Genomic DNA, 54,985 nt, shown 5'->3' on the forward strand with positions numbered 1-54,985 from the left:
GACGTGTAGCTCAGCGTCCTTCCGGGCCCGGGAGGCAACGAAGCGCAGCCGGTGAGGAGCAGTGCCATGCACCCGAGCAGGACGTCAGCGCGCATCGTCCACTCCCAGGCCCTTCACCGAACCGCCCACCCGCGGTTGCCCATCGCTCTTGCCCCCTGGCTGCACTCCGGTGCGGTGTGCAGCGCCCGTTCATAGCGGCCAACCCTGACAAGCCAGCCAAACCGGGCGACGCATGACCCGAGGGCTGGCCCGGCAGGGTGCCCGCAGATCGGGTTGCGCCAGATAATGCTGAGATATATCTCAGAGCCATCTGGAAGATATCTTGAACCCCTGAGAGGACACGACATGCGCGGCAGACACGGAAGAGACCGGGGCGACCCGGAGCACTGGCATCACCACGAGCGCGGGGAGGGCCACCGGGGACGGCACGGCGGCCCTGGCGGTGGGCGGCATCGGATGTTCGAGGGCGGCGAGCTGCGCCTCGTCCTGCTCCACCTCATCAACGCGGAGCCCCGGCACGGGTACGACCTCATCCGGGCCATCGAGGGCTTGAGCCGGGGCGTGTATGCCCCCAGCCCCGGGGTCATCTACCCCACGCTCACCCTGCTCAAGGACATGGAGCTGGTGGGCGAGCCGGATACGACGGACACGCAGCGCAAGCTCTTCGCCATCACGGCGCAGGGCAAGGCGCTGCTCGCGGAGAACGCGAAAGTAGTGGAGGGACTGCTGCGACGGCTCGCGGAGGCCGGTGAGCTTCGCGAGCGCACGGACGCGGCTCCAGTCCGGCGCGCGATGCAGAACCTGAAGAGCGTGCTGTTCGACACGCTGTCGCCCGGCGTCGACAAGAAGGTCGTGCTCGATGTGGCGGCGTTGATCGACGAGGCCGCGCAGAAGATCGAGAGGCTCCGCTCATGAGCACCCAGGACCTGCATCAAATCGTCCGCGTGCGCCACGAGCTGCGGCGGCGCAGCTTGGTCGTCAGTGGCGTGGAGTCAGTGACGCCTCGCATGCGGCGCATCCACTTCGCGTCGCCCGACCTGGCGGACTTCAACAGCCCGTCGCCGGATGACCACATCAAGCTGTTCTTCCCTCAGTCGGGGGAGCAGGTGATGCGTGACTTCACGCCTCGCGCCTATGACAACCGCGGCCAGACGCTGACCATCGACTTCGCGCTGCACGGCTCCGGACCCGCGACGGAATGGGCGGCTGGCGCGAAGGTCGGCTCCACGCTGGAGATTGGTGGACCCAAGGGCTCACAGCTCGTGCCCGATGACTTCGACTGGTACCTGTTGGTGGGGGATGAGAGCGCGCTGCCGGCGCTCGGCCGCCGGGTGGAGCTGCTGCGCCCGGGCGTGCCCGTGACGACCGTGGCGGTCGTGGCGAACGCGTCCGAGCAGCAGACCTTCGTCACGAAGGCCTCCTGGCACCCGACCTGGGTGGTGCGTGGAGAGCCGGGGCCCGGAGATGGCGCGCTGTTGCGGCGCGAGCTGGCGAAGTTCACGCCTCCGCCGGGGGATGGCTTCGTGTGGCTGGCGGGCGAGGCGGAGTGGGTGCGCGAGCTGCGGACCTACGTCATCGAAGAGCGTGGCCAGCCGGCGGAGTGGGTCAAGGCCGCGTCCTACTGGCACCGCAACGGGGATGACGGCCACGCGGGCCCGGGTCAGCGACACTGAGGGCCTGACCCCCAACGCGCAATGCCCGGCATCGAGGGGAAATACGGACCGTCGCAGACGGTTGGACTCGCCACCGCGAAGGACGGGCACATGACCAGTGAAACGCAGACGGGAAGAATCTCCGGCAGCTTCCTCACCACGCGCGATGGCACCCAGCTCTATTTCAAGGACTGGGGCCCGGAGGAGGGTCCGCCCGTCGTCTTCTCGCACGGCTGGCCGCTCACGTCCGACGCGTTCGAGGGCCAGATGCTGTTCCTGTCCGAGCGCGGCTACCGCACCCTCGCCCATGACCGCCGGGGACACGGGCGTTCCTCCCAGCCGTGGGATGGCCACGACATGGACACGTATGCGGATGACCTGGCGGAGCTGACCTCCGCGCTGGGGCTGCGCAAGGCCGTCCACGTGGGCCACTCCACGGGCGGTGGTGAGGTGGTCCGCTACATCGGGCGCCACGGCACCGGGCGCGTGGCGAAGGCGGTGCTCATCGGCGCGGTGCCGCCCATCATGCTCAAGACGGACTGGCACCCGAATGGTGTGCCCATGGAGGCCTTCGACGACATCCGCGCGGGCGTGCGCGGGGACCGCTCCAGCTTCTTCAAGGAGCTGAGCCTGGCGTTCTACGGCTTCAACCGGCCCGGCGCGAAGGTGTCGGAAGGGCTGCGCGAGAGCTTCCGTCTCCAGGGCCTGATGGGCAGCCTCAAGGCCGAATACGACTGCATCAAGGCCTTCTCCGAGACGGACTTCCGCGCCGACCTGGCCCGCATCGACGTGCCCACGCTGGTGATGCACGGCGATGACGACCAGATGGTCCCCATCGACGACTCGGCGCGCCTCACCGCCGCGCTCGTGAAGGGCGCGAAGCTCCAGGTCTTCCCCGGCTTCAGCCACGGCATGTGCTCCGTCAACCAGGACGTCATCAACGAAGCACTGCTGGCCTTCCTCGAGGCGTAGGGCTCACAGGTCCAGGATGAGGCTCAGCTCCTCCTCCGCGGCCTCGTCCGTCTGGACGGCGGCGTCGTGGTCATCCGAGTCATCGCCGTACCGCGACCAGCCGGCGAACGCCGACGAACCGAGGCACAACATCTGCCGGGGCGTGGCCCCGACGCCGTCGCCATCCTGGTCACGGTAGAGGTAGGTCCACCGGTAGCGAGCCACGTCGGTGTCGTCGCAGTCATTGCCCACGGCCTTGAAGGAGTAGGGCAGGGGCAGGGTCTTCCCGATGCAGAGGGTTTCCACGGGGATGGGCGCGGTGAAGCCGTCCCCGTCGCGGTCCGCGTGGAAGGCCGTCACGTTCTGCCAGCGCGTCGCGTCCTGCCGGGCGCAGTCCGTGCCCCTGGCGGACCAGGAGGCGGGAAGCTGGCCGTTGGTGCAGAGGACCGTCGCCGGGCCCGCGCCCACGCCGTCCCCGTCCGTGTCCGCGTAGGCCGTCATGTTCCGGTAGAGGGAGGCGTTCGTGTCGTCGCAGTCCTCACCGGACAGCGGCTTCGTGCCGTAGCCCGCGGGCAGGGCCGTTCCCGCGCACACCTCCCCGCTCTGGGCCACGGTGTACGTGTCGCCGTCGGCGTCGCGGTGGGTGAAGCCCATCATCCGCCACGCGGTGGTGTCCTGGGGCGCGCAGTCCGTGGCCTGCGTGGAGTATCCGGCGGGCAGGGTCGTCCCGGCGCAGACGGTGGAGGCCGTGCCGGAACCCACGCGGTCCCCATCCTCGTCCGCGTAGACGCTCCAGACGTGGAACCGCGCCGCGTCCGTGTCGTCGCAGTCGTCGTCGCGCTCCGTGGAGGAATAGCCCTGGGGCAACCAGAAGCCACTGCACACCGCGCCCGCCGAGCGTGAGAAGCGTCCGTCGCCGTCCTCATCCCGCGAGGCGTAGTACAGGGGCCGCCAGCGGGTGCTGTCACCCGGCGCGCAGTCCCCGCCCTGGAAGGTCTCTCCCGGCGCGGACTCCCCAGGACCCACGCAGCGGAGCACCGGCGCACCGTCGCCGTAGCCGTCCCCGTCCGGATCCAACCAGCGCTGGACCCGGACCGTGAGGTGGGCGTTGCGGTCGTCGCAGTCCTCTGGGGCGGACACGGTGTCGTAGCCGGGGGGCGGCTGCTCGCCCGAGCACACCGTGCCCTCCATCGCCACGGCGAAGCCGTCCCCGTCCGCGTCCCGGTACGTGAAGGGGAGCATCCTCCAGCGGCCCGTGTCCCCGGGCGCGCAGTCGCCCGCGGTGAGCGCGTACCCCGAGGGCGGCGGACGTCCCCGGCTCGGGCACCAGTCGATGGGCATCCCCGCCCCCACGCCGTCCCCGTCCGTGTCCGCCCACACCACCGACAGGGCGGACACCTCCGCATCCCCGTCATCGCAGTCCGGCGCGCCCGGCTGCTCCTGGTAACCCGCGAGCGTGGCCCCCACGCAGGCCGTCACCGGCCCCGTGCCCGTGGCCCCATCTCCGTCCGCGTCCGGGTACAGGCCCGGCACCAGGCGCCAGCGGGTGGCATCCCCAGGCGCGCAGTCGCCCGCCTGCTGTGTCCAGCCCTTCGTCGTGTCGCCCACGCAGGTGACGGGCTGGGCCGTGTCGCCGAAGCCGTCGCCGTCCGTGTCCGCGTAGCCCGTGACGGCCCGCCACACGGTGGGGTTCGTGTCATCGCAGTCCAGCTCCGCCGGATGGCCGTCACCGTCCAGATCCCGGGGACCCACGTCGCCACCGCAGCCCAACTGGAGCCCCAGGGCAAGCCACACCCATGCCCTCATCATGCACACCCACGTCTTCATGGCAGGAGCCGGGGCTACATACGGGTCAGCGTGCAGGTCGGGTATTGGTTGGGAGCTTCCTGGAAGTAACTGAATTGGTAGCGTCCGGGCCGGGTCATGGCGATCAGGGCGAACCGGTCACACCGATCCGCGTCCTGGAGGCTGAGCCCATAACCGGAGAAACGGATGACGCGGGGCGTGCTCTCCCCCGCGACGACGCCGGTGACGACGAAATGGCCGTAGCCGGCCGTGTAGGCATCCACGCTCGTGAAGACGTAGTTCACGCCGAAGATGGCGTCCTCCGGCTCCGCGAGGGCCGAAGCCGGGGCAAGGGCCAGGGTGGCAAGCAGGGCGAGTGCGCGGAGCGACGACATGAGCGGTTCCTCGGTAGGTCGGGGCCGCGACGGGGGTGCGGCGTCGAGCCCTATACGGAGTGCATTGGATTCCTTGGCTTGTTTTCCCGCACCGGCCTGCTGCCGGGCTTGTCAGGCCCCAGGGGCTGCAATACGCCTTGGACCCATGTCCACCCCCGCGCTGCCCGCCGACTTCCTCCGCGCCATCGCCGAGTCCTTCCCCGCCGACTTCCTCACCCGGGAGCCCGCGGAGCTCCAGGAGTACGGCCGCGACTGGACGCGCGTGTACGCCCCGGCGCCGGGTGCGGTGGTCTTCCCTCGCACCACGGAGGAGGTGGCCCGCTTCGTGGCCCTGTGCCACCAGCACCGCGTTGCCTTGGTGCCCTCCGGCGGGCGTACGGGCCTGGCGGGCGGGGCGGTGGCCATGCACGGCGAGGTGGTGCTGTCGCTCAAGCGGATGACCCGCATGGAGCCCGTGGACCTGCTGGGCAACACGGTGCGCGTGCAGGCCGGCGCGGTGACGGAAGGAGTGCACCAGCACTGCGCGCCGCACGGGCTCACCTGGCCGGTGGACTTCGCGTCCAAGGGCAGCAGCACCGTGGGCGGCAACATCGCCACCAACGCGGGCGGCGTGAAGGTCATCCGCTACGGCCTCACCCGGCAGTGGGTGCTGGGCCTCCAGGTGGTGACGGCGCAGGGGCAGGTGCTGGAGCTCAACGGCGCGCTGGAGAAGAACAACACCGGCGCGGACCTGCGCCAGCTCTTCATCGGCAGCGAGGGCACGCTGGGCGTCATCACGGAGGCCACGCTCAAGCTGACGCGGCTGCCCGGCAAGCAAGATGTCTTCCTCTTCGCGGTGCCGGACGTGGCCGCGGTGCTGCGGCTGTTCCGCGACGCGCGCCAGGCGCCGCTGGTGCTCTCCACCTACGAGTTCTTCACCGACAAGTGCCTGGCCCGCGTGCAGCGCCACCGCAAGCTGCGCTCGCCCTTCGAGGCCTCCAGCGGCTGCTACGTCCTGCTGGAGTCCGAGGGCGGTGACCCGGCGGCGGTGGAGGCGTGGCTCGGCTCCCTCTTCGAGCGCGGGCTCGTCACCGACGGCACCCAGGCGCAGGGCGCGGCGCAGGCACAGGAGCTGTGGTCCCTGCGCGAGTCCATCAGCGAGAGCCTGTCCGCCACGGGCGTGCTGCACAAGAACGACATCTCCCTGCCGGTGGCGAACCTGGAGGCGTTCTGCGCGGAGCTGGATGCCATCTTCGCCAGCCGCTACCCGGGCTGGGAGATCTGCCTCTTCGGCCACATCGGTGACGGCAACCTGCACGTCAACGTGATGAAGCCGGACGCGGTGGAGAAGGCGGACTTCTTCGCCCACGCGAAGCAGTCCGACCACGCCATGTTCGACCTCGTGCGCAAGCACGGCGGCAGCATCTCCGCCGAGCACGGCATCGGTCTGCTCAAGAAGGACTACCTGGACTACACGCGCGCGCCCGGTGAGATGGAGCTCTTGCGCACCCTCAAGCGCGCCCTGGACCCCGCGGGCATCCTCAACCCGGGGAAGATTTTGGACGCCTGAGGGCGCGGTCCGGCGCCCGGCGTTTCAGGACACGATGCGCGTCTTGATGTCCGTCTCCAGCCCGGCGATGGCCTCGCACACCTGGCGGGACACGTCCTGGTCCAGGTCCATCACCAGGTAGCCCACGTTCGCATCCGTGCTCAGCACCTGCGCGTGGATGTTGGCGTTCAGGTCGGACACGATGCGGTTGATGTCACGCAGCACGCCCGGCGTGTTGCGGTGCACGTTGATGATGCGGTGGGTGCCCGGGTTGATGGGCGCCTCCACGTTGGGGAAGTTCACCGCGCCCGTCGTCGCGCCGCCCTTCACGAACTTGAGCAGCGACGTGGCCACCTCCTTGCCAATGGACGCCTGCGCCTCCTCCGTGGACCCGCCGATGTGCGGCGTCAGCACCACGTTGGGCAGCCCCTGCAGCTCCGTCACGAAGCCGTCGGAATTGCCCTCCGGCTCCTCCGGATACACGTCCACCGCCGCGCCACCCAGGTGCTTGGAGCGCAGCGCCTGCGCCAGCGCCGGGATGTCCACCACCGTGCCGCGGCTGGCGTTGATGAGGCACGCGCCCGGCTTCATGGCGGCCAGCTGCTCCGCGCCCATCAACATGTGAGTGGAGGCCAGCGCCGGCACGTGCAGCGTCACGAAGTCGGACTCCGCCAGCAGCGCGTTCAGCGTGGCCACCGACCGCGAGTTGCCCAGGGGCAGCTTCGTCATCACGTCGTAGTAGAGGACGCGCATGCCCAGCGCCTCCGCCAGCACACCCAGCTGCGAGCCGATGTGCCCGTAGCCGATGATGCCCAGCGTCTTGCCGCGCACCTCGTGGCTGCCCGTGGCCACCTTGCGCCACTGCCCCGTGTGCACCTCGCGGCTGCGGTCGAAGAGCTGGCGCGTCAGCACCACCACCTCCGCCAACACCATCTCCGCCACGCTGCGCGTGTTGCTGAACGGCGCGTTGAACACCGGCACGCCATGCACGCTGGAGGCGAGCAGGTCCACCTGGTTGGTGCCGATGCAGAAGGCACCAATCGCCAGCAGGTCCTCCGCGTACTTCAGCGCCTCCTCCGGCACCGTCGTCTTGCTGCGGATGCCCAACAGGTGCACGCCCCTGAGCCGCTCCGCCAGGTCCTCTGGCTTGAGCGCGGCGGACAGCCGCTCCACCTCGAAACCCTCCACCTTCAGCATCTCCTGGGCCGAGGCGTGGATGTTCTCCAGCAGCAGGACTCGCAGCGGACCCTCGGTGCTCACGGGGCGGCGGGGCGACGGCGGGAAGCGGGGTGTGCTCATGGCGCCTTGCGTTAGACCTCGCCCTCCAAGGTGTCAAGCCTCGGGTGGGGAGGGAAGCCCCCGGGGCAGGAGCGGCTGGGCGCCAAAAGACACCGGGCCCGTCCCTCCCCGTATCACGAGGGAGCGACAGGCCCGGAAGGACAGCTCGGACGCGGGAGGCTACTGGAGGGTCCAGGCCAGCGTGCCGCTGCACGCCTCGCTGCCGAAGCAGCCCACGCGAATCTGGTACGTGCCACCCGCGCTCGCCGGCGCGGTGTAGGACGCGCGGGACAGCGAGCCGCAGCCGGAGGCGTCGTCGTTGAACGTCACCTGCTGGCCGGCGGCGTTGAACAGGCGCACCACCGTGTCACCGGTGCCCGTCGCGCTCCCCACGCCGCAGCTGCCGAAGGTCAGCGTCTGGCCAGGGGCGATGTCCACGTTCGCGTTCTGCGTGTTGCGCGTGGCGTTGGCGGTGTCGCTGACGTTGAAGGCCTGGGTGCTGCCCGTGGGCGTCGTCGTGCCGCCCGAGACAATCTCCCACGCCACCGTGCCGGCGCAGCTGCCGGCCTGGTAGCAACCGGCGCGGACTTCATAGGTGCCCGCGACGCTGGCCGTGTAGGTGATCTTCGAACCGTAGCCGCTGCCGCAGCCGTCGTCGTTGGAGGCGACCTCCGTGCCCGTCGGGCCGCGCAGGCGCAGGAAGGAGTCACCGCTGGTGAGGGCCGCGCCGGTGACGCCGCAGGTGCCCACGGTGAGCTTGTCGCCGACCTTGAGCGTCACCGTGCCGTTGACGGTGCTGCGCGTGGCGCTGGAGGTGTTGGACGCGGTGAAGACGTAGTTCGTCACCGGGGGCGGCGTGGTGTTGCACAGCCGCACGTTGGTGTTGGCCGCGCAGAACGCCGTGATGGCCTGGTTCACGTAGGTGATCTCCTCACCACCGCAACCCGTCTCCGAGCACACGTTGACCTCGTAGCAGCCCTGGCCCGAGCGCAGCACGTAGTCCTCGTCGCCGCGCACCAGGATGCCCGCGATGGTGTTGGTGGCCGTCTCGTACACGGCGGAGCCGGAGTTGCCCGCGAAGGTGTCCGTGGTCGCGACGAAGTAGTCCTTGAGGCCGGAGTTGATCGTGCGGACGGAGCCGCCCGAGTCGATCTTCACCGGGAGACCGCTGCCGCTGCCGATGACGGCCACGTTCTGCCCCACGGTCATCGCGGTGTTGCCCGCGCGCACCGGAGCGGGGGTGAAGCGCGGCGCCGCCGAGCGGTCCAGCCGGATGATGGCGTAGTCCAGGTCGCCGGCGCTGTTCGACGACTGCCGGCGCACCACGATGCTCTTGCAGGAGAAGACGTCCTGGCTGGTGATGGTCTCCAGCGTGTTCTCCGACGTCTTGTAGAACTTGAAGACGAAGCGCGTGTCGGCGCACTCCGCCGCGCTCGTCACGCAGTGGCCCGCGGTCAGCACCAGGTCATCGTCGATGAGCGTGCCCGAGCAGAAGGCCGGCGCCGGGTCGTTGTAGAAGCGCTGGTCGGTGCACAGGCCCTCCCACTCGCTCAGCGGCGTCTGGTCCACGATGATGTTGTTCGGGTTCGAGGCGTCGATGAAGTCCGGCGTCAGCAGCGCCACGGTGGACTGACGCGCCCGGTCCTGCAGGGTCGCGCTGGGGTGCGCGTAGACTTCCATGCGGTCGTCGTTGCCGTAGACGACCGGCGCGTTCGACTCGTTCAGCGCGGGCTGCTGCTCCGGCGAACCGGACTCGGGAGCCGGCCCGCAGGCCAGGGCGGTGAGAGTACAGAACAGGGTGCCGAGCAGCTTCGCGCGGCGGGCGGGGGCGGACACGGACATGCGGGGTGACTCCTGACGGGTACGGCGACAGATACAGCGAAGAAAGGGGGTGTTACTGGAAGACGTAGACGGACCCGTGCGGTCGCATGGAAGGACCGGGGGGTAGGGGATGTCGGGGGTTCTGCTTTCAGTCCGCGTCGGGAGCTTCGAGCCAGGACAGGGCCTCGGAGCGGGTCTCGAAGGTCTTCGCCGGGATGGTGAGGCCGGCGTTCTTGGTCATGCGCCACGCCTGGAGGCCGCTGCCGGGGTCGCTCACCACGCGCGCGGAGCGCTTCATGCCGCGCTGCTGGGCGTAGGCGTTCAGCCGGGCCATCTCCCCCACCACCGTGGAGGGCATCACCCGCAACTTGGACTGGTCCACCAGCGCGGACCACTCCGAGCCCCCGCGGGCGGTGATGTCCTTCTTCAGTTGCTCGACGTACTCGGTCACGTCCTTCGGCGTCACTTCCGACGGATAGATGATCTCGATGATGTCGTGGGGCAGGTGGGCGATTTCAATCTTCATGCGCGGCTTGCGGCTCTCTTCCAGGCGGGGCGCGCCATCCTAACCGCAGTGCCTGTCGCCGGATACCGCGCCCCCCGCAATCCCTCCCCCAGGGCGGGGATTGTCGGACCTTGCGGGTAGAACCGTGCCTGGAGGGCCACGCGGACCCGCTGCGTCACGCCACGTGCGGCCGGTGTGGGCCGGGTGGTGCAGGGGAGCCCCGGCCGGCTGGCTGGAGACGGGCCTGGCGAAAGGCGCGGGCGTGGGAAGTGAATGACCCCCACTCCCAGGTTGTCAGGATGATGCCCATGCGCCAGCCCATCCTGTCGGTCCACGGCGCGGCTCTTCCAGTCGCGCCTGAAGCCAACCACCTCGTCCTGGTGAATGCCCCCCGGGAAGAGGCGCCTCCACCAGAGGAAGCGTTCACGGAGGCGCGCGAGTGGCTGGACAGCCTGCACTCCCGGATGATGGAGGGCCCGGACGAGACGCTGCATGCCGGGATGACCGCCCTTCACGGGGGGCTCATCCATCGGCGGCGGCAGTGGAGCCCGGAGGTGTGGAAGCGCTTCTGTCAGGAGCTGGCGCGCAAGCACCCCATGCGTCCCTTCCTGCACCAGTGCCCCTTCACCCGGCACGCCTTCGAACGGCCACGCGGCTACGCGGGTGACGCGGCCCTCATCGACTACCTCTACATGGACCACGCGGCGGACGAACTGCACGCAGGCCGCGAAATCTACCGCTACATGCACGGGCAGCCGTCCGCGCGGAGCGTGCGCGAGCGCCGGGAGCTGCTCGCTCGGATGATGGACGAGACGGCCGGGCGGCGTCCCGACGGGCGCGTGCTGTCGGTGGCGTGCGGGCACCTGCGGGAGGCGGAGGCGTCGCGCGCGGTGGCGGAGCGCCGGCTCCAGGAGCTCATCGCGTTCGACCAGGACCCGGTGAGCCTGGCGGAGATTTCGCGCCTGCACCCGGGCGGCATCGTGCGGCCGGTGTGCGGCTCGGTCCGCTCGCTGCTCGCGGGCAAGGTGGCGTTCCAGGACCTGGACTTCGCGTACTCCGCCGGGCTGTACGACTACCTGTCGGACTCCGTGGCCGCGCGCCTGACCGCGCTGCTCTTCCAGATGCTGCGCCCGGGCGGACGCCTGCTGGTGGCCAACTTCGCGGTGCACCCGCCGGAGACGGGCTACATGGAGGCCTTCATGGACTGGTGGCTCACCTACCGGGATGAGGACGGCATGCGCGACCTCTTGTCGGAGACGCCGCTGGAGCAGGTGGACAACGTGCGGCTGTTCCGCGACTCGCAGGACAACGTCATCTACCTGGAAGTGACGCGCCGCTAGTCAGTGCATCGGTGAGCCGGAGCGGGGCAGGGTGACGGTGAAGGTGGAGCCCTGCTCCGGGGCGCTGGCGACGTCGATGTTGCCGCCCAGCGCCTGGACGATTTCGCGGACAATCCAGAGGCCCAGGCCGAAGCCGCCGTAGTGGCGCACGGACACCGCGCGCTCGAAGCGCTCGAAGATGCGCGCCCGGTCCTCCTCCGCGATGCCGATGCCGTGGTCGCGCACCTCCAGGCGCACGTCCGTCGCGTCGCCGTCCAGCGTCACCTCCACCGGCTTGCCCGCGCCGTACTTCATGGCGTTGGTCAGGAGGTTGCCCACCACCTGCTCCATCCGGAGCGCGTCCCAGTGACCGATGAGGCGTGGCTCGCTGGCGTGGAAGCGCACCTCGCACTCGGCGCGGACCAGGGCCTCGCGGCTGCGCTCCAACTGGCCGCGCACCAGCGCCACCAGGTCCACGTCCTCGCGCTTGATGTGCAGCTGGCCCTGCGCGATGCGGGAGATGTCCAACAGGTCGTTGACCAGCTTCCCCAGCCGCTGCGTCTGCGAGTAGGCGGACTCCAGCTTCGCGGTCAGCTTCTCCGGAGGCATGGGTGCGCCCTTCGCCTTGGCCTGGAGCCCCTGGATGTGCAGCTGCAGCGACGTGAGCGGCGTCTTCAATTCGTGCGCCGCGATGGACAGGAAGTCGTCGCGCCGGCGCACGGCCTCCTGCTCCTCCCGGTACAGGCGGCCCTGCTCCTCGGAGAGGGCGGCGACGCGCTCGAAGTTCTCCGCGTTCTCCAGCGCCGCGCCCGCGAGGATGGCCACGAAGGACGCCAGGCGCTCCTCGTCCTCGCCGAACAGCGAGCCTACCTTGCGGTGGCTGGCCACCACGCACGCCACCGTCTTGCCTCGGACCTGGAGGGGCGCGCACAGCAGCGAGCGCACCCCGAGCAGCTCCATGCTCTCGCTGATGCCGCCGGGCAGCCCCTGGCCCAGCACGGTGATGCGGCCGGTCTCCAGCGCGCGTGCGAGCGCGGTGCGGCTGAGGCCCTGGTTCTTCGCGTCCTCCTCGGACACCACCGCGCGCGGATCCACCACGGCGCAGCGCTCCGCGCGCAGCAGCTCCTGCATGGACTGGCGCGCGGTCTCGAAGACGGCCTCGCGCGACAGGGCGGAGGCGAGCCTGCGCCCCACCTCCAGCACGCGCGGGAAGCGGTCCACCAGCGACAGCGTCTCCACGCCGGTGCCGTGCTCCGTCCCCTTGTTCAGGCCGTCCTCCATGGCCTCCAGTTCACGCGCCGACGTCTCCAGGTCGCGCGCGGCACCGGGCCAGCCCTGCACCCGGGCCACCTCGCCGCGGGCCTGGAGCGTGAGCGCTCGCTCCTGGCGCATCTCCAGCTGTTCGGCCACGCGCAGGGCTTCGTCCAGGTACTTGCGGGCCCGCGCGGGCCGGCCTCGCAGCGCGCACATCAGGCCGCGCTCGCGCAGCGCATGGGGCAGGTTGTTGCGGTAGGTGCGCGCGACGTCATGGGCGCGCTTCGCCACGCCATCCGCCTCTTTCAGAAGCCGTTCGCGCTGCCTGGGATTGAGGGGGCTGGCCTGCTGCGCCAGTCGCCTGCGCGCGGTGGCGAGCCACGGGGTGATGGGGGCCACGTACTCCTGACGCAGGTGCGCGTCCTCCGCCACGCGCTCGGCGCGCTCCAGCACCACCGCGGCGCGCGCGGGTTCGTTCTCACGCAACAGGCGCAGGCCTTCCGCCTGGAGCACGCCCGCGAAGGACTGCGGGTCGGTGGCGGTGGGCGCCGCCAGCTCCGTCTCCAGCAGCGCCGCGGGGATGCGGCCCCCGGTGGACTTGGCCCACGCCTCCAGGCCCAGGCGCAGCGAGTACCGGTCCCCCAACGCGAGCGCCGCCGCGTGCAGCTTCTGGCTCACCGCCGCGGCCTCCTTCAGGCGGCCCAGGCGGTAGAGCGACATGGCGATTTGGAAGGTGGCGTTGTTCACCTCCCACGGGTCGCCGGTGCGCTCCAACAGGCGCACTGCCTCGCGGCACTTCTCGATGCACTCCTTGAAGCGAGACGAGGCGTAGAGGGCCAGACCGTAGAAGTGCAGCGATTGGCCCTGGCCCCACACGTCGCCCAATTGCTGACGCAGGGCCAATGACTTCTCCGCGTACGCGTATGCGCGCTGGAACCAGGGCAGGGTGGTGAGCGCGGGCGAGTGCGCGGAGTAGGCCTGCGCCAGCTCCGGCGTGGGCGGGTAGCGCTCCGCCAGGTTCATGTCTCGCAGGTGTGCCCACAGCACCGCGGCGCGGCCCCGCTGGTACCAGTAGCCGTACGCGAGCCGGCTGTAGAGGTTGACCGCGAGCAGGTCCTCCTCGCCCCGCGCCAGGGACTTGCGCCCCAACCACAGGCGCGGCGCCACGGTGTGCGCGGCCTGCGTGAGGATTTCCCACGCCGCGCTGGCGCCGGTGGTCAGCGTGCCGGGCGGCACCCAGCGGCCCAGCAGCTTCAGGCCCTGCTCCAGGTAGGCGTTGGCCTGCACCGTCTGGCCTCGCTTGAAGGCGAGCTCGCCCAGGTGGCCCAGCGTGCGGCCCTGCTCCAGCCGGTCGCGCGCCAGGGCCTGCGCGGCCTCCAGCTGCTGCTGAGCTTCGTCATAGCGGCCGCGCATCATCAGCGCGGTGCCCAGCCCGGACGCGATGCGGTAGCGGGTGTGCGCGTCCGCGCCTGAAGCGCCGCGCTCGGCGATGCGGTAGTTCACCTCCGCGCTGTCCAGCGAGAAGCGCTGGCGCGCCTGCTCCGCGGCCACCAGCGCGTAGGGCAGGGCCTGCGCGCGCTCACCCGCCGCGTCGAAGTGGTAGGCCAGCTCGAACGGGTCGGTGGGCACGAACTGCTGGGCGGCCCTCGCGGCCAGCCGGTGCAGCTCCCGGCGCTCCTCCGGGGAGAGCAGGTCCAGCAGCACCTCGCGCAGCTTGTCGTGCACGAAGGTGAAGCGCGTGGCCTCCGTCCACAGCATGTGCCGGCGGCGCGGGGGCTCCAGCGCGGTGGTGACGGCGTCCAGCGGCGTGCCGGAGAGGGCCGCCACCGCCCTCGCGTCGAAGGACTTGCCCAGCACGGCGCCCACGCTGAGCACGTGCAGGGACTCCGGCGGCAGGAGGCGCAGGCGCCGCACCAGGAAGGTGGCCGCCTGGCGCGACGAGCGCGCGTGCGCCATCGCCTCCGGCTGCACCCGCCAGCCGTCCGGGCCGGGCATGAGGACACCGTCCTCCACCAGCCCGTGCAGCACCGCGGAGGCCATGAACGGATTGCCCTCCGCCAGCCGCGTCACCAGCTCCACGGCTTCCTGCGGCAGCACGCCGGCCATGGACTCCGCCAGCAGCGCCACCTCCGCCGCGCCAAAGGCGGACAGCTTGAGGTGCGCGCACGGGGCCAGGCGCCTCAGCACGTGGTCCGCGTGGATGTCCTCGCTGCGGAAGGACACGATGAGCAGCAGCCGCCCGTCCCCGGCGCGCCGGCCCTGCGACCACGCCTCCAGCGCGCGCAGCGTGAGCGTGTCCGCCCACTGGCAATCCTCCAGCACCACCACCGCGGGCGCCTCCGGTGTGCCCAGCGCGCTCAACAGCGAGGTGAGGCTCCACACGCTGCGGCTCTCGCTCAGGGACTCCGGCCCCAGCCCCTGGGACCGCGGCGTCCGCGAGTCCGGGGCGAGCACCTCCGTGAGCCGGGGCAGCACCGTGCACAGGCCGGCCTCCTGGCCCGCGAGCCTCTCCCGCAGGAGCGCGCCCAGCGCGGGCTCCGCGCGCGCGGCGGCGGCGATGCCCTCCGCCACGCCCGCGAAGAGCTGGAAGGGGCGCTGCGCGGCCTGGTCCTGCGCCTGCCCATGCAGTACCCACGCGCGCTGGCTCGAGGCCCGGGCGGAGAACTCCTCCAACAGCCGGCTCTTGCCGCCGCCGGACTCGCCCTCCACCACCACCGCGCGCGAGCCGTCCTCGCGCGCGTGCTCGAGCTCACGCTCCAGCGTCGTCAGCTCCTCGCGGCGGCCCACGAAGGACGGCTCGGTGAGGCTCTGGCGGTGGTCGTGCGCGCCGGTGACGAGCGCGGGCTCCGCCTCACCCCGGGACAGCGCGGCCTCCAGCGCGTTCAGGTCCGCGAGCGCGGCGTCCGCGGACTGGTAGCGGTCGCGCGGGTCCGTCTGGCTCAGCCGCGCGATGAGCTCCTCCATCGCCAGCGGCACCTCCACGCCCACGGGCCTCAGGCGCGGGTGCGCGGTGAGGTGCAGGCGCAGCACCTCGCCCACCGTCGCGCCCTCCAGGGCGGGGCGGCCGGACAGCGCCTCGAAGAGCACCAGGCCCACCGCGTACAGGTCCGACGGCGCCTCCACCGGCCGGTTGATGAGCCCCGCCTGCTCCGGCGACATGTAGCGCGCGGTGCCCACGGGCAGGTCGCGCAGGGATGGGTCCAACCGCTCGCTGCGCGACAGGCCGAAGTCGGTGAGCCACGCGGCGGACAGCGGGAAGTCGCGCACCAGGATGTTGGAGGGCTTCACGTCGCGGTGGAGGATGCCCTCGCGGTGCGCCTCCGCGAGCGCCTTCAGCAGGCGCTGACCCAGGACGATGGCTTCTGGCAGGGACAGCGGGCCGCGCCGCAGGCGCTCCGCCAGCGTCTCGCCATCCACCCACGGGGTGACCAGGTAGAGCAGCTCGTCGAAGGTGCCCAGGTAGCGCACGGGCACCAGCGCGGGGCTGTGCAGCCGCGACAGCACCTCCGCCTCGTGCTCCAGCCTGTGGCGGGACGTGGGGACGAAGGCGGACAGGGCGGTGACCTTCACCAGCACGCGCTCGTGCGTGAGCAGGTCCAACCCATGCCAGGTGGAGATGCCCCGGCCGGCCTTCACCCGCTGGCGCAGCTCGTAGCGGTTGCCCAGCCGCTGGCCCGGGTGTGGCTCCCTGGGGGTGTCGCCGGCCTGTTGGAAGCCTTGCGCCATTCAATGCCCTCGCGAGCCCCCAAACCGCGCCGCCCCGGCGGCGTGGTCGGCCGGATGTCCCTCTTCCACAAGCTGGGTTTCCGCCCGGGTCCCTGCCAGGGGGGAGCGGCCCGCGCCGTGCGCGAGTTGCTCGGGATTTGAACAGTCGGCACGCTCCCGCTTCCCGCCCCTGTCCCCTGGTGCCCCCTGTCCGTTCGTGGAGCAGGCGGCCCGACAGGCGAACACGTGGGTTTCCACGACGCCCTGGCGTGTGGAGGCCCGCGCATCGTCCTTCAGCCGACAGCCACGCGAATGCGAGCGGCCAGCAACGTTGCTGGTGGGAGGAAGGATGCCGCGCCGCGTTCAACGGGCGTGCTTGACTCGCCTGGTTGCCCGGCGGAAAAGCCCGTCGGGTCAGGCGGCCTCCCCCTTCCTCCCCACAGGCCGCCGAGGAGCGCGAAATTGAAGCTCGCGACGCTCAAGGACGGAACTCGCGACGGGCGGCTCGTCGTCGTCAAGCGGGACAACTCCGCCTACGCGCTGGCCACCAACGTGGCCCTCACGCTTCAAGCGGCCCTGGATGACTGGGACGCGAAGGAGCCGCAGCTGCGCGCGCTGGCGCAGCAGCTGGAAGCCAGCGCGGTGCAGAGCCGTCCGCTGGACGTGAAGGCGCTCCACGCGCCCCTGCCGCGCGCCTACGAATGGGTGGACGGCAGCGCGTACATCAACCACGTGATGCTGGTGCGCAAGGCGCGCAACGCGGAGCCGCCGGCCACGCTGCGCACGGATCCGCTGGTGTACCAGGGCGGCTCCGGCGACTTCCTCGCGCCCACGCAGGACATCCCGCTGCGCGACGAGGCGTGGGGCCTGGACTTCGAGAGCGAGGTCTGCGTCGTGCTGGGCGACACGCCCATGGGCACGAAGGCCGAGGGCGCGGACAAGCACATCAAGCTGGTGATGATCGCCAACGACGTGTCCCTGCGGAACCTCATCCCGGAGGAGCTGGCCAAGGGCTTCGGCTTCTTCCAGAGCAAGCCCGCCACCGCGTTCGGCCCCTTCGCGCTGACGCCGGACGAGCTGGGAACAGCGTGGATGGACGGCCGCGTGCACCTGCGCATGCGCAGCACGCTCAACGGCCAGCTCGTGGGCGACGCGGACGCGGGCCCGGAGATGCACTTCTCCTTCCGTGACCTCATCCAGCACCTGACGCGCACGCGCGCCTTCACCGCGGGCACCATCCTGGGCAGCGGCACGGTGTCCAACGAGGACCGCGCTCGCGGCATCTCGTGCCTCGCCGAGCGCCGGATGATTGAAACCATCGACGAGGGCAAGCCGAAGACGTCCTTCATGAAGCCCGGCGACACCATCGAAATCGAGATGCTGGATGGCGAGGGGCACAGCCTCTTCGGCCGCATCTCGCAGACGGTGGTGAAGGCGCCATGAAGAACCTGAAGCTGCACAGCTACTGGCGCTCCTCCGCGTCCTGGCGTGCGCGCATCGCGCTGAACTGGAAGGGGCTCCCCTTCGAGTACCTGGCGGTGCACCTGCTCAAGGACGGCGGCCAGCAGAACTCCGCGGACTACCGAGCGGTGAACCCCATGGCCCGCGTGCCCACGCTGGAGTGGACGGAAGCGGACGGGCAGGCGCGCAAGCTGTCCGAGTCCATGGCCATCCTGGAATACCTGGAGGAGCGCGTGCCCTCGCCTGCCCTCCTGCCTGGCGACGCGTACCTCCGCGCGAAGGCGCGCATGCTGGCGGAGATGGTGAACGCCGGCATGCAGCCGTTGCAGAACACGTCGGTAACGCTGCGCATCAAGAACGAGCTGAAGGCGGACGAGAAGGCCTGGGCGGCGCACTGGAACGCGCACGGGCTGACGGCGCTGGAGGCGGCGGTGCAGGCGACGGCGGGGCGTTATTGTGTGGGGGACGGAGTGTCGTTCGCGGACGTGCTGTTGGTTCCGCAGCTCTACGGGGCGCGCCGGTTCGGAGTAGACCTGAAGCCCTATCCCACGCTGCTGCGCATCGAGGCGGCGTGCAACGAACTCCCCGCCTTCCAGGCGGCGCAGCCGGACCGGCAGCCCGACGCGCAGCCGGCGTAGTCACAAATCATCATCTTCTTCACCACGAGGAGTCAGCGACATGGCCAAGCAGGAATCGCTGGGCATCAAGGCCCTGGAGAGCATCCACTGGTACGTGCATGACCTGGAGCGCAGCCGCCAGTTCTACACGAAGGGGTTGGACTTCGCGGAGGTGGCGGTGTCCGGGCCGGAGCTGGACGCGCACGGCAAGCAGAAGTCCGCGCTGTTCCAGGCGGGTGAGATTGCCCTCGTCGTGAGCCAGCCCGTGGGTGAGGGTGGCCGCGCGTGGCGCTACCTGCGCAAGCACCCGGACGGCGTGGGCACGCTGAACTTCGAAGTGGAGGACGTGGAGAAGGCGTTCAAGCTGCTGGAGCAGCGCGGCGCCACGTTCATCACGGAGATCCAGCGCTTCACGGACGACGCGGGCGGCAAGCTGTCGTTCTTCTCCATCACGACGCCGTTCGGCGACACCACGTTCCGCTTCCTGCAGCGGGACAACTACAAGTCCATCTACCCGGGCTTCAAGGTGCACGCGCAGCCCAAGGGCGGCCAGAACAAGTACGGCTTCGACAAGTTGGATCACGTCACGTCGAACTTCCAGACGATGAAGCCCATGCTCCTGTGGATGGAGCACGTGATGGGCTTCGAGAAGTTCTGGCACATCGAGTTCCACACCGAGGACGTGGCGTCGCAGCAGAAGCGCGACCACGGCAGCGGCCTGAAGTCGGAAGTGATGTGGGATCCGAAGAGCGGCGTGAAGTTCGCGAACAACGAGCCCAAGTTCCCGTTCTTCAAGGCCAGCCAGATCAACATCTTCAACGAGGACCACCGCGGTGACGGCGTGCAGCACCTGGCCATCACGGTGAAGGACATCCTGTCCTCGGTGAAGGACATGCGGCAGAACGCGGGCATCCAGTTCATGCCCACGCCGGGCTCGTATTACGACGCGCTGCCGGAGCGCATCCAGAACATGGGCATCAAGAAGATCGACGAGGACATCAACGTCCTGCGCGACCTGGAGGTGCTCATCGACGGTGACAAGGAGCGCAGCTACATGCTCCAGATCTTCATGAAGGACGCGGCGAGCCTCTACAAGCAGGCGGACGCGGGCCCGTTCTTCTACGAAATCATCCAGCGCAAGGGCGACCAGGGCTTCGGCGGCGGCAACTTCCGCGCCCTGTTCGAGAGCATCGAGCGCGCGCAGAAGGCCGAAGGGCGCATCTAGCTTCGCGAGTGACCCGGCCGCGAAGCATCGCGGCCGGGCTACCGCTCCGGTGGGCTAGGGGTCGTACGGCTCGCACACCTGCAGCTCCATGATCCATTCCCGGAACGGGGTCCGGATGCCGCTCCGGCCCACCTGCCGATTGCAGACCAGGCAGATCTCCCTGCCCACCTGCGTCGTATAGGTGGCATCGCTGTAGTATTTGACGTGGAAGGTGGCCGCGCAGAGGTCCAGCGCATCCTCACGCGTCGAAAGTGGGGTCTCCTCTCCCACGTCCGCGTCCGCTTCGACACCGCCGCAGCCCGCCAGCAGTCCCAACGACAGAAGTCCGCCGATGATGCGATTTCGCATTGTCCGCCCCGGTTGGAGTTGGCCCGTCTTTCAGGGATTGAAAGTCTATCACGGTTGCGTGAGATGAGGCGGGCTGCCAGGGCGGCATGCATCGCCTATCTTCACTCCATGCGAATGCTCATGGGGCTGTTTCTGGCGGGCGCGCTGGGGTGGGGCTGCCAGTCCGCCGAGTACGGTGTGCAAGCGAAGGCGCCGCTGGACTGCAAAGCGACCTACGTGGCTTGTGGATGTGGTTGCTGCGGCGGAGTGGAGCCGCAGGTGCAGTGTCTGTCCTGCGCGAACAAGGACGACCTCCAGGCCCTCATCCAGAAGGACCAGGAGGCCCAGAAGGACCCGCAGTGCGCCGTCATGGGCTGCTCCACCGGCACGAAGTACGTGTACTGCGACGCGAATCCCCAATGACCCTCCTTGAACCCGTGATGCTCGTGGGGGCCGCCATTGGAGGCGTGGTGGGGGCGGTGTGGGGCTTCGGGTCGGGAATCGGCTGGGCGGCGGCGGGACTCGTCGGAGGCGTCGTGCTGGGGCCCATCCTCACCATCGTGCTGCTGATGGTCCTGTGGATGTTGATGACGCTGGTCACGAAAGGGCCGCGCGCGGTGCTGCGCGACCTGCGGGGGATGTTTCCCCGGGAGCGCTCCTGATGCACGGTTGTTGCAGCGAGACTCCCCCATGACCCTGATTGAACTGACTGTCCTCCTGGGAGCCTTCTTGGGCGGCGTGACCGGCGCGGTCTGGGGCTTCGGCTCCGGACTCGGCTGGGCGGCGGCGGGCCTGGTCGGAGGCATCGTGCTGGGGCCCATCGCGCTGGCGCTCCTGTTCGCCCTGATGCTGTTGATCGTGGAAGTGCCGCTCGCGCTGCTGCGTGGCCTGTGGGGAAGGCGTCCCCCATGAGCGCTCCTGTTCCCGGTGCACGACGCCTGCTGGTGGTCGAGGCCACCTTCGACATCCAGGGGCGCGGAATCCTTGTCGTGCCCGATGTGGACCTGGGGACGCGGGTCCAGATGGAACTCAATGTCGCGTTACGGCGGCCGGATGGCGACATTCTGTCTGCTATCGCGCTCGCGCAAATCCCGCTCGGCTCGTTCCGGTCACGGCCTCAGCACGTGCTCTGCTTCCGCACGCTCTCCAAGCAGGACCTTCCCGCAGGAACGGAGGTGTGGCTGCTTGGAGAGGTGGAGTCGACCTGAATGGGGCTTTATTCGCAGGCCTGGTAGCAGTCGTTGCGCGTGTTAACGCACTCGAGCGCGTCCTCCGGCGTCTTCGCGGCCCTCGCGCAGCTCAGGAACTCCTTGTAGCAGGCGTCCTGGCACGGCGGCAGCGCCTGGACCCGCACGGGCGCCGCGCCCAGGTCGCAGCCCTGGAAGCAAAGGTCCTGGTCCTCCACGCACCAGGCCTGCTGCTCGGGCGTCGTCGCGGTCCGCATACAGTGGTTGTAGAGCGTGATGCAGGCGCGCTCACAGGGCGGTGGGGCCATGGCCGTCACTTCCGCCTCCTGCGCCTCCTGCACCACTCCGCCACAGCCCGCGAAGAAGCCCACCGACAGCAATGCCGCGATGAATGACAAACGCATGGAATGGTCCTTTGGGGTGATTGCCGTGATGTACGGCAATCCCATCCTTGCGTTGTCCATGCTCTCAAGGGCAGACAGGCTGGCCCGGATCTGAAAGGAATTGAACGCCGGGACGCGTCACGCCGCGGTGAAGGGCAGGGCGGCCACCGTGACGGTGCCCGCGCCTTCCCCACCGAGCGTCAGCTCCGTGCCCGGCTCCAGGGAGTCACGGTGCACGTAGCCCAACGCCACCCGCTGACCCTTCACCGGGGACGTCACCACGCTCGTGACCCAGCCCACCTTCTTTTCTCCGCGGCGCAGCTCCGTGCCGGGCGCCACGTCCTTCTCACCCAGCAGCAGCCCCGCCAGCTTGCGGTTCATCTGCCCGCGGAAGGTGGCCCGGGCGATGACCTCCTGCCCGATGTAGCAACCCTTGTTGTAGGAGATGGCGTTGGTGAGGTTCGCCTCCAGGGGGATGGTGGTGTCCACCATGTCCTGCCCGTAGCGCGGCACCCCCGCCTCCACCCGCACCAGTTCCAGCGCGTCGAACCCCAGCGGCTTCAGCCCGTGCTCCCCGCCGGCCTGGACCAGCGCCGCCCACACCGCCTCCAGCCCCGCGCGCGGCACCAGCACGTCCACGCCGGACAGCCCGCCCGGCAGCGCCGTCCCCAGCAACCACACCTCCTGCCCGGCGAGGGTGGCCTTGAGGCTGGACAGGGGCGCCGGAAGCTCCGAGGGGCCGCCCGGGACGGCGGCCAGCACCTGGGCCGTCCGGGGACCGAGCAGCTTGAGCCAGCCCTGGTCCGGGGTGCCGTCGTGCAGCTCGGCGTCCTCGGAGATGAGGTATTTCTCCAGGAACTCCCGCACCTTGGCGCCCAGGCCGGGCTCCAGGTCCAGCAGGAGGTCGTCCTCCCGCTTGAGGATGCGTGCATCTCCCACCATGGCGCCCTTCACCGTGATGAGGGCGGCATAGGCGGCCAAGCCCACCGGGAGGTTCTTCACCTCCTGGGTCACCATGCCGTGGAGGAAGGAGGCGCGATCCTCCCCCGTTATCCGGAGGATTTCGCGGTAGGACGCATCGTGCAGTGCCACTGCGTCACGGGCCGCGCCATACTCCGCGCCTACGTCTCCATACCCGGCCACGACCTCGCGGCCGCCCACCGAAATGAAGCGGGCACCCACCTGCTCGTGAACAAAATGCAGCGTCAGCGGTTCCATGCCCGTCGCTATATAGAGGCGCAGGAGCGGATGCCACGATGGATGTGAAGCAGCTTTCGGCCTTCCAGGGTTTCTCCTTAGAGAAGCTCCAGAAGCACTCCGTCTTCCAGTCGGGTCGCTTCTTCCTCGACGTCTACTGCCTGGCCCCAGGCCAGGCGCAGAAGCCCCACCGGCATGCCACGTCCGACAAGGTGTACCTCGTGCTGGAGGGAAGCTGCCGCTTCCGCATCGGCGACGAGGAAGCGGCGCATGGCCCCGGCTCCACCCTTTTCGCCCCCGCGGGCATCGAACACGGCGTCGTCAATGACGGCCCGGACAACGCCCGCCTCCTCGTCCTGATGACCCCCCCTCCGGAGCACGCATGAGCAAGAAGGCCCCGACCCCGGCCGCCCCCGTTCCCACCCGTGGCGCACTCGCGCTGCTGGTGCTGGGACTCGTCACCAGCGGGCTCGCCGTCTATCAATGGCTGGAGTTGCTCACGGTGCGCGCGGGTGGCTCCACCGCCTGCAGCATCAGCGAGACCGTCAACTGCGCCACCGTCTGGAACTCGGACTTCGCCAGCGCCGTGCACGACACGCTGGGCATCCCCATCGCGGGCCTGGGCCTGGTGTGGGGACTGGCCGCCGTGGGCCTCTCCGCGCTGTACCTCGCGTGGGCCAAGGCGGGCCGCGATGTGCGCCCGGCCACCAACGGCCTGCGCCTGCTGGCGGTCGCGGGCGTCGTCTCCATCATCGTCTTCGCCGCCGTCAGCGCCCAACTGGGCGTGGTGTGCCCCACCTGCATGGGCACCTACGCGCTGGTGCTCGTCTTCACCGGCGTGGCCTGGCGCGGCCTGCCCGGCCCCCTGATGCCCCAGGCGGGCGAGTGGGGCGACACGCTCAAGTGGACCGTGGGCATCTCCGCCGTCGCCTTCGTGGCCATGCTGATGCCCGGCCGGGCCACGCCGCACGCGCCGAAGGCCGGTGCCTTCCTGCCTCCGGTGGCCTCCACGCCGGCGCCGAACACGTCCGGCTCCAACTCCCCCATGCCGCCGCCTCCGCCCGCGCCGCCCGCCACGCTGGGCGAGTTCATCGCCAGCCTGGAGCCGCAGCAGCGCCAGTTCCTGTCGGATGCGCTCGCCGTGTACCGCGCGGCCACGCCGAAGCTCGCGGCCTATCCGTCGCGCGCCCTCTACGGCCCGGCGGACGCGCCGGTGAAGGTGCTGGAGTGGACCGACAGCAAGTGCCCCCACTGCAAGATGCTGGTGGAGGAGCTGGCCGCCATCAAGCAGCACGCGCCCCAGGGCATGCTGTCCGTGGAGGCGCGGCAGTTCCCGCTGGATGGCCAGTGCAACCCGGCCATCCCCAACCGCGGGCCGGACGCGCTCAGCGTGCGCTGCGCCGCGGCCCGGGCCACGGTGTGCCTGGAGGGCGCGAAGGACTTCTGGACGCTGCGCGAGCGGCTCTTCGCCGCGCAGGCCTTCCTGGACACCGACAAGGTGATGGAGATCGCCAGCTCCGGCTCCGTGGCGCGCCCGCAGCTGGAGGCGTGCATGACTGCGCCGGAGACCATCGGGAAGCTGCGCCAGGATGTCGAGTACGCCATGCGCTTCAACATCCAGGGCACGCCGCTGGTGCTGGTGAACGGCCGTGAAGTGCCGCCGTTCGCGCCGCTCATCTACGCGCTGGTGCTGGCGAGCGGAAACCCCGACGCCCCCGCCTTCGGCGCCCTGCCGCCTCCGCGCTCGCGGGGCACCGGCTCCCCCGGCCACGAGGGCCACGCCCACCCGTAACGGGTCAGGAGCGCGAAGGACGTCATGGGCAAGCGCGACAAGAAGGACGAGGCCCCGCCGCCGGGGCCCTTCAACAACCCCTTCGCCGCCCTGTCCGCGCAGCGGGAAGCGCTGCCCGCCGGGCCGCCTCCGCCTCCGCCCCGGGAGAAGCCGGAGCCCAAGGGCCCCGCGCGCGCCGTGGTGCGCATGGAGCGCAAGGGCCGGGGCGGCAAGGAGGTGACGGTGGTGGAGCAGCTGGGGCTGCCCGCCGCCCAGCTGGACACCTGGCTCAAGGCGCTCAAGGGCGGCCTGGGCTGCGGTGGCGTGGTGGAGGAGGACGCGCTGGTGCTGCAGGGCGACCAGCGCGAACGGCTTCCCGCGCTCCTGGAAGCTCGGGGCGTCCGCAAGGTCACCGTCGGCTGAAAACACGAAGGGGGCCGGAGGAAATCCTCCCGCCCCCTTGGCTTTTGTCGCGGTACCGCGCCGCGCGTCGAGGACTACAGCGCGGCGATGATGGCGTCGGTGAACTCGCGCGTGGTGGCGCTGCCGCCCAGGTCGCCGGTGCGCACCTTCGACTCGCCGCCGTAGACCTTCTGGATGGCGTTGGCCATGCGCTGGGACGCCTCACGCAGGTCCAGCCACTCCAGCATCATGACCGCGGACATCATCAGCGCGGTGGGGTTCGCGATGCCCTTGCCCGCGATGTCCGGGGCGGTGCCGTGCACGGCCTCGAAGACGGCGGTGCGCTCGCCGATGTTGGCGCCCGGCACCATGCCCAGGCCGCCCACCAGGCCCGCGCACAGGTCGCTGACGATGTCGCCGTACAGGTTCTCCAGCACCATCACGTCGAAGCGGGTCGGGTCCTTCACCAGCTGCATGCAGAGGTTGTCGACGATGACCTCGTCGTAGGTGATCTCCGGGAACTCGCGGCTGACCTTGCGGCAGCAGTCCAGGAAGAGGCCGTCCGACAGCTTCATGATGTTCGCCTTGTGGATGGCGGACACCTTCTTGCGGCCGTTCTTCTTGGCGTACTCGAAGGCGAAGCGGGCGATGCGCGTGGACGCCTTCTCCGTGATGACCTTGATGGCCTCCACGACGCCCGGCACCACGATGTGCTCCAGGCCCGCGTAGAGGTCCTCGGTGTTCTCACGAACGACGACCAGGTCGACGTTCTCGTAGCGCGTCTTGACGTTGGGGACGCTCTTCACCGGGCGCAGGGACGAGTACAGGTCCAGCCGCTTGCGCAGGCCCACGTTCGCGGAGGGCAGGCCGCCACCCACGACGGTGCCGGTGGGGCCCTTGAGCGCCACGCCGCTGCGGAGCACGGCCTCCACCGTCTCGTGGGGCAGGTTGGTGCCGAACTTGGCCACCACTTCCGTGCCCGCGTCCTTGAACTCGAACTCCAGGGGGACCTTGAGGGCTTCCAGGACGCGGATGGTGGCCGCCGAAACCTCGGGACCGATGCCGTCGCCGTTGATGACCGTCACAATGCGCGTGTTCGCCATGGGTGCGGTTCACACCACAAATCCGGGAGGGCCGGAAGGGCGAAAGCACCCGGGATTCACCCCTGGGCATGGCCCCCATCAGCCCGGGTGGTCCGTCCGGCTGCCCGGCAGGGGGACCTGGCTGACCCGCCCGGGGCGTGACGGCGGGGGCGGGCCCCGGCCAGGGGGGCGTCCAACGCATGTGTCGAACGTGTATCGCGCCCCAGGCCCGGAGTGTCTGTCGTTGCCTTCGGGGCAACGGCTGAACTTGCCGTTTGTGGTCTGCGCGTCCTCACGGCGCCAGGCGCTCCCTCGCTGCTCCCTCTGACGCGCGGGGTGAAGAGGCCCGGCACGCATCGTGCTCATGGGCGGCGGCGTCCGGGCCCTGCTGGCCCGTGCGTTCCCCGAGATGAGGCTTTCATGAGTTCGCGCAGAACCCCTGTCCGGCTGCCGCACCCCGTGCGCTGGGCCATGCTGTCCACCCTGTCGCTGGCGGCCCCCCAGGCGCTGGCGGCCCCCTGCACCCAACCCACGCTGACCGAGTGCTCCAACGTGGACTACCGCGCGTCCTCGTGCGGCCAGGAGAACGACTCCTATTGCCAGGGCCTGATGGAGTCCGAGTGGAAGGCCCGCTACACGACCGCGTCCAAGCGCACCGCGCTGCTGCCCGAGAGCATGGGCGGCGGCGTGGAGTCCGTGGCCGTGCAGCCCAACGCCGTCCTCAACACGCTCTTCTCCGGTTCGGATGAGTCCGTCGTGGGCCAGGTGCAGCGCGGCCAGGTGCTGGCGCGCAAGGGCTACAAGAACCTCACCAAGGTGGAGCAGGCGTACGACAAGCAGCGCCAGGAGTGGGACGCCAACGGCGTGCTGGAGCGCTCGTGCCAGGAGTACGTGCATGAGAAGCACTACGACTTCAGCCGCTTCGAGCAGAACGCGGGCCGCTTCGGCGACGACTTCCGCGCGCAGTTCACCGCGGCCTTCGGCTCCGGAGGCATCGCGGAGCGCACGCTGTTCAGCAAGGACGGGGTGAAGCAGGCGCCCCTCTGGGATGGCAAGACGCGCGTGGAGAAGAACGCGTACTTCCGCTTCGTGCCGGGGCCGTACCCCAAGGGCGCCAAGGGCTACGTCTTCACCTCCGAGGCGGCGCTGAAGGCGAACAACGTGGAGGCCCGTCAGGCGGTGCTGCCCTCGGACGCGTGGCACCAGGCCCTGAGCAAGTCGCTGAGCAAGGTCGCCGACGACGTGCTCAACGATTCGCAGCAGCGCCAGGAGGCCTTCTCCGCCCTGCTGGAGCGGCGCAACGCCGTCTACGCCGGCTGGCAGCGCGAGTCGGAGATGCTGCGCAGCCGCGACTTCAGCACGGTGGAGCTGGATGAGAGGGTCGCCGAGCAGCTGTATGGCCTGGACAAGCAGTTGGAGGAGTCGCTGGTGAAGGCGGACTCCGAGGGCTGCCTCGACACCAGCAAGGCCACGGCGTGTGACTGGAGCCCTCGCCGCTACAAGGCCATGGTGGACGCGGTCATGGTGCCCCGCCGCGAGGCGGATCTGCGCCAGTGCCTCACCGTCACCGGCAACGACTTCGGCGCGGAGAGCTTCATCCGCAACGCGGACCGGCTGAAGATCAAGGGCCTGGACCAGAAGGACTACACGCTCAACCCGACGCTGGTGAATGCGTACGTCAAGGCCATGGCGGAGTACCTGGCGCAGCAGGCGGCGAATCAGCAGCCGCCCACGAACCCGGTCACCATGACCAAGCGCCAGGCGCAGGACTTCTCCGCGGGCGGCTACGCGGGTGACAACAACTTCGGCGGTGGCTATTCGCTGCGCGCGGGCTGGGAGCTGTCCACGCCCGGCTCCGCGTTCACCGGCAACTGGTGCGACACCAACGCCGCCATCTTCAGCGAGCTGGGCCTCTACGCGAACGTGTTCAGCCCGGTGCGCACGGAGATCGCCTGGCTGTCCGGCCGCGCGTCCACGCAGCCCTCCGCCATCCGCGTGGAGCTGGGCGCGCGCGTGCTCGGCAAGTCCGTCTTCACGTTCGACAAGTCCTACCCGGCGCGCTTCACCTTCATCGAGCGCAAGCCCTTCGTGGACAAGGACGCGGCCAAGGCGAGCGCCACCTTCATGGTGTGGTTCATCCCCGTGACGGTGAGCGGCGGCCTGTCCGTGGAGGTGGGCATCGCCACGTCGATGGGCGGCGCCCTGGGCCGTGACTGCGCGCGCAACCTCATCACGCTGGACCTGCTGGGCAGCATCGGGCCCTACGCGTCCGCCAACGGCTTCGTGGCGGTGGCCTTCGGTATCCCGGGCCTCCAGGTGGGCGTGCGCGGCTCGCTGACCATCCTGAGCTTCAGCCTGCCGCTGGAGGGCCGCATCGGCGTCGCGCTGAGCTCGCCCTCGCACCCGACGAACCCCAACACGCTGTACCTGGGCCTGGGGACCAGCCTCAACATGACGCTGCGCTCGCTGGATGGCCGGCTCTCCCTGTTCGGGGAGCTGGGCTTCCTGAAGGTCGAGTTCCCCATCGTGTCGTGGCAGGGCTTCGGCACCAGCACGCAGCTCTTCAACGACCAGCACTACCTGCCGCTCGCGCAGCTCTACTAGCCGCGCTCCCGCATGACCCCGGGGCCGCCTCCAACGGCCCCGGGGAGTGGTTCCCTTCTTCCTTCGACTTTTCCTGCTGGAGTGTTTCATGCGTCGCTCGACCCTCGTTCGTGGCGTGGCTGGCCTGGGTGCCCTGGTGTGCCTGGGTGCGTTGCCCTTCTGGCTGTCCCATCCGTCCTCGTCCGCCGCGACGGTGGAGGCCTCCGAGTCCTCCCACCGGCTGCCGTTGTTCCGCTGGCGCGTGGGCGAGGCGCACACCTTCCACCTCGTCTGGGACGACCTGACGCGCGTGGCGCTGCCCATGCCGGGGCCGGGCGCGAAGGCCCAGGAACTGGAGGGCGTGCTGCACCTGGACGGCGAGCTCATGCTCCAGGCGTTGGAGTCCCGCGCGACGGGCACCCGGCTGCGCCTGACGCTGCGCCGGCTGTCGCGGCACGAGGCCGTCCTCTCCGGACAGGCGCTGCTGCCCGACGCGGCGGCGCTCCAGGCCCACCTGCCGGACACCGCCAGCGCCTGGTTGGAGCTGGATGCTCGCGGCGCGCTCCAGGCCGTGCGCTTCTCCGAGGCGGAGCCCCCGCTGTTCCGCCAGTTCGCGCAGACGCTGGCCGCGGAGCTGTTTCCCTCCGAGCTGCGCGATGAGCCGTCGTGGACGGCCACCGAGTCCACGCAGACGGGCGACGTGGCGTCGACGTTCGCCTTCGAGCCCGGGGACACCTCGCGGCTGACGCGGCGGAGGACGCGCTACCAGAGCCTGCGCGCGGCGGGCGCGGCGACGGTGGCGAAGCAGGAGCTGGGCTCGCTCACGACCTTCGACCGCGACGCGGAGGGACACCTCGTCGCCATCACCCAGGACGAGGTGTTGGACGCGCTGGGCACGGACGGGCGCGCGCTGGTGTCCAAGCGGCTGCGCCTGCGGCTGACCTACCAGTCGCGCGAGATGCAGCCCCTGCCTCCTTCGGATGAGCAGAAGCTGGTGATTCGCACGCAGTCGCAGATCGCCTTCGAGACGGATCCGGAGCTGGGACAGCTGCGCAGTCAGGCGGAGGGCATGACGGTGGACGAACTCCTGGAGACGCTGGAGGACGCCACCAGTCCGGATGCCATCGCGGGGCTGGACGTGTTCGCGCGGCGGGCCATCGCGGCGCTGCAACTGGAGCCGAAGCGCTGCCAGGAGCTGGCGCGGCTGTTCCTGAAGCCGGGCACGCACCCGGGCATGCGTGAGTTGATGCTGGACCTGCTGGTGGGCGCGGGCCACCCGCAGGCGCAGGCCACGCTGCGCACGCTCCTCCAGTCGACGGAGGCCCGGGAGCACACGGGCGCGTACGTGATGATGGTGCAGCGCGCGGGGTTCGTGACGAAGCCGGAGCCGGAGATGGGCGTGATGCTCAACGGGCTGCTGGACCGCGCCCGGACGGAGCACGACGTCCCGGTGGAGCGGGCCACGTCGTACGCGCTGGGGGCCTGGTCCTCGCGTTTGAACCCGGAGTCGGCGGAGGCGCGAGCGGCGGTGCGGACGCTGGAGAACGCCGTGGCCCAGGCGCCGGGGGACGAGGACCGGTCGCACGCGCTGCGCGCGCTGGGGGGGACGGCGGCGGAGCGGCTGGTGGACGTGGTGCCGCCGCACCTGCGCGCGGAGTCCCCGGACGTGCGGGCCGCGGCCGCGGATGCGCTGCGCCAGGCCCCGCAGGAGCTGGCCACGCGGCTCTTGCTGGACGCGCTGGGGACGGAGAAGGACCGGAGCGTGCAGCGGGCGCTGCTGGACGCGCTGAACACGCGACCGCTCGACGCCGGTGCGCTGGAGCACCTGCGGGCCTGGGTGGTGGCTGGAGGGTTGGCGGCGGGCGAGGAGCCCGCGCTGCTGGCGGTCGCGGCCCAGCACCTGGAAGGGGGCACGCCCGTGTTCCAGATGCTCCAGGCCATTGCGCTGCGGCCGGACCTTCAGGCGCCCACGCGCGCCCGGGTGATGTCGCTGATGGCACAGGTAGGCGCGCAGCTCGGCGGCTAGCGTCAGTGGTCGAACGGGGGGGGCGGGCGCGGCGCGTTGGCGCGCGCGCCCGGGGGCCGCGGGCGCTTGCGGCGCTGGATGGCGTAGGGCCGGTAGAAGGCCTCCCACATCGCCGCCCGGCGTCCGCGCGGCCGGGTGCGCAGTTCGCCCAGCGGCGCCCGGATGAAGAAGGAGGCGGTGAAGAGGTACGCCGCCGCCACGGTGAGGAACAGCAGCGCGGCCATCACCACCGGACCTGGAATCCAGGCCACGTGCGCCCGCTCCACGAAGTCCCCGAAGTCGCGCGGCGGACGCGGGTGGCTGTAGACCTTGAAGAACCAGGTCACCAACAGGACGATGAGGATGGGCCCGTACGCGCGGTTGAGCCGCGTCGCGATGGCGGACACCAGCGACAGCTGGATTTGCGGCCGGGACATCTCCACCGCCAGCTCCCGCAGCGCGTCGGGATCCACCGGCTCGCGCCGCAGCATCGGCGCCCACCAGCCGTCCTCCAACAGGCGCACGCGGCGGTTCCACAGGTCGTAGTAGCGGTAGCGCCGCGCCTCGATGAGCAGGAAGGACACCACCATCCAGATGCCCACCAGGAACGTGACGTGCGAGCTCTCCGGCGACGCGAAGCCGAAGGAGATGACCGCCGCCGTCGTGGTGAGCGCCCAGTTCGTCGTCGTGTCCAGCCGCGTGCGCCACGTGTCCGAGCGGCTCAGCTCGCCACGGAAGAGCTGCGCCATGGCCTGCTGAGAGATCTCAGGCTGCTCCAGGTCGTTCTTCCTGTGCTCCTTCGTGCTCATCCGTGCCTGGAAAGGTGGGGACGACCGCTCGCCGCCGCCAGCGCGGCCGGGCAGGCGGGCGCTCGGGGCCCATGACGGAGGCGTTCGTGTGGAACGCCTGACATTGCCGCACCGCGAGGAGACGGGGGGCGGGTGGCTGGACGCCTGGAGCGTGCGCATCGTGCGCCCTTGAGCGTGCCTTCTTCCGATACCGCCATCACCGCGCTGTCAGCCCTGCTCTCGGACGAGGGCGAGCGCATCACGCGCCTGTGGTCCAAGCGCCTGCGCGCGGAGACGTACGAGGTGGAGGTCCCCGGCCGGGACCTGCGCGCACCGCTGCGCTATCTGTTGGACGAGCTTGCCCGGCTGCTCGAGGACCGGGGCGAGGACGCCGTGCGGCTGTGGCCGGAGGTGGTGCGTTCGCACGGAGCCTTCCGGTACGACCAGAACTTCGAACCCGAGGACCTGACCCGCGAGTTCAAGTCGCTCCAGGAAGTGCTGCTCTACGTCTATTCGCGCCGCAACGGAGGCGTCATCCACGCGGACGTGGCGGAGCTGGTGTCGGAGCTGGTGTGGGAGGCGGACGCGTCCGCGCAGGCCTCCTACGCGCGCGTGCTCAAGACGGAGGAGGTGCGCTTCCGCGAGGCGGCGGTGATGGAGTCGGTGCTCAACCACGTGGAGGTGGGCATCCTGCTGGCGGAGACGGACGGCACGGTGTCCTTCGCCTCGCCGCCGGTGAGCCGCCTGATGGGCGTGCCCATGCGCGCGGTGGTGGGCGCGCGCGCCACCGGCTCGCTGGGCCCCGTGCTCACCCAGGTCAACGCGCGGCACCCCACGGGCGAGCCCTTCAAGGTGCAGGACATGCCCTTCCTGCGCGCGCTGCGCGAGAAGGGGCCGGTGCGCGGCGTGATGATGCAGGTGGAGCGCCCCGGCGGCGGGGACGCCACGCTGGAGATGAGCGCCACGCCGGTGTGGGAGGAGGACCAGGTCCTGGCGGGCGTCATCCAGACCTTCAGCGACCGCACCGAGGCCGCGGTGAAGACCAAGGCCCTGGAGAACGCGCACGGCGAGGTGCGCAGGCTCCAGGGGCAGCTCCTGCGGCGCACCCGGCAGCAGGCGCTGGGGCAGCTGGCGAGCGGCGCCGCGCACGCGCTCAACAACTTCCTCAACGTGCTGCGGCTGCGCATCACGCTGTTGCAACGCGAATACAAGCCCGAGCACGTCGACGCGCTGGACAAGACGGTGCGCAACATTGGCGAGTTGGTGGCGCGGCTGCAGGAGTTCAACGTGCAGCGCACCGAGGAGCACCTGGGCAACGTGCCGGTGGACCAGACGGTGCGCGAGGCGCTGGAGCTGGCCCGGGGCGAGCTGGAGCAGCGCGAACATCCGGTGCACACGGAGCTGGACCTGGGCTTCCCGTGGGGCGTGAAGGCGGACGCGGGCTTCTTCCGCGAGCTCATCGTCAACCTGATGCTGTCCGCGCGAGACAGGATGGAGGAGGGCGGCACGCTGGTGATCCGCTCCCGTCCGGCGGCGGAGGACTGGCTGGACCTGCGCATCGAGGACGGGGGAAGGCCCTATGCGCAGGATGAACTGGCGGGCCTGTTCGACCCTCTGCGCAGGGACCCGGGGGCGCCGCAGTTCTCGCTGTTCCTGGCGGTGGCGCGCACGCAGGTGCAGCGCTGGGGCGGAGAGCTGACGGTGGAGAACCGGCGCGACGGCTCGGGCGCGAGCTTCCTCGTGCGGCTGCCGCGCTTCCGCGACGTTTCGGCCGGCGCGCCCGAGCCCACGTCGCAGCCGGTGCCCCAGATGGCTCCGGGAGGCGTGCCGCGCCTGCCCCGGCGCGCGCGCCGCGTGCTGGTGGTGGACGATGATTTGGACAACGCGCGGATGATGGCGGAGGTGCTGGGCGAGGAGGGCTACGAGGTGCAGGTGGCGCACAGCCCGGAAGTGGCCCTGCGCATCTGGGAGAAGCACCCCTACGACGCCGCGCTGCTGGACGCGGTGATGCCGGAGATGACGGGCTGGGAGCTGGCGCGCGAGCTGCGGCAGCGCACGCCCCAGGCGCTGCTGGCCATCGTCACCGGCATGGACGTGCGGGGACAGAACCGCGCGAGCCTGGCGCAGGTGGATGCGGTGTTCCGCAAGCCCATCGACGTGGGTGCCCTGGACGACTTCCTCTCCCAGCACCGGAGCGAGGAAGAGCCCTCCAAGCAGGAGGGCCCGCACGACACAACGCATTGAAGTGCGTATGCGGGGCTGGGCGCTCCGGAGGTGGGCCATTAGAGTCCGCACGTGATTTCCCCGGCGGAACTGGAGCGCCTGCGCCGCAAGGTGGAGGCGGGTGAAGTGCTCAGCGGCGCGGAGCTGGAGGCGCTGCGTGACGAGGCCGCGCGCACGCCTGGACCCACGCTGCGCCTCACGGTGGCGCATGCGCTGGTCAATGCGGACGCGCAGCGCGAAGCCCTGCCGTTGATGCAGGCCCTGCGGCGTGACTTCCCCAAGGACCTCCAGGTGCGCCTGGGCCTCGCGCGAGCGCTGCTGGGGCTGGAGCGGCATCGGGAAGCGGAAGCCGAGCTGCGGGATGCGCTGGTCCTGAGCCCCGGCGACCCGGAGGCCCTCAAGGTGCTGGCCGTGCTCGCGCTGCGGCAGGGAGAGGGCGCACGCGCCCGCGCCTACGTGGCGGAGGCCGTGGAGCGGGACCCCTTCGACGCGGAGGCGAAGCTGCTGCGCGCGGAGCTGGAGGCCGCGGACCTGCCTCCGCCGCCCGCGCCGGAGGAGCAGGTGCTTCGTCCGGAGTTCACCGCCGCGCTCACCGCCGCGCTGGGCCGCGCGGGCGTGACCTTCCGTCGTCAGGGCCGCGACCTGTTGGTGAAGCTGTCCTCGGGAGGTGTGGGCCGCGTGGACGTGGGCTCGCTGTATGCCGCGTATCAGGAGGCACCGGGCACGCAGGGGCTCACCGCGCACGTGGAGGCGCTGGCCTCACGGCTGGGCGGATTGTCCTCGGGCGTGGGGCCCACGGGGATGTCATTGGACGCGCTGCGCCCGGTGCTGCGGCCCCAGGGCTTCGTGGCGGGGACCCAGGGCGCGCTGTTCCGTCCGGGGCCCGAGGGGCTGGAGGTCTTCTACGTTCTGGAGGATGCGGAGTTCGTGCGCTACCTGCCGGCCTCCGCGCTGAAGGAAGCGGGGCTCACGCTCGAAGCGGTGGACGCGGCGGCGTGGCACAACCTGGAGCTGCGGCCCGCGGACGTGCGGCCCGTCGTCATCGACCAGGGCGAGGTGCGGCTGGCGGAGGCGTTCTCCGGCATCTGGGCGGTGGCGGGCGGCGACGGGCATGACGGCGCACGGCTGCTCACGAAGGCACAGCGCCGCAGGCTGGATGCAGCCACGGGCGGAGGACCGCTGCGCGTAAGCCTGGGTCGGCGCGAGGTGGCGCTCCTGTGCCGCGATTCGGATGGCGAGTCCGTGCGGAGGCTCGCCACGCTGGGGCACGCGCCAGACGGGGTGCCCGGAGCGTTCGTGCTGGAGGGTGATGCGTTGCGGAGCGCGTGACCTACGCGCCGAGCGCTCGCTGATACGCCTTCAAGTCCTGCTCGCTGAAGAGGACCACGGTGACGCGCTCCAGCTCCGGCCGCCGCGCCAGGGCCGCGCGGATCTCCCGCAGGGCGATGGGCGCGGCCCGTTCAATGGGGAAGCCGTAGGCGCCCGTGGAGATGGCGGGGAACGCCACCGTGCGCAGCCCGTGCTGCTCCATCAGCGCGAACGTGCTCCGGTAGCACGAGGCCAGCAGCGCGTCCTCGTCGCGGTCCCCGCCCCACCACGAGGGGCCCACCGCGTGGATGACGTGGGCCGCGGGCAGCCGGTAGCCCTTCGTGATGCGAGCCTCTCCGGTGGGACAGCGGCCCACGGTGCGGCACTCCGCGACCAGCTCCGGCCCCGCCGCGCGGTGGATGGCACCGTCCACGCCGCCGCCACCCGACAGACCGGAGTTCGCTGCGTTCACGATCGCATCCGCCGTGATGCGCGTGATGTCTCCCTGAATCAGCTCCAACCGTTCCGTCATCCCGCGCTCCCCACCGGCAATGTCTCCACGAACCGCACCTCACGGAAGCCCAGCGTGAGCAGCAGCCCTCGCAGCGAGCGCTCCGCGGACTGACGGGCCTTCTCCTGGAGGCGCCGGTCCTGCCGCACCTCTTTCTCAAACGCCAGACGCGCCTTCTCCAGCAGCTGTGCCGTCTGCGCGCTGTCCAGGTTGGAGTCGATGATCTCCGTCTCCCCGGGCCGCAGGGCCACCGTCACCTGCATCGGCGGCAGGAGCACGTCCACGCGCGTGCCCACGGCGCGCAGGTGGCTTGAATCGAAGCGCTGGAAGTCGAACCCCAGGTGCGCGTCCGCGAACACGATGGCGCGGCCGTGCGGGTTCTGGAGCGTGTAGCTGGCCCAGAGCAGCACGTCCTTCCACAGCGCGTCCGTGGCCTGCGGCTCCGGCGTGAACGTGACCTTCTTGTAGAGGGACACGTCCAGCGTCTCCAGCCGGGCCACCTCCCGCATCTGCTCCACCACCGCCGCCGTGTCCGGCAGCCGGGGAGACGCGGGACGCAGCAGCACCCAGGCGACCAGCGCGCCGAGCGCGACGGCGGCGAGGAGGGACAGTGCTCGTGAGACGTTCTTCGCCATGGGCGGGAAGTCTACCCGCTTCCGGAACGGGGGCGTCCTGGGGCAGCGTGCGGACGCGGGCTTCCGGACAGGCGCTCGCGAAGGAGAGGCACACGGTGGAGCTGACGGACGCGGAGGTGGAGGCCCTGGGCTCACAGGGGTACTTCGTGCGGGACGGCTTCCTCGGTGAGGCGCGGGCGCTGGAGGTGCGGGCCGCGGCGCTCGCGCGCGTGGAGGCCGGGACGCTGAAGCCCGCGGGCATCCGGCGCGGCGCGGACCATGCGCTCGATACGTCCGTGCGCGGCGACCACATCGAATGGGTGCTGCCCGGCGCCGCCCCCGAGCTCGAAGCCCTGTGGCTTCGCTTCCAGTCGCTGGGAGAGGCCGTGTCCTCGGGTGCGTACCTGGGGCTGGGGCGCTTCGATTTGCAGCTCGCCTGCTACCCCGGCGGCGGTGCGCACTACGCCCGCCACCGCGACGCGTTCCCGGGCCAGTTCAATCGCCGGCTCACCGCCATCTGGTACGCGAACGCCGATTGGAAGCCGGAGCACGGCGGCGTGCTGCGCCTGTTCCCGGCGGACACCGGTGCCCCCGTGGAGGTGGCGCCGGTACTGGACCGCCTGGTGGTGTTCCTGAGTGAGCAACTGGAGCACGAGGTGCTGCCCGCCCATGCGACCCGCCTGGCCCTCACCGCGTGGTTCTACGGCCGGGGCACCTGAGGGCTACAAATCCTCCGCGCGTCCAATTCCGTGAAGGGTGATGCAGACGTCGGTGGTGACGTCATGTTCGACGAGCAGCGCGTCGATGGTGGCGATGGTGACGTCCGCGTCCTTCCAGTCCAGGATGGGCACGCAGTAGTTCCACATCGCGCGGCCGTCCTTCCGCGCCTTGTCCACGGGCGCGTCCCACAGCCCGTGCTCATGATGGACGCCCTGGGCGCTCAGCCGGGCGAAGAGGATGTCCAGCCAGGCCAGGCCGTTGAGCTCCACGCAGTCCCCAGGGGGTGTGTCGCCGGCCCGCCGGCACAGGGGTTGGCCGGGCTCGTCCATGACGAGCCGCTTGCTCCTACCCCGCCCGTGGATCCGGAAGTACGTCTCGGACGAGGAGAGCAGCAGACGGTTCGGATCCTCGAGCTCCTCGACGCGCGGGCCGGTGTCGGCGTTGAGGGGCGTCTTCATCTGCGTCCTCGACCCCAGCGGACCCTTCGCCGGATCCGTGTTCATCGAGGACGCCGTGGCGCACCCCATGAGGGAGCCCAACGCGATGGCTGTGGTGATGGACCGCGCTGCGCTCCCCATGGATGGCTCCTGCTCTAACCCGCGTCGAACGCGCTGCCCGCGTCGTAGATCGGCCCCGCATCGTAGGACGGACCCGGGCCCGCGTCGTAGCCCGCGTCCTGGGACGGGCCGGTGCCCTCCAGCGAGCCGATGATGTAGATGTCGCCCGTTCCCCCGCCGGGGCAGTTCCGCGGATGGCGCCTCATCTGGAGCTGCGCGTACGCCACGGAGCCGGGGTACACGTCCACGAAAGTGGTGCCGGCGTACACCTCCAGCCCCGCCTGGTTGTAGGCCCTCACGTCCACCATTCGCCCGGGCCCGGAGGGGATGTTGCTCAGTTGGCCCTCGATGTAGCCATTCCCCACGTACAGGGACTGGGGGGGCGAGGGCGGAAGGTCCGACGCGGACACGGTTGCCTCGGCCGAAGTGACGCCGCACGCGTCGCCCGCGAGCGAGATGCGCATCTTCACGGACTCGGTGCCCTGGAGCTCCTCGAAGTCCTCGGTGCCGGCGCCGCAGGCCGCGATCATCAGCGCGCAGCTCGTCCCCAGCACGAATCCCCATCCGGTTCGCTTCATGTCGTCCCTCTCCCTGGTGGCGCGTCGTTCGCGCGACCTTGAGACACGCACCCCGTCCGGGTTGGGACATGCCCCATGACGAAAGTGCCGGACGGCAACGGCGCGGAGAGGAAATGGGGCCCAGCCTGCCTGCTCCTCGGCCGGCCCGGTCGCGGGCGGATTCCAGAGGCAACGGCGGCGTCCGTGGCACCTGTCGGGTGACGGGGGCGTGTCTAGGTTCTTCCCCAGTCATCTTTGGACGGGGGATCGAGAACATGTTCCAGAACAGGACGAAGCGTCACTGGGTGGTGGGACTGGCGTTGGGGGCGTCCATGACGTTCCTCGCTGGCTGCGGCAGCTCGAAGGCCGCGCGAGTGGACGACGCGATGATGGCGCGTGTCCCCGAGGACCAGCTGGGCGCGGTGCGTGAGGCACAGCTGGCCCGCACCAAGGCCGCCGACAACGTGACGCGCGCCGAGGTGGCGGTGCGTGACGCCGAGCGCGCCTCGGAAGTGGCCCGCCGCAATGGCGACGCCGCCAAGAGCCGCATGGAGGCGGAGAAGGCCGCCGTGAAGGCCGCCGAGGCCACCGGCCAGCAGAGCCCCATCGCGGCGGCGAAGATCCGGCTCCAGGGCGCCGATGCGGGGCGTGTCGCCGCGGACGCCGAGGTGGCCTGGCACGACCGCAAGACGGACACCGCCAAGGCGGAGAAGGACCTGCGCGCCGCGGAGCTGAAGGTGGCGGACTCGGAGCTCAACCTGGCCCAGTTCAAGGCGCTGGAGCGCAGCGGGGACGTGCGCGCCAAGAACATGTCCGAGGCGAACTTCATGTCCGTCGTCGCGGAGACCAAGCGCGAGGTGGAGGACGCCCGCCGCCGCGTGGACGAGCAGAAGCGCGTGGAGCAGGACGCCCGCGCCGAGTGGCAGCGGCTGCGCTCGGAGGCCCCGCAGGGCTACGGCGGCAGCGGCACCGCGGACTGACGCTCCTGCGTGAAGCACGGAAGGGAGGGCCCCGGGCACTCGTGAGGGTGCCAGGGGCCTGTCCCGTGCGTGGGGCTACTCCACCTTCAGGGTGGCGGCGCCCTTCAGGTCGCGCTGCAGCGTGAGCCAGAGCGCCTTGCCCTCCGCATCCACGGACGCGAAGTAGTCCGTGTCCGCGGTGAGCGTCTTGCCGTCCAGGGTGACCGTCGTCGGCGCCGTGGCGGCGGTGTATCCGTGCACCACCACCATGGGGCGCGCGAGCGTGCGCCCCGCGGTGTCGAACGCCAGCGTCACGCGGTTGGAGGCGGCGTCCGCTTCCCACGTGGCGTAGACGGGGTTGTATCCGGCGACGTCGTAGGTGACGGAGTCGGTCCGGCCCACGCCGCCCGGGCCGCGCGTGCGCACGGTGCCCTCGGAGGCGGTGAGCTTCACGCCCTGCCAGGCCTCCACCTCCGACACGAGCGACAGCACGGGGCTGGCCGTGTGCGTGCCCAGCACCATGAAGACGGAATAGCTCTGGTAGGGATGGCCGGAGAGCATCACACCGTCATCACCCAGGCGCGGGTACTGCGACAGGCCCACCGCGCCGAAGTTGCTGCCCCACGCGAGCCGGTGGGAGTTGGTGACGGAGGGCAGCTCGTACTGGTTGAGCTGATAGGGCCAGTTGTAGTCCACGGGCATGGGGCCGTTGGCGTGGCGCGTGCCCCACTCCGGATACAGCCAGTAGCCGCCCGCGGGCTTCTGCTCCCACGTCTGGGTCTGCACCGCGCCCATCTCCGCGTCCGGCGCGGCGGTCCACATGCGCGTGTAGGGGACGACGTTGGGTTCGCGGTAGTCCCAACCGGTGTTCATCGTCACGGGGGAGGACAGCGTGACGAAGCGATATTTGTCGCCCCAGCCCAGGCCGGCGATGTCCGTGCTGGCGTTGCCGTCGAAGGCGAGGTCGCCGTAGGGCGAGCGCACGTCGGCTTCAATCTGGTTCGCGGGGAATCCGGACGCGTCGTGGGTGATGGCATACAGCGGGTGGTCCCGGCCGGTGGCGAACAGGTACTGCACGGTCACCTGCACCACGCGGCCGTCCAGCGACAGCGGCCACTTCAGTTCGTGCAGCGCGTGGTGCGCGCCCTTGAAGACGAAGCGGCCGGAGCCGCGCACGTCCTGCGTCCAGGCGCCCCACGTCTGGCCATCTTTCAGGTGACTGGTCACCATGCCCCAACCGGGAACCTGGGAACTCTGGCCGTCGCAGGTGCGCTCGGCGCCCGCGACCTCGTAGGTGTAGCGGCGGATGTAGCCGCCGTTCCAGCCCGCGGGATCCGCCGCGTCGTTGCGCACGAGCGACACGGAGCGCACGTGACAGTCGCGGTCGCGCCAGACGTAGCGGTCGGTCTTGAAGCCGCTCAGGTCCCGGGCGCACTGCAACCGCAGGGGCGCGCACGTCCCGCTGGCCGGGTCGATGGAGTTGCTCTCCTCGCAGGGGTCGGTGACGGGGTTGGGGTTCTCATCACCGGGGCGCACGTCCTTGCCACCACAGGCGGTAAGGCTCAGGGCCAGCAGGGCCACGGTGTGTCGAGCAGAGGGGAGGGTCATGGTTGATCTCGAAGAAGTGGGAGCGCAGGCTTGCCACCCTCACGCACGGTGATGCAAGCCCCCACGCGGAGCGCCAGCGCATTGTGTTGTTCCCGAAGCGAGCGAGCAGCCGAGCGATGGCGGGCACGGCGGAGAGGCCCCGGGGCACGAGGGCCGTGTCCACCGTACGGGCATGGCGAACGGACGGTGGCTCGTCTCGGTGGGACTCCTGGGCCTCTTCTCAGTGCCGGCGATGGCGGCGGAAGGGGTGCAGGGGCGGGTGCAGGAGTTCTTCCTTGGAGACGGAGCGCCACCGCAGCAGCGGGGACAGGTGGAGCTGGGCACGGGGCTGGAGTGGACGCGTCAGGACGATGAGACGCGCTTCGAGCTGCCGGTGCGCGGCGAGTACGGCCTGAGTGACCGCGTGCAGGTGGAAGCGAAGGTGGCGCTGACGACGCCGGAGGATCCGCGCGGGTTGGATACAGCGGAGGCGGGCATCGGACTGGCGCTGATCAATGACAGTCGGCGGGGCTTTACGCTGAGCGTGGGCATGGACCTGGAGGCCACGCGCGACATGACGGACGACCGGTTCCGCCCGGGCTTCGCGCCGTACCTGCTGGCGTATCAGGACGTGGGGCCGGTGGGCTTCAACCTCCAACTGAAGGCGGAGGAGCTGCCTGGGGTGCGCGGTCTGGGGAACGAGCTGCATCCGGACTTCGCGGCCGGAGCGGTGCTCGCATTGGGGCCACTGCGGCCCATGGTGGAGGCGGGGTGGAGGGACGAGGACGGTACGTCCACCGTGCTCCTGTCACCGGGGCTGCTGGCGCGCCCGCTGAAGTCCCTGGAGTTCGGCGTGGCGGTGCCCTGGAGGTTCCACGCTGGGGGAGCTCGCGACGTGGGCGTGATTGGGATGCTGACGTGGCAGGGCGGTGGGGCGTAGCGGGTGGTTTCGCTCACGTGGGGTCCAGGGACCAGGTCCCTTCTTCCCACCGCTTCAGTGCCTCCCGCGCTTCGAAGGGGATCAGCCCCTTTCCCTTCGCAGCCTCTTCCAACACGGCCTTGGCTTCGGCGGTGCGATAGCGCAAGAGCAGTGCCGCCGCAGCTGTTCGAACATCCATCCGTGGATGGGTGAAGAGAGTTGCGAGCGCGTCCCGGCCGACATCGCCGTGGGTCTTCAGCATTCTGAACGCTGCAATGGATTCATCCGCGTGCTTGTTCGCGGCGTTCGCGTCGCCTCGCCAGATGGCATCGGTTTGCGCCGCCGCATGCTGCGCGAACTTCGCGACGAGCTTCTGAAGGTCTTCCGTCACCATGGTCCGTCTCCAAATGCTCTTCATTGCGCGGAGCCCAAACGCAGCTGTGATTATGGAAACGTCACGTTGCCCAGCGTGATGGTGCGCGGTCCGTCCTCCCAGAGCTTGAGGGAGTACGGTCCCTGGACACCATCATCAGGAGCTTCGGCTTCGACCACGATGCTTCGGGCCTCACCCAGGGGGATGAGCTGTTGCTGCCAGACGCGGAGGACCTTCAACTCCGCTCCGGTCTTGCCCCGGAGCGTTGCTCCCTTCGTGCTCCAGGGGCGTGCGCCTGCCTTCGTCGCCAACTGGACGACCACGGCAACAGCCCCCTTGGTGCGGTAGGTCGTGACGAGGATGGCCGCCAGAGCATCGTCATGAGACGGATGGATGTCCTTGGTCACGGTCCGTGCGGTCACACCATTCTTATCAAGGGCCTGGGTGGCGAGCAGACCCGTCAGCCCGCTGGGGGCCTCATGTTCGGCCACCAGCCGGGAGTTCTCTTCCTGGCATCGCGCCAGCTCCGCGCGAACCTCTTGGACCTCCTGCTGATAGGTCTCGAGCGTTCGTGTCCCGCGATAGACTTCGACGAGGGGCTCCGCCTTCGCGGGATGCACCCGCAGGAGAAAGGTCGCGCTCACCGGTGCCGCACCGTCCTTGAAGCGCACGACCAGCCGGAAACGCTCGCCTGGAACCACGCGCGAGGACGGAATCAAGCGGAGCGTGGCCTGCCCCATGTCCACCAGGGAGAAGCGCTCCCTTCCCTCCAGCTCCATTCCGTCCCGCCTCAGGTCCGAATCGAAATAGAAGCCCGTGGAGAGGCCCGCGCTGATCATGATTTCGGAGGTGGAAGGACTCTCGTCTGGACTCAGTTCGATGCGGCGTGCGCCCGGGCCGGAGGCCAGGACCTCGGACTGCGCGAACGCCGCCGCACTTGTGAACAGGAGTCCCAGGAGTACGACGGTGGATGAAGAGGGCACTCGGCGGTTTCTCCCAGGCAATCCCTACTACTCGAACTCACGTACCGCCTTCACACCCGCGGTCGTGTAGATGCGGGCACTCGTGGGGGAGTCGTCTCCAGGCTCCCTCGCCATTCCCCGGTCTCCTTCCTCCGAGAGGAGGTCCAGGCACACCGGAAAGCTGTCACCCTTCGGCGTTGTCGCCCACGTCAGGCGCCCATAGACGCGGTCCCTCACGATGAGCCGGCCTGACAGCTCAGTGTTGCTCGGTAGATCATTCCAAGGGCCGACCAGGATCACCTGAGCAGGGCCTTCGTGGACCCGAATGATCTGCGGACTGGAGAAGACGAAGACGGCTCCGTGACTGTCCCCAGTACGGACGCCCCGTTCCTTCATGGCCTTCACTGCCCCCACCGGGCAGGGCTCTGGCGGCGGAGGTGGACGTACCTGCGTACCGGGGCATCCCAGCAACGCAGTGCAGGTGGCCATGCCCGCAGCTCGGGTCATGACGCTCCGGACCTTCTTCGCTGGCTTCGAGGAGGGTGGAAGGGAGGGAGTCTCTGGCATCTGCGTCGTCACGGTGGCGGCAACCTCCTGGAGCGTCGCGGGAAGTGCGACGGCCGCGGCGATGGCCTCTGTCCCGTTGGGAGCCGCAGCCCGGTCAGATTGAGGCGACTTGTCAGTGGGCGCTACTTCCTGACGAAGCGTGACTGCTCCTGAAAGCCCCGCTGCCCCGCGCAGCAGCGTGCCTGCTGTGATCAGAACCAAGGCCGTCACCACCACTACCGCCCACGCGCGCAAGGAATGTCGTGGCTTCGCCGTCGTCTCCGGCGGCGTGGCTCCGGCTGGAGTCGGTGGAGCTTCCGGCGGCGCGCGCCCGCCCCGCCGGGGCCGGTGGCGGGGACGGTTCATCCACTTCTCGACGCTGTCCAGCTCGCTCTCCGTCGTCGCGGTGTCCTCACCGAACGCGTCGCACAGGGGCACGTCCCACGTCGCGTCCGCGCCTCGCAGGGCCTCCTCCAGCGCGGTCACGACGGCGAGGGCGCTCGGTGTGCGCGCTTCGGGCGTCTTCTCCAGCAGCCGCAGGCACACGTCGCTCAACGCACGCGGCACACGCTCGTTCACTTCATGTGGTGGCACGGGCGTCTGCGTGAGCACAGCCTCGATGAAGTCCGCGTCGTCCTCGCCATCGAAAGGCCTGCGCCCCGTCAGCAGCCAGTAGAGGACCACTCCCAGCGCCCAGAGGTCATCCGCCGCACCCGCCTCGTAGCGGGCCCCGAGCACCCGGGCATACTGCCGGAAGTACCTCCACGCTTCGGGCGCGCGGTAGTCCGGCGTCCCGGGCGGGAGGATGTCCACCGTCAGATCACGCGCGCCGGTGTAGTCGCCAATGCCGAAGTCCACCAGCTTGGCCGGGCCGTCCGAGGCGCGCACCATGATGTTGGCCTCCTTCACGTCCCGGTGCAGCACCCCCTCCGCATGCGTCGCGGCGAGCGCGCGCGCCACGTCCACCAACACCCGCGTCACCCGGCGCGCGGAGGGATTCTCCTCGTCGGCCCAGAGGTCCAACCTGCGTCCGTCCACGTACTCCATCACGATGATCGCGAAGCGCGGCTCGCGTGGGGGCCACAGCCCGTAACCCTGGAGGGCCACGACGTGGGGATGGTGAAGCTTCAGGAGGATGGAGACCTCCCGTTCCACCCGCTCGCCGGCACGTGGCAGGTACAACAGCTTCAGGGCGAACGGCTGTCCCGCGTTGCGCGCGAGATACACCGTGCCGAAGCCGCCCTGTCCCAGCTGGCGCTCCACCGTGTAGCCCAGCACCTCCGCCCCGGGTGCCAGGATGGCGGGGGGTGGCCTCATGGCGTCCTCATTCCAGGTTCATGTGTCTCGCGCATGCGGCCTCCTCGCGAAGGCCCGAGGGGCCCCAGCGCATATCTCGGATACGCTGCGCGCCCTCCATGAATGAAGAACTCGGCATCACCATTGGCACGGCGGCACGCGCCGCCCGCGAGCATCTGGGACTGACGCAGGCCGAAGTCGCCGAGCGCATTGGACTGGTACACCCCGTCTACAGCCGCCTGGAGCGCGGCAAGATGTTGCCCAGCGTCCCGTCCCTCTATCGCCTCTGCCAGGAGCTGCGCGTCTCCCCTGAAACGCTGTTGGGCCTGACCTCGGCGGGCGAGGTGCGTAAGGGGTCGAAGAAGCCGTCGCCCCGGGAAGACGGCGACGCGCCGGACCTGCGGCGCCTGCTGCATCTCGCGCGCAAGCTGGACGCGGAGAAACTGGACGCACTCCTCCATGTCGCCTCGGCCCTGGCGCGTTGAGGCGCTACTCCTCCGCAGGGCCTTCCTCTTCCATGCCTTCCTCGAAGAGGCCGCCCTCGCCAAACTCCACCACGTCCCGGAGCACGCGGCCCTCCGCCAGCAACCGCGCGACTTCATCCGCGGCCTCCTGGCGCCCGTAACCCGGGTGCCGTCTGGCCAGGGCCGAGCGAAGGGCGTCGCGCAGGTCCGCCGCGGTGGCGAACCGTTCTTCAGGCTCGGAGCGCAGGGCCTTGTGCAGCAGTTGCTTCACATCCGGTGAGAGCTGTCCCACCGCCACCTCGACCTCCGTCGGTCCGAAGCAGGCCAGCAACACCCGCATCTGCGTCAGTGGCAGGGAAGGGAGGAATTCGACCTGCAACGGGCGCAGTCCCTCGGGCCGCCGGGGCACGTCCTGCACGTCGAAGAGATGCTTGCTGGTGAAGAGCTCCACCAGCAATACGCCCAGGCTGAAGACGTCCGAGCGTGGCGTCAGTGTCTGCCGCTCCAGGTATTCGGGAGAGGCATAGGCCACGTCACCCCGGACGAGGCTCGCGGGTGACTCCTCGCGTCCGATGACCACCGAATATGCCGCTCCGAAGTTCACGAGCTTCACCTCGCCGTGCATCCCCACGTAGACGTGCCGGGGATTGACGTCGCGATGGATGATTCCCAGGGGCTTGCCCGCATCATCCGTCAGCGTGTGCGCGTGGTGCAGCGCTTCGGCCAGCTCCGCTCCCACGTAGAGGGCGAAGGACTCGGAGACGGGCTGGCCGCGCGCCACGCTCGCGCTCACCAGTGTCTCCAATGAGGGACCGTCGACGTACTCCATGACCACATGCAGCGAGTCCTGGTGCACCTTGCGGTGGAACACCTGGGCGATGGCGGGGTGACGGAGCCGGAAGGCCAGCAGGATCTCCGCTCCCAGCCGCGTGCGGCGCGGCGTGGTGGAGGGATTTGCCAGCCGCCGCACGAAGCAGAGTCCAGGCAGGTAGGCGCCACGCTCCGGAAAGCGGCGGGCGAGCATCAGCACCTCCCCTGTCTGCATCCGCACCAGTTCGCGAATGGCCTCATAGCGGACGCCATCGATGGTGAAGAGGGGCCAGGGCCGGTGGGGCGTGGGCGGCAGGGGATGACTGAACGGTGCGACCCGGGAGCGCGCCGGATCGCTGTCAGATGGGGGCGTGGGCATGAACTCCTCGGAGGCAGGACTCGGCGCGGCGGCGCCATCCGGGAGTCTGGACGTCATGAACCTTAAAAGTCCATGGCATTTGAACTTTAAAGATTTGAATGGAGGTGGCGTGCGCTTCGCATGGACATGTTCAGTCGGCCGTGAACTTCAGGTTCCCGGCCCGCCACTCGCTGAGCGTCATCTCGGCGTCGAGTCTCACCACGCCCGCGGGGCCCTGGGCCAGCCGCTCCAGCTCCGCCTCCGCGAGCACGGGAGCGAATTCCAGGGCATGGGATGCGGCCCAGAGACGAACGCGAGGATTGTTGTCCAGCAGCAGTCCCGTCAGGGCCGAACGTCCGTCCTCTCCCTGCGCTCGTAGCTCCCGCCACGCGGTGATGAGCCTGGCGTACTGAGTATTGGCAGCCCGGTGCTTGCCTTCGGCGGACGCCTGTCCGTGCAGCTCCGCTGCTTCTACGTAGATTCGAACGAGTGGGTGCTGAGCCATTCTCTCAAGCAGGGTCCAGGGACCAGGTCCCTTCTTCCCATCGCTTCAGCGCCTGCTGCGCCCCAAATGAAAACAGCCCCTTGCCCTTCGCCGCTTCTTCAAGCACCGCCCGAGCCTCCGCGTTTTTATAGCGAAGCAGGCAAGTCGCGGCGGTGGTTCGAACATCTATCCGAGGATGCGTCAGCAGCACCGCCAATGCTTCACGCCCAGGATCCCCAAGGGCACGTAACTGGTCGAATGCCGCGATGTATCGGTCCGCGTGCTTGTTTCCGGTTTTCGCGTCGCCTCTCCCAATGGCGTCCGTTTGAGCGGCCACGTTCTGTGCGAACTCCTCGACCGTCTCTTCGGTTGTCATGGCAAGGTCCCATTCTTTGCATAGTCGACCATCATCAAGCCGAACTCTCTCTGCGCTGCATACGGCTGCGCACTCAACCACTGTCGCACCGTGAGGCTGTTGGATCCTGTCATCTGAAGGCTCTTCGACGAATAGAACGCACTCACCGAGTTATGCAGTGCCTTGTCGAGCGGAATGACGTTCTCCACATTGTGGAGCGCCTGGGGCCCGAAGCGCGCCACGTTCCCGTCGGTTTGCTCCACGACGTGGTGCCACTCCTTCCCATTCCCCGCCGGCCCCATGGCCCGCTTGAATGACTTGAAGGACGAATAGCCCTTTGGCCCGCTCGGTGTCGAACCTCCACCACTTCCATCTCCCGAGCCTGAATCATCGCCTCGCTGGAGGATGATGGCCGCACCGGGAGCGCCGCTCAACACCGCCGCCGTGCGTCCCACGGGGACCGAAATGCGCTCCAGCACCAACGCGCCCTCCGCTGACAGCGACAGCACGGGCACCGTGGCGTCGATACCCGACGCCAGCCCCTTCAGTGTCCGCGTCGTGGCCGAAGTTGCGCCCCAGATGGCGACGACGCTCGTCGTCAGCCGGGCCGTCTCGCGGATCTGCTCGCCGGCCGTCATGTACTGGAACCGCTCCCAGTACTCGGGCGAAGACGCGATGAGGGCTGCGATGCCCGCGGGAAGATTGCGCAGTCCCGCGATGCTGTCCGCGGGGCGGGAGAGGACCTGTCCCAGCGCGTGGTACAGCTCAACGAAGGCGTCCTCCGCGCCATCCAGCGAGCGGTTGACGACATCCGCGTCGTCGTACACCTCGGCCAGCGGCCTTGAGTCCGACGCCCGGAGTTGCGCATCGACCGGACGGAAGACTCCGCCTCTGCCGCTGTAGAAACGTCCCAGCTCGAAGTTGCCCGCGCGGAAGGCGCCGTTCCTCCACGCGATGGGCGCGACCTTCTGCTGGGTGCGCCCATTGAGCGCCCACGCGAGGTATCCATCTGGCCGCAGCACCGCCACCTGCTCGCGGGCGAAGCGCGTCACCCGCCGCGCCAGCTCCTCGCGGGAGACCTCTCCGCGCTCCAACACCTCTCGCAACAGGAACCCCGCCACCATGCGCGGCGGGAAGGTTCCGAGCGTCACCGGCTTCTCCATCAGCCGGCCCAGCACCTCCACTGCGTCGTCTGGCGTGAAGGGATTGCGGCGCAGGGGCAGTTCGTCCACGTCCTCCAGCCCGGCGCGGACCAGCAACTTCTCGAAGGCGTCCACGTCCAGCAGGCCCATCTCCAAGGCCTGCCGCGAGACCTTCCCGGAAGGTGCGAGGATGACCGTCCCCACCGGCATGCGGACAGGTTGACCCCGGTGGAGTCGTTGACTGTCTGGATCCTCGCCGGACTCATCCGATGCATGCGAAGCGTTCTGCCGGAAGGTCCGTGAACTCCCACGTGTGGAGGTCTCTACCCCCGCGCAGCCCACCATCAGCCAGGCCGCGAACAGCGCCACGACAGCCCCGCGCATCGTCTGCCTCCTGGACGTGAGGACACTCCAGCTGCTTCCACCCCGGTCCGGCATGACGGCGGCATCGACAGGATGCCGCCGTCACCCTTCCGGAGGACGCTGCCTATGGCCCCGTCAGGCGGTTCAGCGTGAAGGAGGGCCGGTTCCACGTCCCGCCGGGGAAGCTCACCGCGGAGGATGCCGCCATTCCACTGGGAGTGCCCGCCGAGCCATTGACGGTGAAGGTGCCCGCGGCCGTCAGCGAGGTCGACGTCGTTCCGGTGCAACCCGGGCAGAGGTTCGTGCCGGTGATGTACGACATCGGGAACGACAGAGACGTGGAGGCGCTGCTCACCACGCCCTGCAGCCACACCGGATTGCTGCCCTGATAGACGGTCAGGTTGAGGACCTGGGTGTTGCCTTGCGTGTTGAAGCTGGCACCCCAGCCGGGCTCCGCGCCGTTGTACCAGAGGCCATTCAGGTTCATCACGGAGCTGCCGCTACCGAACGCCAGGAATTGGATGGGCTCGTTGCCGGAGAGCGAACCCAGCGTCCAGTAGAAGCGCCACAGTCCGCTGCTGTAGGTGATGCGCATCGTCCCCACCACGGACAACGTCGCGCTGGAGCCTGTCCAGGTGGTCTTGATCAGATCGCCTCGCCACTCGCCGGGCTCCGCGAAGAGGAAGGCCTGGTACCAGATGGGCACGCCCGCGGACGTGTACGTGTACCAGGTGACGTGGATCTGGTCGGAGGCGAGGTGCTGGATGTCCAGGCCGTTGCCGGAGCGCGCGGGGTTGTACCAGGGGCCCTTGTCCGGGCGGGGCGGGAGGTTGGTGTAGACGGCCGCCGCCGCGTTGATGCGGCCGGTGCCGCAGTTGCTCCCGCAGCCGGAGACCGCCGTCGCGGTGGACTTGATGCGCGCGGTGACCTGCGCGGGCGTCATCGAGGGCTTCTGCGAGAGGATGAGCGCGGCGAGGCCCGCGACGTGCGGAGAGGACATGGAGGTGCCGCTCAGGTAGCGGTGGCAGTAGTCACCCGCCAGCAGCGTGGCCCCCGGCTTGCCAATGGCCCAGGCCGAGACGATCTGGTCCGTGCCGCTGTACGGGTCCCATGTATTGGGGTCGGAGGGGCAGCCAATGCCCTGGCCGTAGAAGCCGGCGCTGGCGGTGCCTCCTGGAGCGATGACGTCGACGCGAGCGCCGCCGCTGCTCCACGTCGCCCGCGCACCGGTCTGCGTGCTGGCGCCCACGGCGATGACGCCGGTGCAGGATGCGGGCGTGATGTTCGCCGTCAGCAGGCCCGCCACACCGTCATTGCCACCGGCGGCGACCACCACCACGCCCTTGCCGACGGCGTAGGTCACCGCGCTCTGGATGTCGGGGTAGTTCGCGCAGGGATAGACGGCCGTGGGGGCGTTGGGGTTGTAGGCCGTCCCGAAGCTCATGTTGATGACGCGCGCGCCGTTGTCCGCCGCGTACCGGATGGCCTCGTCAACCGCGGACAGAAGGACGCCGTTGCTGGCGGTGGAGACCTTGACGGGCATGAGCTGACAGCCCCAGCAGACGCCCGCGCCACCCACGCCGTTGTTCGTGCGCGCCGCGAGGATGCCGGCCACGTGCAAGCCGTGGTGGTAGGTGTTCGTGTCGTAGGGGTCCGCGTCCCCCTGTCCAAAGTCATACCCTGTCGTCCAGGCCCCGCTGAGGTCCGGATGGTCGAGCCTGCCGCTGTCGAGCACGGCGATCTTCACGTTGCCGGTGACACTGTTCCAGGCCGTGGGCAGGTTGATGGCCGGGTAGTTCCACTGCTGTGAGTACAGGGGGTCCGTCGGCGTGGCGAAGAACTCCATGTAGAGGTTCTCGTGCGCGTATTCGACGTCTGGATTCCGCCGCAGCTCCGCGATGGCCTCCAGGGTGCGCGCCTCCTCCTCCTCGATGGAGATGGCGGCGGACCGCGACTCCGCTTCCAGCGACACCAGCACCGCGCCGCTGGAGAGAGGCTGGACGAGCTGGGCACGGAAGCCCCGGACCGGAGGCAGCTCGGCGTCCGTGAGGGCCCTGTCGGAGCCCTTGAACTTCACGATGGCCTGTCCCGGCACGAACCGGCGGGGATTCTTCGACGGCGCGGTCTGCGTGGCGATGGGCGCGGCCGTGGTCGCGACGGGCGCGGCGGGGACCTCAGCGCCGCAGGCATTCAGCAATAGGGATGAAAGCAGGACGGATAGAACAGACTTCTTCACACAACCCCCCAGGTGAAAGGACTGGGTCCAGCAGGCTGCGAGGGGTGAAGATTGTCAATCTATTTTCACTGCTAGTTCTTGTTTTGTTGGTTTTCCTGGTTGAAGATTGCTGAAGATTCACAGCGACGGTGCAAGCAGCACGACGGAGTAGCCCACCGCCGTGCGCGCGCCGGGGTTCTCGTAGGAGTGCTTCTGGTCTCCCCGGAAGACGACGACGTCTCCGGCCTCCAACACGAAGCGCTCGCCGCTGGCCACCAGCGCGAGGGTCCCAGTCTCACAGGCCAGGTACTCGCGCGTGCCGGGCGTGTGAGGCACCCCGGTGATGCGCGCCTTGGGCGGCAGCTCCATCCGGTCGAACTCCATGCCCGGCAGTGGATCCGGCAGGAGCTTGCGCAGGAAGGCCGCGCCTCGCTGCTTCATCGGCAGGCTGTCTCGCCGGTAGTGCCGGGCGCTCGCCTTGGGCCGGGCGAGCAGCTCCTCCAATGACACCTGCAGCGCTCCCGCCACCCGGTGCAGCACCGACAGCGTGGGGTTCGCCGCTCCGGACTCCAGATGCGCCCAGGTGGCCCGGGGCACGCCCGCCAGCTTCGCGAGCTGCACCTGCGTTGCCCCTCGCGTCTCCCTCAGCGTCCTCAGGTTGCGCGCCAGCCTGCCTGGAAGGTCCTCTTCGCTCATACGCTGGCATTCTGCCAACGCATTGGCGTCCATGCCATCTCGTCGGAACCCATCCGCTATCCATGCCTCAAGGAGAGACACGCCATGGACATGCGGAATCAAGCAGTGCTGGTGACGGGCGCGAGCCGGGGACTGGGCCGGGCCCTGATGGAGACCTTCGCCCGGCGGGGCGCCCGGGTGGTGGGCGTGGCGCGCGACGCGAAGGTGCTGGAGGCGGCGGTGGAGCCCCTGAAGGCGCAAGGGCTGACAGTGCACGGGCTCGCCTTCGACGTGGGGGACAAGCAGGCCATCTACCCGCTGGTCGGTGCCGCCACCGCGCTGGTGGGCCCGCTGGATGTCTTGATCAACAACGCGAGCACCCTGGGGCCCACGCCCCTGCCGCTCCTGCTCGACACGGCTTGCGAGGACGTTTCGCAGGTGCTGGAGGTCAACCTGCTGGGGCCCTTCCGTCTGACGAAGGCCGTCGCGGGGAGCATGGTCGTCCGGGGCCGGGGACTCATCCTCAACATCACCTCCGACGCCGCCGTGTCCGCCTATCCCCGCTGGGGGGCCTACAGCGTGTCGAAGGCCGCGCTGGAACACCTGACCCGCATCTGGGCCTCGGAGTTCGAGGGCAGCGGCGTCCGCCTGCTCACCGTGGACCCTGGTGACATGGACACGCGCATGCACAGCGACGCGCTCCCTGTCGCCGACCCCTCGACGCTGGCGAAACCAGAGGACGTGGCAGCGCGCATCCTCGCGCTCGTGGAGGCCCGGGACACCGCGTCCGGCCAGCGCTTCGAGGCCGCGAGATGGGAGGCCGCATGAACGCCGCACGCTGGCCCCGGGAACACCCCGACGCCGCGAGGCTCCTGCACGTGCAGCCCCGCAGCGAACGCTTCGCCGACACCGTCGCCTCGGAGCTGCCAAACCTCCTGCGCGAAGGCGACCTGCTGGTGATGAACGACGCGGCCACGCTGCCCGGCTCCCTCACGGGCCGCACCGGCTCGGGCGCCGCCATCGAGCTGCGGCTCCTCTCCCACGAACCCGACGACACCTGGACGGCCGTCCTCTTCGGCGCGGGGGACTGGCGCCGGCGCACCGAGGACCGGCCCCCTCCGCCCGAGCTCCCCGTGGGCGCGCGCCTGGAGGTCGGCGGACTCACCGCGCGGGTGGTGGAGGTGCTGCCCCCATCTCCTCGGCTCCTGCGCGTGGCCTTCAACCTGACCGGTGCGGCGCTCTGGCAGGCGCTCTACTCAGCGGGCCGTCCGGTGCAGTACGCGTACACGGCGGGGCCGCTCGCGCTGTGGCACGTGCAGACGCTCTACGCCTCACGGCCGTGGGCCGCGGAGATGCCTTCCGCGGGCCTGCCCCTCACCGCGTCCGTGTTGCTGCGGATGAAGGCGCGCGGTGTGCGCTGGGCATCCCTCACGCACGCGGCGGGGCTCTCCTCCACGGGCGACGCGGCGCTGGACGCGGCGCTGCCCCGGCCCGAACGCTCGGACATCCCCGAGCGCACGGTGTCTTTGGTGGAAGAGACGCGAGGGCAGGGTGGGCGTGTGGTGGCGGTGGGCACCACCGTGGTGCGCGCACTGGAAGGGCGCGCGACACAACACGGGATGCTGGTGCCGGGCGAGGAGGTGACGGACCTGCTGCTCGGGCCCGGCTACGTGCCCCGGGTGGTGCACGGGCTGCTCACCGGCGTGCATGACCCGGGGAGCAGCCACCATGCGCTGCTCCAGGCCTTCGCACCGCTTCCGCTCCTGCTCCGAGCCTCAGCGCATGCGGAAGCGGTGGGCTACCTGGGGCACGAGTTCGGCGACACGTGCCTCATTCTGGACGCGTGACGCGTCACTGGACCGTGACGCCCGGCTCCAATTCCACCTTCACCCAGCCCGGCTTGCGCAGGTCGAAGTTGCGGTACGCATCGATGGCGGAGGCCATGGACTTCACGTGGCTCAGGATGGCCGTGGGGTCCACCGTGCCGGAGCGCACCAGCTCCAGCAGCTTGGGGATGTACTTGCGGTGGTTGCAGTTGCCCATGCGCAGGGTGAGGTTCTTGTTCATCGCCTCGCCAATGGGGAACGCGGTCATCGTCTGCGGGTACACGCCGATGATGGACAGCGTGCCCGCCTTGGCCAGTGACTGCACCGCCCACTGCGCGGCCTGCGACGGCGCGTCGCCGGGCACCCAGTTGTCCCCATCCGGCTTCTGCTTGGGCGCGACCTGCTCCACCTCGCGCTTGAACTCGGGCTTCTCCGCCTTGGCCTTCTTGGCGGCCGGGCCGTGGTGCGCGTGCTGCGCGTCCACACCCACCGCGTCGATGGCGCGGTCCACGCCGATGCCCGCCGTGAAGCGCTTGATCGTCTCCACCGGGTCCTCCTGCTCGAAGTTGATGACCTCCGCGCCCTGGGTCCTCGCGAGCGCCAGGCGGTCCTCGTGGCTGTCGATGGCGAAGACGCGGCCCGCGCCCAGCAGCCTCGCGCTCACGATGGCGAACAGGCCTACCGGGCCGCAGCCGAACACCGCCACGGTGTCACCGGGTTTGATTTCCGCCATCTCCGCCCCGAAGTAGCCCGTGGGGAAGATGTCCGAGACGAGGATGGCCTGGTCGTCGGTGACGCCTTCGGGCACCTTCACCATGGTGATGGCCGCATGCGGGATGCGCGCCTTCTCCGCCTGCATGCCGTCGAAGGGGCCCGTCATCTCCGGACCGCCGAAGAAGGCGGTGCCCGCGGCGGGGCCGTTGGGGTTCGCGTCGTTGCATTGGGCGTAATAGCCCGCGCGGCAGTACGAGCAGTTTCCGCACGCGATGGTGGAGCAGATGACCACGCGGTCGCCCACGTTGAAGTTGCGCACGTCCTTGCCCAGTTCCTCGATGACGCCCACGCCTTCGTGGCCGAGGATGGTGCCGGGCTTCATGCCCGCCATGGTGCCGCGGATCATGTGCAGGTCCGTGCCGCAGATGGCGCTGGCGGTCAGCCGGATGATGGCGTCCGTGGGCTCCTTCAGCTTCGGCTCCGCGACGTCGTCCAGCCGGATATCCCCGATGCCATGGAAAACGACTGCCTTCATGTTCCGCTCCTTGCCCCGCCAGGGCCTCGAAAGACGTGAAGGCCCACGGCGCCTTCGCGAAGGCACACGGGACCCGTTCGTCTGGACTCTGGGCACGGCGGTGGGGCCGGGCAGGACCGGCGCCGCGCTCCCTCCACTGGAGAGCGGGCGGAGAGGCAGTGGCCCTATCGCCCGGTCGAGTGGACCTGGATGGCGAGCCGCTTGCCGAACACCTTGCGGAAGGAGGCGACCTCGCGCTCGACGTTCCACAGCTCCAGGTCGAGGGCCTGGCGGGCGTGCAGGTGCAGCGTCACCGCCTCGCGGCCGTCCGTCACCTTGAAGTCGCGGATGGGCTGGTGGTGGCTGTGGTCCAACGCGTTCGCCAGGCGCAGCAGCGTGGCCAGCTTGCGCACGCGGCGCGCTTCGGACGGGGTGAGCCCGGCCATGCCGGAGTGGGACAGCTCCGGCGGAGAGCGCCGGTGGTAGCGGGCGACGCGCGCGATGATTTCACGCTCGCGGTCCGCCAGGCCCGGGATGTCCGCGTTGTGGATGAGGTAGTAAGTGTGGCGGTGGTGGCGCTCGTAGCTGACCGCCGTGCCAATGTCGTGCAGCAGCGCGGCGACCTCCAGGTGGGGGCGCACGGACAGGGGCAGCTGGTGCAGCGAGGCCAGTCCGTCGAAGAGGGCCAGGGACAGGCGGGCCACCTGGCGGG

At 69.8% G+C, this 54,985-nt stretch carries 52 protein-coding genes (1 of these 52 only partly in view); 25 read left to right on the top strand and 27 right to left on the bottom strand.

Annotated elements, in window-relative coordinates; all coding sequences use genetic code 11:
* The first annotated feature begins 345 nt into the window (after positions 1-345).
* The 3 genes from D7Y04_RS34085 (at position 346) to D7Y04_RS34095 (ending at position 2,624) form a co-directional block, all read left to right on the top strand.
* Positions 346-915, top strand: a complete 570-nt coding sequence (locus D7Y04_RS34085) for a PadR family transcriptional regulator (RefSeq protein WP_233601708.1) — start codon at positions 346-348, stop codon at positions 913-915.
* Positions 912-1,673: a siderophore-interacting protein gene (locus D7Y04_RS34090; RefSeq protein ID WP_121762000.1), complete on the top strand. Its 762-nt coding sequence runs from the start codon at positions 912-914 to the stop codon at positions 1,671-1,673. The genes D7Y04_RS34085 and D7Y04_RS34090 overlap by 4 nt, the downstream gene beginning before the upstream one ends.
* Positions 1,674-1,763: 90 nt before the next feature.
* The gene (locus tag D7Y04_RS34095; RefSeq protein WP_121762069.1) at positions 1,764-2,624 is read left to right on the top strand and encodes an alpha/beta fold hydrolase; all 861 of its coding nucleotides are present in this window, start codon (positions 1,764-1,766) and stop codon (positions 2,622-2,624) included.
* Between the two features lie 3 nt (positions 2,625-2,627).
* Here D7Y04_RS34095 and D7Y04_RS34100 read toward each other — a convergent pair whose 3' ends face one another.
* Together D7Y04_RS34100 and D7Y04_RS34105 are read right to left on the bottom strand one after the other, a co-directional pair.
* Positions 2,628-4,412 carry a hypothetical protein gene (locus D7Y04_RS34100; RefSeq protein WP_147477251.1) on the bottom strand — a complete coding sequence of 595 codons (1,785 nt, stop codon included), beginning with the start codon at positions 4,410-4,412 and terminating at the stop codon, positions 2,628-2,630.
* 32 nt (positions 4,413-4,444) lie between these two features.
* Positions 4,445-4,783 carry a hypothetical protein gene (locus D7Y04_RS34105; RefSeq protein ID WP_121762002.1) on the bottom strand — a complete coding sequence of 113 codons (339 nt, stop codon included), beginning with the start codon at positions 4,781-4,783 and terminating at the stop codon, positions 4,445-4,447.
* A gap of 145 nt (positions 4,784-4,928) precedes the next feature.
* Between D7Y04_RS34105 and D7Y04_RS34110 the strand changes: the two genes are divergently transcribed.
* Positions 4,929-6,332 carry an FAD-binding oxidoreductase gene (locus D7Y04_RS34110; RefSeq protein ID WP_121762003.1) on the top strand — a complete coding sequence of 468 codons (1,404 nt, stop codon included), beginning with the start codon at positions 4,929-4,931 and terminating at the stop codon, positions 6,330-6,332.
* A gap of 24 nt (positions 6,333-6,356) precedes the next feature.
* On the opposite strand, the gene serA is transcribed toward D7Y04_RS34110, so the two are convergent.
* The 3 genes from serA to D7Y04_RS34125 form a co-directional block, all read right to left on the bottom strand.
* The gene (gene serA, locus D7Y04_RS34115) at positions 6,357-7,610 is read right to left on the bottom strand and encodes a phosphoglycerate dehydrogenase (protein ID WP_120595720.1); all 1,254 of its coding nucleotides are present in this window, start codon (positions 7,608-7,610) and stop codon (positions 6,357-6,359) included.
* A 159-nt stretch (positions 7,611-7,769) separates the two neighbouring features.
* Positions 7,770-9,431, bottom strand: a complete 1,662-nt coding sequence (locus D7Y04_RS34120; RefSeq protein ID WP_121762004.1) for a serine protease — start codon at positions 9,429-9,431, stop codon at positions 7,770-7,772.
* Positions 9,432-9,558: 127 nt separating this feature from the next.
* Complete coding sequence (locus tag D7Y04_RS34125) at positions 9,559-9,936, bottom strand: STAS/SEC14 domain-containing protein (RefSeq protein WP_120595722.1); 378 nt, start codon at positions 9,934-9,936, stop codon at positions 9,559-9,561.
* 287 nt (positions 9,937-10,223) lie between these two features.
* Between D7Y04_RS34125 and D7Y04_RS34130 the strand changes: the two genes are divergently transcribed.
* A complete protein-coding gene (locus D7Y04_RS34130) occupies positions 10,224-11,255 on the top strand; it encodes a class I SAM-dependent methyltransferase (RefSeq protein ID WP_121762070.1) in 1,032 nt (343 codons plus the stop codon).
* On the opposite strand, the gene D7Y04_RS34135 is transcribed toward D7Y04_RS34130, so the two are convergent.
* Positions 11,256-16,214 (bottom strand): ATP-binding protein, encoded by a 4,959-nt coding sequence (locus tag D7Y04_RS34135; protein WP_121762005.1) that lies wholly within the window; start codon positions 16,212-16,214, stop codon positions 11,256-11,258.
* Between the two features lie 441 nt (positions 16,215-16,655).
* Here D7Y04_RS34135 and D7Y04_RS34140 point away from each other — a divergent pair, with 441 nt between their 5' ends.
* The 3 genes from D7Y04_RS34140 to hppD are packed head-to-tail and all read left to right on the top strand — an operon-like array spanning position 16,656 to position 19,496.
* Positions 16,656-17,636, top strand: coding sequence for a fumarylacetoacetate hydrolase family protein (locus D7Y04_RS34140; RefSeq protein WP_121762006.1), 981 nt, complete (start codon positions 16,656-16,658; stop codon positions 17,634-17,636).
* On the top strand, positions 17,633-18,292 hold the full coding sequence (maiA, locus tag D7Y04_RS34145; protein WP_120574579.1) for a maleylacetoacetate isomerase: 660 nt from the start codon (positions 17,633-17,635) through the stop codon (positions 18,290-18,292). Before D7Y04_RS34140 ends, maiA begins: the two co-directional genes overlap by 4 nt.
* Positions 18,293-18,332: 40 nt before the next feature.
* The gene (gene hppD / locus D7Y04_RS34150; RefSeq protein WP_121762007.1) at positions 18,333-19,496 is read left to right on the top strand and encodes a 4-hydroxyphenylpyruvate dioxygenase; all 1,164 of its coding nucleotides are present in this window, start codon (positions 18,333-18,335) and stop codon (positions 19,494-19,496) included.
* Between the two features lie 54 nt (positions 19,497-19,550).
* Here the strand turns inward: hppD and D7Y04_RS34155 are convergent, their stop codons facing one another.
* On the bottom strand, positions 19,551-19,844 hold the full coding sequence (locus tag D7Y04_RS34155; RefSeq protein WP_120595725.1) for a hypothetical protein: 294 nt from the start codon (positions 19,842-19,844) through the stop codon (positions 19,551-19,553).
* Positions 19,845-19,964: 120 nt separating this feature from the next.
* Here D7Y04_RS34155 and D7Y04_RS34160 point away from each other — a divergent pair, with 120 nt between their 5' ends.
* The 4 genes from D7Y04_RS34160 to D7Y04_RS34175 are packed head-to-tail and all read left to right on the top strand — an operon-like array spanning position 19,965 to position 21,031.
* Positions 19,965-20,246: a hypothetical protein gene (locus D7Y04_RS34160; protein WP_120595726.1), complete on the top strand. Its 282-nt coding sequence runs from the start codon at positions 19,965-19,967 to the stop codon at positions 20,244-20,246.
* Positions 20,243-20,485, top strand: coding sequence for a hypothetical protein (locus D7Y04_RS34165; RefSeq protein ID WP_147477252.1), 243 nt, complete (start codon positions 20,243-20,245; stop codon positions 20,483-20,485). The genes D7Y04_RS34160 and D7Y04_RS34165 overlap by 4 nt, the downstream gene beginning before the upstream one ends.
* Positions 20,486-20,513: 28 nt before the next feature.
* The gene (locus D7Y04_RS34170) at positions 20,514-20,735 is read left to right on the top strand and encodes a hypothetical protein (protein ID WP_121762010.1); all 222 of its coding nucleotides are present in this window, start codon (positions 20,514-20,516) and stop codon (positions 20,733-20,735) included.
* Entirely contained in the window at positions 20,732-21,031 is a 300-nt protein-coding gene (locus D7Y04_RS34175; protein WP_147454913.1) for a hypothetical protein, read from the top strand. The genes D7Y04_RS34170 and D7Y04_RS34175 overlap by 4 nt, the downstream gene beginning before the upstream one ends.
* Before the next feature lie 8 nt (positions 21,032-21,039).
* On the opposite strand, the gene D7Y04_RS34180 is transcribed toward D7Y04_RS34175, so the two are convergent.
* Positions 21,040-21,414 carry a hypothetical protein gene (locus D7Y04_RS34180; RefSeq protein WP_121762011.1) on the bottom strand — a complete coding sequence of 125 codons (375 nt, stop codon included), beginning with the start codon at positions 21,412-21,414 and terminating at the stop codon, positions 21,040-21,042.
* A gap of 117 nt (positions 21,415-21,531) precedes the next feature.
* Complete coding sequence (locus tag D7Y04_RS34185; protein ID WP_121762012.1) at positions 21,532-22,611, bottom strand: aminomethyltransferase family protein; 1,080 nt, start codon at positions 22,609-22,611, stop codon at positions 21,532-21,534.
* Between the two features lie 38 nt (positions 22,612-22,649).
* Between D7Y04_RS34185 and D7Y04_RS34190 the strand changes: the two genes are divergently transcribed.
* The 3 genes from D7Y04_RS34190 to D7Y04_RS34200 are packed head-to-tail and all read left to right on the top strand — an operon-like array spanning position 22,650 to position 24,784.
* A complete protein-coding gene (locus D7Y04_RS34190; RefSeq protein ID WP_121762013.1) occupies positions 22,650-22,976 on the top strand; it encodes a cupin domain-containing protein in 327 nt (108 codons plus the stop codon).
* On the top strand, positions 22,973-24,382 hold the full coding sequence (locus tag D7Y04_RS34195) for a thioredoxin domain-containing protein (RefSeq protein ID WP_121762014.1): 1,410 nt from the start codon (positions 22,973-22,975) through the stop codon (positions 24,380-24,382). Before D7Y04_RS34190 ends, D7Y04_RS34195 begins: the two co-directional genes overlap by 4 nt.
* 24 nt (positions 24,383-24,406) lie before the next feature.
* Entirely contained in the window at positions 24,407-24,784 is a 378-nt protein-coding gene (locus D7Y04_RS34200; protein WP_121762015.1) for a translation initiation factor, read from the top strand.
* Positions 24,785-24,858: 74 nt separating this feature from the next.
* Here the strand turns inward: D7Y04_RS34200 and D7Y04_RS34205 are convergent, their stop codons facing one another.
* Positions 24,859-25,866, bottom strand: coding sequence for an isocitrate/isopropylmalate dehydrogenase family protein (locus D7Y04_RS34205; RefSeq protein WP_121762016.1), 1,008 nt, complete (start codon positions 25,864-25,866; stop codon positions 24,859-24,861).
* A gap of 399 nt (positions 25,867-26,265) precedes the next feature.
* Between D7Y04_RS34205 and D7Y04_RS34210 the strand changes: the two genes are divergently transcribed.
* Both D7Y04_RS34210 and D7Y04_RS34215 read left to right on the top strand, forming a co-directional pair.
* On the top strand, positions 26,266-28,449 hold the full coding sequence (locus D7Y04_RS34210; protein ID WP_120600084.1) for a hypothetical protein: 2,184 nt from the start codon (positions 26,266-26,268) through the stop codon (positions 28,447-28,449).
* A gap of 88 nt (positions 28,450-28,537) precedes the next feature.
* Positions 28,538-30,454, top strand: coding sequence for a HEAT repeat domain-containing protein (locus tag D7Y04_RS34215; protein ID WP_121762017.1), 1,917 nt, complete (start codon positions 28,538-28,540; stop codon positions 30,452-30,454).
* A 2-nt stretch (positions 30,455-30,456) separates the two neighbouring features.
* Here the strand turns inward: D7Y04_RS34215 and D7Y04_RS34220 are convergent, their stop codons facing one another.
* The gene (locus D7Y04_RS34220) at positions 30,457-31,242 is read right to left on the bottom strand and encodes a DUF2270 domain-containing protein (protein ID WP_121762018.1); all 786 of its coding nucleotides are present in this window, start codon (positions 31,240-31,242) and stop codon (positions 30,457-30,459) included.
* A gap of 174 nt (positions 31,243-31,416) precedes the next feature.
* Between D7Y04_RS34220 and D7Y04_RS34225 the strand changes: the two genes are divergently transcribed.
* Both D7Y04_RS34225 and D7Y04_RS34230 read left to right on the top strand, forming a co-directional pair.
* Entirely contained in the window at positions 31,417-33,465 is a 2,049-nt protein-coding gene (locus D7Y04_RS34225; protein WP_121762071.1) for a response regulator, read from the top strand.
* Positions 33,466-33,516: 51 nt separating this feature from the next.
* Entirely contained in the window at positions 33,517-34,773 is a 1,257-nt protein-coding gene (locus D7Y04_RS34230; protein ID WP_121762019.1) for a tetratricopeptide repeat protein, read from the top strand.
* Position 34,774: 1 nt separating this feature from the next.
* On the opposite strand, the gene D7Y04_RS34235 is transcribed toward D7Y04_RS34230, so the two are convergent.
* Together D7Y04_RS34235 and D7Y04_RS34240 are read right to left on the bottom strand one after the other, a co-directional pair.
* Entirely contained in the window at positions 34,775-35,284 is a 510-nt protein-coding gene (locus D7Y04_RS34235) for an O-acetyl-ADP-ribose deacetylase (RefSeq protein WP_121762020.1), read from the bottom strand.
* On the bottom strand, positions 35,281-35,898 hold the full coding sequence (locus D7Y04_RS34240) for a DUF4230 domain-containing protein (protein WP_120597058.1): 618 nt from the start codon (positions 35,896-35,898) through the stop codon (positions 35,281-35,283). The genes D7Y04_RS34235 and D7Y04_RS34240 overlap by 4 nt, the downstream gene beginning before the upstream one ends.
* A 47-nt stretch (positions 35,899-35,945) precedes the next feature.
* On the opposite strand from D7Y04_RS34240, the gene D7Y04_RS34245 reads away from it, so the two are divergent.
* A complete protein-coding gene (locus D7Y04_RS34245) occupies positions 35,946-36,596 on the top strand; it encodes a 2OG-Fe(II) oxygenase (protein WP_233601709.1) in 651 nt (216 codons plus the stop codon).
* A 3-nt stretch (positions 36,597-36,599) separates the two neighbouring features.
* Here D7Y04_RS34245 and D7Y04_RS34250 read toward each other — a convergent pair whose 3' ends face one another.
* Positions 36,600-37,175, bottom strand: coding sequence for a hypothetical protein (locus D7Y04_RS34250; protein ID WP_121762022.1), 576 nt, complete (start codon positions 37,173-37,175; stop codon positions 36,600-36,602).
* 14 nt (positions 37,176-37,189) lie between these two features.
* The gene (locus D7Y04_RS34255; protein WP_147477253.1) at positions 37,190-37,732 is read right to left on the bottom strand and encodes a hypothetical protein; all 543 of its coding nucleotides are present in this window, start codon (positions 37,730-37,732) and stop codon (positions 37,190-37,192) included.
* A 254-nt stretch (positions 37,733-37,986) separates the two neighbouring features.
* Here D7Y04_RS34255 and D7Y04_RS34260 point away from each other — a divergent pair, with 254 nt between their 5' ends.
* On the top strand, positions 37,987-38,691 hold the full coding sequence (locus tag D7Y04_RS34260) for a hypothetical protein (protein WP_120597055.1): 705 nt from the start codon (positions 37,987-37,989) through the stop codon (positions 38,689-38,691).
* A gap of 75 nt (positions 38,692-38,766) precedes the next feature.
* Here D7Y04_RS34260 and D7Y04_RS34265 read toward each other — a convergent pair whose 3' ends face one another.
* Positions 38,767-40,278: a hypothetical protein gene (locus D7Y04_RS34265; protein ID WP_120597054.1), complete on the bottom strand. Its 1,512-nt coding sequence runs from the start codon at positions 40,276-40,278 to the stop codon at positions 38,767-38,769.
* A 172-nt stretch (positions 40,279-40,450) separates the two neighbouring features.
* Between D7Y04_RS34265 and D7Y04_RS34275 the strand changes: the two genes are divergently transcribed.
* Entirely contained in the window at positions 40,451-41,197 is a 747-nt protein-coding gene (locus tag D7Y04_RS34275; protein WP_147477254.1) for a hypothetical protein, read from the top strand.
* 13 nt (positions 41,198-41,210) lie between these two features.
* Here the strand turns inward: D7Y04_RS34275 and D7Y04_RS34280 are convergent, their stop codons facing one another.
* From D7Y04_RS34280 to D7Y04_RS34290, 3 genes are read right to left on the bottom strand one after another with little or no spacing between them, the layout of a single operon-like run.
* Positions 41,211-41,570 (bottom strand): DUF2019 domain-containing protein, encoded by a 360-nt coding sequence (locus tag D7Y04_RS34280; RefSeq protein WP_199749779.1) that lies wholly within the window; start codon positions 41,568-41,570, stop codon positions 41,211-41,213.
* A 50-nt stretch (positions 41,571-41,620) separates the two neighbouring features.
* Positions 41,621-42,532, bottom strand: coding sequence for a DUF2381 family protein (locus D7Y04_RS34285; protein WP_121762027.1), 912 nt, complete (start codon positions 42,530-42,532; stop codon positions 41,621-41,623).
* Between the two features lie 27 nt (positions 42,533-42,559).
* A complete protein-coding gene (locus D7Y04_RS34290) occupies positions 42,560-44,374 on the bottom strand; it encodes a serine/threonine-protein kinase (protein WP_121762028.1) in 1,815 nt (604 codons plus the stop codon).
* A gap of 98 nt (positions 44,375-44,472) precedes the next feature.
* On the opposite strand from D7Y04_RS34290, the gene D7Y04_RS34295 reads away from it, so the two are divergent.
* Positions 44,473-44,838 carry a helix-turn-helix domain-containing protein gene (locus tag D7Y04_RS34295; protein ID WP_121762029.1) on the top strand — a complete coding sequence of 122 codons (366 nt, stop codon included), beginning with the start codon at positions 44,473-44,475 and terminating at the stop codon, positions 44,836-44,838.
* Positions 44,839-44,842: 4 nt separating this feature from the next.
* Here the strand turns inward: D7Y04_RS34295 and D7Y04_RS34300 are convergent, their stop codons facing one another.
* From D7Y04_RS34300 to D7Y04_RS34325, 6 genes are all read right to left on the bottom strand, one after another.
* Positions 44,843-46,063, bottom strand: coding sequence for a serine/threonine-protein kinase (locus tag D7Y04_RS34300; protein WP_233601710.1), 1,221 nt, complete (start codon positions 46,061-46,063; stop codon positions 44,843-44,845).
* Between the two features lie 73 nt (positions 46,064-46,136).
* A complete protein-coding gene (locus D7Y04_RS34305; protein WP_121762030.1) occupies positions 46,137-46,490 on the bottom strand; it encodes a DUF2019 domain-containing protein in 354 nt (117 codons plus the stop codon).
* 4 nt (positions 46,491-46,494) lie between these two features.
* Positions 46,495-46,845, bottom strand: coding sequence for a DUF2019 domain-containing protein (locus D7Y04_RS34310; RefSeq protein ID WP_120597046.1), 351 nt, complete (start codon positions 46,843-46,845; stop codon positions 46,495-46,497).
* Positions 46,842-48,350: a hypothetical protein gene (locus tag D7Y04_RS34315; protein ID WP_147454639.1), complete on the bottom strand. Its 1,509-nt coding sequence runs from the start codon at positions 48,348-48,350 to the stop codon at positions 46,842-46,844. The genes D7Y04_RS34310 and D7Y04_RS34315 overlap by 4 nt, the downstream gene beginning before the upstream one ends.
* Before the next feature lie 103 nt (positions 48,351-48,453).
* Positions 48,454-50,565 (bottom strand): S8 family serine peptidase, encoded by a 2,112-nt coding sequence (locus tag D7Y04_RS34320; protein WP_147477255.1) that lies wholly within the window; start codon positions 50,563-50,565, stop codon positions 48,454-48,456.
* Between the two features lie 117 nt (positions 50,566-50,682).
* On the bottom strand, positions 50,683-51,240 hold the full coding sequence (locus D7Y04_RS34325) for a helix-turn-helix domain-containing protein (protein WP_120581213.1): 558 nt from the start codon (positions 51,238-51,240) through the stop codon (positions 50,683-50,685).
* Between the two features lie 90 nt (positions 51,241-51,330).
* Between D7Y04_RS34325 and D7Y04_RS34330 the strand changes: the two genes are divergently transcribed.
* Together D7Y04_RS34330 and D7Y04_RS34335 are read left to right on the top strand one after the other, a co-directional pair.
* On the top strand, positions 51,331-52,047 hold the full coding sequence (locus tag D7Y04_RS34330; protein ID WP_304988648.1) for an SDR family oxidoreductase: 717 nt from the start codon (positions 51,331-51,333) through the stop codon (positions 52,045-52,047).
* A complete protein-coding gene (locus tag D7Y04_RS34335; protein ID WP_199749780.1) occupies positions 52,044-53,066 on the top strand; it encodes an S-adenosylmethionine:tRNA ribosyltransferase-isomerase in 1,023 nt (340 codons plus the stop codon). The genes D7Y04_RS34330 and D7Y04_RS34335 overlap by 4 nt, the downstream gene beginning before the upstream one ends.
* 4 nt (positions 53,067-53,070) lie before the next feature.
* On the opposite strand, the gene D7Y04_RS34340 is transcribed toward D7Y04_RS34335, so the two are convergent.
* Positions 53,071-54,294, bottom strand: coding sequence for a zinc-dependent alcohol dehydrogenase (locus D7Y04_RS34340; protein ID WP_120597041.1), 1,224 nt, complete (start codon positions 54,292-54,294; stop codon positions 53,071-53,073).
* A gap of 164 nt (positions 54,295-54,458) precedes the next feature.
* Positions 54,459-54,985 carry the 3' portion of a Ppx/GppA phosphatase family protein gene (locus tag D7Y04_RS34345; RefSeq protein ID WP_121762034.1) on the bottom strand. 994 nt of this gene lie beyond the right edge of the window, so only the last 527 of its 1,521 coding nucleotides appear in the window; its start codon lies off the right edge, out of view — the gene reads right to left on this strand; its stop codon occupies positions 54,459-54,461.

It is taken from the genome of Corallococcus sp. AB038B (genome assembly GCF_003668955.1).
GTDB lineage: Bacteria > Myxococcota > Myxococcia > Myxococcales > Myxococcaceae > Corallococcus > Corallococcus exiguus.

Excerpts from the sequence above, each read along its gene's own strand:
- D7Y04_RS34265 (WP_120597054.1), bottom strand. The coding sequence starts at position 40,278 with ATGACCCTCCCCTCTGCTCGACACACCGTGGCCCTGCTGGCCCTGAGC.
- D7Y04_RS34335 (WP_199749780.1), top strand. The coding sequence starts at position 52,044 with ATGAACGCCGCACGCTGGCCCCGGGAACACCCCGACGCCGCGAGGCTC.
- D7Y04_RS34295 (WP_121762029.1), top strand. The coding sequence starts at position 44,473 with ATGAATGAAGAACTCGGCATCACCATTGGCACGGCGGCACGCGCCGCC.
- D7Y04_RS34255 (WP_147477253.1), bottom strand. The coding sequence starts at position 37,732 with ATGAAGCGAACCGGATGGGGATTCGTGCTGGGGACGAGCTGCGCGCTG.
- D7Y04_RS34220 (WP_121762018.1), bottom strand. The coding sequence starts at position 31,242 with ATGAGCACGAAGGAGCACAGGAAGAACGACCTGGAGCAGCCTGAGATC.
- hppD (WP_121762007.1), top strand. The coding sequence starts at position 18,333 with ATGGCCAAGCAGGAATCGCTGGGCATCAAGGCCCTGGAGAGCATCCAC.
- D7Y04_RS34215 (WP_121762017.1), top strand. The coding sequence starts at position 28,538 with ATGCGTCGCTCGACCCTCGTTCGTGGCGTGGCTGGCCTGGGTGCCCTG.
- D7Y04_RS34200 (WP_121762015.1), top strand. The coding sequence starts at position 24,407 with ATGGGCAAGCGCGACAAGAAGGACGAGGCCCCGCCGCCGGGGCCCTTC.
- D7Y04_RS34330 (WP_304988648.1), top strand. The coding sequence starts at position 51,331 with ATGCGGAATCAAGCAGTGCTGGTGACGGGCGCGAGCCGGGGACTGGGC.
- D7Y04_RS34100 (WP_147477251.1), bottom strand. The coding sequence starts at position 4,412 with ATGATGAGGGCATGGGTGTGGCTTGCCCTGGGGCTCCAGTTGGGCTGC.
- D7Y04_RS34180 (WP_121762011.1), bottom strand. The coding sequence starts at position 21,414 with ATGCGTTTGTCATTCATCGCGGCATTGCTGTCGGTGGGCTTCTTCGCG.
- D7Y04_RS34305 (WP_121762030.1), bottom strand. The coding sequence starts at position 46,490 with ATGGCTCAGCACCCACTCGTTCGAATCTACGTAGAAGCAGCGGAGCTG.
- maiA (WP_120574579.1), top strand. The coding sequence starts at position 17,633 with ATGAAGAACCTGAAGCTGCACAGCTACTGGCGCTCCTCCGCGTCCTGG.
- D7Y04_RS34300 (WP_233601710.1), bottom strand. The coding sequence starts at position 46,063 with ATGACGTCCAGACTCCCGGATGGCGCCGCCGCGCCGAGTCCTGCCTCC.
- D7Y04_RS34090 (WP_121762000.1), top strand. The coding sequence starts at position 912 with ATGAGCACCCAGGACCTGCATCAAATCGTCCGCGTGCGCCACGAGCTG.
- D7Y04_RS34240 (WP_120597058.1), bottom strand. The coding sequence starts at position 35,898 with ATGGCGAAGAACGTCTCACGAGCACTGTCCCTCCTCGCCGCCGTCGCG.
- D7Y04_RS34170 (WP_121762010.1), top strand. The coding sequence starts at position 20,514 with ATGACCCTGATTGAACTGACTGTCCTCCTGGGAGCCTTCTTGGGCGGC.
- D7Y04_RS34165 (WP_147477252.1), top strand. The coding sequence starts at position 20,243 with ATGACCCTCCTTGAACCCGTGATGCTCGTGGGGGCCGCCATTGGAGGC.
- D7Y04_RS34205 (WP_121762016.1), bottom strand. The coding sequence starts at position 25,866 with ATGGCGAACACGCGCATTGTGACGGTCATCAACGGCGACGGCATCGGT.
- D7Y04_RS34160 (WP_120595726.1), top strand. The coding sequence starts at position 19,965 with ATGGGGCTGTTTCTGGCGGGCGCGCTGGGGTGGGGCTGCCAGTCCGCC.
- D7Y04_RS34195 (WP_121762014.1), top strand. The coding sequence starts at position 22,973 with ATGAGCAAGAAGGCCCCGACCCCGGCCGCCCCCGTTCCCACCCGTGGC.
- D7Y04_RS34280 (WP_199749779.1), bottom strand. The coding sequence starts at position 41,570 with ATGGTGACGGAAGACCTTCAGAAGCTCGTCGCGAAGTTCGCGCAGCAT.
- D7Y04_RS34185 (WP_121762012.1), bottom strand. The coding sequence starts at position 22,611 with ATGGAACCGCTGACGCTGCATTTTGTTCACGAGCAGGTGGGTGCCCGC.
- serA (WP_120595720.1), bottom strand. The coding sequence starts at position 7,610 with ATGAGCACACCCCGCTTCCCGCCGTCGCCCCGCCGCCCCGTGAGCACC.
- D7Y04_RS34135 (WP_121762005.1), bottom strand. The coding sequence starts at position 16,214 with ATGGCGCAAGGCTTCCAACAGGCCGGCGACACCCCCAGGGAGCCACAC.
- D7Y04_RS34250 (WP_121762022.1), bottom strand. The coding sequence starts at position 37,175 with ATGGGGAGCGCAGCGCGGTCCATCACCACAGCCATCGCGTTGGGCTCC.
- D7Y04_RS34125 (WP_120595722.1), bottom strand. The coding sequence starts at position 9,936 with ATGAAGATTGAAATCGCCCACCTGCCCCACGACATCATCGAGATCATC.
- D7Y04_RS34155 (WP_120595725.1), bottom strand. The coding sequence starts at position 19,844 with ATGCGAAATCGCATCATCGGCGGACTTCTGTCGTTGGGACTGCTGGCG.
- D7Y04_RS34085 (WP_233601708.1), top strand. The coding sequence starts at position 346 with ATGCGCGGCAGACACGGAAGAGACCGGGGCGACCCGGAGCACTGGCAT.
- D7Y04_RS34110 (WP_121762003.1), top strand. The coding sequence starts at position 4,929 with ATGTCCACCCCCGCGCTGCCCGCCGACTTCCTCCGCGCCATCGCCGAG.
- D7Y04_RS34210 (WP_120600084.1), top strand. The coding sequence starts at position 26,266 with ATGAGTTCGCGCAGAACCCCTGTCCGGCTGCCGCACCCCGTGCGCTGG.
- D7Y04_RS34290 (WP_121762028.1), bottom strand. The coding sequence starts at position 44,374 with ATGAGGCCACCCCCCGCCATCCTGGCACCCGGGGCGGAGGTGCTGGGC.
- D7Y04_RS34310 (WP_120597046.1), bottom strand. The coding sequence starts at position 46,845 with ATGACAACCGAAGAGACGGTCGAGGAGTTCGCACAGAACGTGGCCGCT.
- D7Y04_RS34260 (WP_120597055.1), top strand. The coding sequence starts at position 37,987 with ATGTTCCAGAACAGGACGAAGCGTCACTGGGTGGTGGGACTGGCGTTG.
- D7Y04_RS34235 (WP_121762020.1), bottom strand. The coding sequence starts at position 35,284 with ATGACGGAACGGTTGGAGCTGATTCAGGGAGACATCACGCGCATCACG.
- D7Y04_RS34130 (WP_121762070.1), top strand. The coding sequence starts at position 10,224 with ATGCGCCAGCCCATCCTGTCGGTCCACGGCGCGGCTCTTCCAGTCGCG.
- D7Y04_RS34175 (WP_147454913.1), top strand. The coding sequence starts at position 20,732 with ATGAGCGCTCCTGTTCCCGGTGCACGACGCCTGCTGGTGGTCGAGGCC.
- D7Y04_RS34120 (WP_121762004.1), bottom strand. The coding sequence starts at position 9,431 with ATGTCCGTGTCCGCCCCCGCCCGCCGCGCGAAGCTGCTCGGCACCCTG.
- D7Y04_RS34095 (WP_121762069.1), top strand. The coding sequence starts at position 1,764 with ATGACCAGTGAAACGCAGACGGGAAGAATCTCCGGCAGCTTCCTCACC.
- D7Y04_RS34325 (WP_120581213.1), bottom strand. The coding sequence starts at position 51,240 with ATGAGCGAAGAGGACCTTCCAGGCAGGCTGGCGCGCAACCTGAGGACG.
- D7Y04_RS34315 (WP_147454639.1), bottom strand. The coding sequence starts at position 48,350 with ATGCGCGGGGCTGTCGTGGCGCTGTTCGCGGCCTGGCTGATGGTGGGC.
- D7Y04_RS34275 (WP_147477254.1), top strand. The coding sequence starts at position 40,451 with ATGGCGAACGGACGGTGGCTCGTCTCGGTGGGACTCCTGGGCCTCTTC.
- D7Y04_RS34190 (WP_121762013.1), top strand. The coding sequence starts at position 22,650 with ATGGATGTGAAGCAGCTTTCGGCCTTCCAGGGTTTCTCCTTAGAGAAG.
- D7Y04_RS34105 (WP_121762002.1), bottom strand. The coding sequence starts at position 4,783 with ATGTCGTCGCTCCGCGCACTCGCCCTGCTTGCCACCCTGGCCCTTGCC.
- D7Y04_RS34340 (WP_120597041.1), bottom strand. The coding sequence starts at position 54,294 with ATGAAGGCAGTCGTTTTCCATGGCATCGGGGATATCCGGCTGGACGAC.